Source organism: Streptomyces sp. NPDC050732 (assembly GCF_040654255.1).
Taxonomy (GTDB): domain Bacteria; phylum Actinomycetota; class Actinomycetes; order Streptomycetales; family Streptomycetaceae; genus Streptomyces.
In genome coordinates, this window is sequence record NZ_JBFAHP010000014.1 from 1 (window position 1) to 57,671 (window position 57,671).

47 protein-coding genes, 1 tRNA gene and 1 rRNA gene (1 of these 49 running past the window's edge) are annotated in these 57,671 nt (G+C 70.9%); 31 read left to right on the forward strand and 18 right to left on the reverse strand.

Annotated features, from left to right (window positions below):
- Positions 1-148: 148 nt before the first annotated feature.
- A 5S ribosomal RNA gene (gene rrf / locus AB0H82_RS14785) occupies positions 149-265 on the forward strand.
- Between the two features lie 116 nt (positions 266-381).
- Positions 382-1,053 carry a DegT/DnrJ/EryC1/StrS family aminotransferase gene (locus AB0H82_RS14790; protein WP_362992785.1) on the forward strand — a complete coding sequence of 224 codons (672 nt, stop codon included), beginning with the start codon at positions 382-384 and terminating at the stop codon, positions 1,051-1,053.
- Between the two features lie 16 nt (positions 1,054-1,069).
- On the opposite strand, the gene AB0H82_RS14795 is transcribed toward AB0H82_RS14790, so the two are convergent.
- Positions 1,070-1,987, reverse strand: a complete 918-nt coding sequence (locus tag AB0H82_RS14795) for a PHB depolymerase family esterase (RefSeq protein WP_362992542.1) — start codon at positions 1,985-1,987, stop codon at positions 1,070-1,072.
- A gap of 116 nt (positions 1,988-2,103) precedes the next feature.
- On the opposite strand from AB0H82_RS14795, the gene AB0H82_RS14800 reads away from it, so the two are divergent.
- A tRNA-Thr gene (locus AB0H82_RS14800) sits at positions 2,104-2,176 on the forward strand.
- A 76-nt stretch (positions 2,177-2,252) separates the two neighbouring features.
- On the opposite strand, the gene AB0H82_RS14805 is transcribed toward AB0H82_RS14800, so the two are convergent.
- Positions 2,253-4,874, reverse strand: coding sequence for a SpoIIE family protein phosphatase (locus AB0H82_RS14805; RefSeq protein WP_362992544.1), 2,622 nt, complete (start codon positions 4,872-4,874; stop codon positions 2,253-2,255).
- A gap of 446 nt (positions 4,875-5,320) precedes the next feature.
- Here AB0H82_RS14805 and AB0H82_RS14810 point away from each other — a divergent pair, with 446 nt between their 5' ends.
- From AB0H82_RS14810 to AB0H82_RS14855, 10 genes are all read left to right on the forward strand, one after another.
- Entirely contained in the window at positions 5,321-10,729 is a 5,409-nt protein-coding gene (locus AB0H82_RS14810) for a HAMP domain-containing protein (protein WP_362992546.1), read from the forward strand.
- Between the two features lie 244 nt (positions 10,730-10,973).
- Positions 10,974-11,657 (forward strand): response regulator, encoded by a 684-nt coding sequence (locus AB0H82_RS14815; RefSeq protein WP_069886868.1) that lies wholly within the window; start codon positions 10,974-10,976, stop codon positions 11,655-11,657.
- A 185-nt stretch (positions 11,658-11,842) separates the two neighbouring features.
- A complete protein-coding gene (locus AB0H82_RS14820; protein ID WP_362992548.1) occupies positions 11,843-14,638 on the forward strand; it encodes a DNA translocase FtsK in 2,796 nt (931 codons plus the stop codon).
- A 212-nt stretch (positions 14,639-14,850) separates the two neighbouring features.
- Positions 14,851-15,774 (forward strand): helix-turn-helix domain-containing protein, encoded by a 924-nt coding sequence (locus AB0H82_RS14825; protein WP_362992550.1) that lies wholly within the window; start codon positions 14,851-14,853, stop codon positions 15,772-15,774.
- A gap of 149 nt (positions 15,775-15,923) precedes the next feature.
- Positions 15,924-17,396: a 30S ribosomal protein S12 methylthiotransferase RimO gene (gene rimO, locus AB0H82_RS14830; protein ID WP_362992552.1), complete on the forward strand. Its 1,473-nt coding sequence runs from the start codon at positions 15,924-15,926 to the stop codon at positions 17,394-17,396.
- A complete protein-coding gene (gene pgsA / locus AB0H82_RS14835; protein WP_362992554.1) occupies positions 17,393-18,091 on the forward strand; it encodes a CDP-diacylglycerol--glycerol-3-phosphate 3-phosphatidyltransferase in 699 nt (232 codons plus the stop codon). The genes rimO and pgsA overlap by 4 nt, the downstream gene beginning before the upstream one ends.
- A gap of 62 nt (positions 18,092-18,153) precedes the next feature.
- On the forward strand, positions 18,154-18,732 hold the full coding sequence (locus AB0H82_RS14840) for a CinA family protein (protein WP_362992787.1): 579 nt from the start codon (positions 18,154-18,156) through the stop codon (positions 18,730-18,732).
- A 109-nt stretch (positions 18,733-18,841) separates the two neighbouring features.
- Entirely contained in the window at positions 18,842-19,216 is a 375-nt protein-coding gene (locus AB0H82_RS14845; protein ID WP_055564110.1) for a helix-turn-helix transcriptional regulator, read from the forward strand.
- A 183-nt stretch (positions 19,217-19,399) separates the two neighbouring features.
- The gene (locus tag AB0H82_RS14850) at positions 19,400-19,870 is read left to right on the forward strand and encodes a DNA starvation/stationary phase protection protein (protein WP_362992556.1); all 471 of its coding nucleotides are present in this window, start codon (positions 19,400-19,402) and stop codon (positions 19,868-19,870) included.
- A gap of 207 nt (positions 19,871-20,077) precedes the next feature.
- A complete protein-coding gene (locus AB0H82_RS14855; RefSeq protein WP_362992789.1) occupies positions 20,078-20,461 on the forward strand; it encodes a hypothetical protein in 384 nt (127 codons plus the stop codon).
- Here AB0H82_RS14855 and AB0H82_RS14860 read toward each other — a convergent pair.
- The 3 genes from AB0H82_RS14860 to AB0H82_RS14870 all read right to left on the reverse strand — a co-directional run bounded on the left by AB0H82_RS14860 (position 20,409) and on the right by AB0H82_RS14870 (position 26,881).
- A complete protein-coding gene (locus AB0H82_RS14860; protein ID WP_362992558.1) occupies positions 20,409-21,206 on the reverse strand; it encodes an SDR family NAD(P)-dependent oxidoreductase in 798 nt (265 codons plus the stop codon). The genes AB0H82_RS14855 and AB0H82_RS14860 overlap by 53 nt on opposite strands.
- Positions 21,207-21,263: 57 nt before the next feature.
- Complete coding sequence (locus tag AB0H82_RS14865; RefSeq protein WP_362992560.1) at positions 21,264-22,064, reverse strand: DNA-formamidopyrimidine glycosylase family protein; 801 nt, start codon at positions 22,062-22,064, stop codon at positions 21,264-21,266.
- A 119-nt stretch (positions 22,065-22,183) separates the two neighbouring features.
- Positions 22,184-26,881, reverse strand: coding sequence for an ATP-dependent helicase (locus tag AB0H82_RS14870; RefSeq protein WP_362992561.1), 4,698 nt, complete (start codon positions 26,879-26,881; stop codon positions 22,184-22,186).
- 79 nt (positions 26,882-26,960) lie between these two features.
- Between AB0H82_RS14870 and AB0H82_RS14875 the strand changes: the two genes are divergently transcribed.
- The 3 genes from AB0H82_RS14875 (at position 26,961) to AB0H82_RS14885 (ending at position 28,989) form a co-directional block, all read left to right on the forward strand.
- A complete protein-coding gene (locus tag AB0H82_RS14875) occupies positions 26,961-27,860 on the forward strand; it encodes an AraC family transcriptional regulator (RefSeq protein ID WP_362992563.1) in 900 nt (299 codons plus the stop codon).
- Between the two features lie 95 nt (positions 27,861-27,955).
- Positions 27,956-28,684 (forward strand): AzlC family ABC transporter permease, encoded by a 729-nt coding sequence (locus tag AB0H82_RS14880; protein WP_362992791.1) that lies wholly within the window; start codon positions 27,956-27,958, stop codon positions 28,682-28,684.
- Positions 28,681-28,989: an AzlD domain-containing protein gene (locus tag AB0H82_RS14885; RefSeq protein ID WP_362992565.1), complete on the forward strand. Its 309-nt coding sequence runs from the start codon at positions 28,681-28,683 to the stop codon at positions 28,987-28,989. Before AB0H82_RS14880 ends, AB0H82_RS14885 begins: the two co-directional genes overlap by 4 nt.
- Before the next feature lie 38 nt (positions 28,990-29,027).
- Here the strand turns inward: AB0H82_RS14885 and AB0H82_RS14890 are convergent, their stop codons facing one another.
- Positions 29,028-30,380, reverse strand: a complete 1,353-nt coding sequence (locus AB0H82_RS14890; protein ID WP_362992567.1) for an MFS transporter — start codon at positions 30,378-30,380, stop codon at positions 29,028-29,030.
- 131 nt (positions 30,381-30,511) lie between these two features.
- Positions 30,512-31,474 (reverse strand): hypothetical protein, encoded by a 963-nt coding sequence (locus AB0H82_RS14895; RefSeq protein ID WP_362992569.1) that lies wholly within the window; start codon positions 31,472-31,474, stop codon positions 30,512-30,514.
- A gap of 246 nt (positions 31,475-31,720) precedes the next feature.
- On the opposite strand from AB0H82_RS14895, the gene AB0H82_RS14900 reads away from it, so the two are divergent.
- The 6 genes from AB0H82_RS14900 to AB0H82_RS14925 all read left to right on the forward strand — a co-directional run bounded on the left by AB0H82_RS14900 (position 31,721) and on the right by AB0H82_RS14925 (position 39,073).
- Positions 31,721-31,915: a DUF3046 domain-containing protein gene (locus tag AB0H82_RS14900; protein WP_362992571.1), complete on the forward strand. Its 195-nt coding sequence runs from the start codon at positions 31,721-31,723 to the stop codon at positions 31,913-31,915.
- A gap of 145 nt (positions 31,916-32,060) precedes the next feature.
- Positions 32,061-33,338: an AI-2E family transporter gene (locus AB0H82_RS14905; RefSeq protein WP_362992573.1), complete on the forward strand. Its 1,278-nt coding sequence runs from the start codon at positions 32,061-32,063 to the stop codon at positions 33,336-33,338.
- A gap of 294 nt (positions 33,339-33,632) precedes the next feature.
- The gene (gene recA, locus AB0H82_RS14910) at positions 33,633-34,763 is read left to right on the forward strand and encodes a recombinase RecA (protein ID WP_362992575.1); all 1,131 of its coding nucleotides are present in this window, start codon (positions 33,633-33,635) and stop codon (positions 34,761-34,763) included.
- Positions 34,764-34,766: 3 nt separating this feature from the next.
- Complete coding sequence (recX, locus tag AB0H82_RS14915; protein WP_362992577.1) at positions 34,767-35,507, forward strand: recombination regulator RecX; 741 nt, start codon at positions 34,767-34,769, stop codon at positions 35,505-35,507.
- Between the two features lie 144 nt (positions 35,508-35,651).
- Positions 35,652-36,473 carry a helix-turn-helix domain-containing protein gene (locus AB0H82_RS14920; protein WP_362992579.1) on the forward strand — a complete coding sequence of 274 codons (822 nt, stop codon included), beginning with the start codon at positions 35,652-35,654 and terminating at the stop codon, positions 36,471-36,473.
- Positions 36,473-39,073, forward strand: coding sequence for an FtsX-like permease family protein (locus AB0H82_RS14925; RefSeq protein WP_362992793.1), 2,601 nt, complete (start codon positions 36,473-36,475; stop codon positions 39,071-39,073). The genes AB0H82_RS14920 and AB0H82_RS14925 overlap by 1 nt, the downstream gene beginning before the upstream one ends.
- Positions 39,074-39,184: 111 nt before the next feature.
- On the opposite strand, the gene AB0H82_RS14930 is transcribed toward AB0H82_RS14925, so the two are convergent.
- The 8 genes from AB0H82_RS14930 to AB0H82_RS14965 all read right to left on the reverse strand — a co-directional run bounded on the left by AB0H82_RS14930 (position 39,185) and on the right by AB0H82_RS14965 (position 45,866).
- Entirely contained in the window at positions 39,185-39,616 is a 432-nt protein-coding gene (locus tag AB0H82_RS14930) for a rhodanese-like domain-containing protein (protein WP_362992581.1), read from the reverse strand.
- Positions 39,613-40,152, reverse strand: a complete 540-nt coding sequence (locus AB0H82_RS14935) for a cysteine dioxygenase (RefSeq protein WP_362992583.1) — start codon at positions 40,150-40,152, stop codon at positions 39,613-39,615. Before AB0H82_RS14935 ends, AB0H82_RS14930 begins: the two co-directional genes overlap by 4 nt.
- Positions 40,153-40,232: 80 nt before the next feature.
- Positions 40,233-40,502 (reverse strand): putative leader peptide, encoded by a 270-nt coding sequence (locus AB0H82_RS14940; RefSeq protein WP_362992585.1) that lies wholly within the window; start codon positions 40,500-40,502, stop codon positions 40,233-40,235.
- Entirely contained in the window at positions 40,503-42,164 is a 1,662-nt protein-coding gene (locus tag AB0H82_RS14945) for an FAD-dependent monooxygenase (RefSeq protein ID WP_362992587.1), read from the reverse strand.
- Between the two features lie 220 nt (positions 42,165-42,384).
- Complete coding sequence (locus tag AB0H82_RS14950; RefSeq protein ID WP_362992589.1) at positions 42,385-43,380, reverse strand: amino acid ABC transporter permease; 996 nt, start codon at positions 43,378-43,380, stop codon at positions 42,385-42,387.
- On the reverse strand, positions 43,377-44,024 hold the full coding sequence (locus AB0H82_RS14955) for an amino acid ABC transporter permease (RefSeq protein ID WP_362992591.1): 648 nt from the start codon (positions 44,022-44,024) through the stop codon (positions 43,377-43,379). The genes AB0H82_RS14950 and AB0H82_RS14955 overlap by 4 nt, the downstream gene beginning before the upstream one ends.
- A 95-nt stretch (positions 44,025-44,119) precedes the next feature.
- A complete protein-coding gene (locus tag AB0H82_RS14960) occupies positions 44,120-45,040 on the reverse strand; it encodes a glutamate ABC transporter substrate-binding protein (RefSeq protein WP_362992593.1) in 921 nt (306 codons plus the stop codon).
- Positions 45,041-45,086: 46 nt separating this feature from the next.
- Positions 45,087-45,866 (reverse strand): amino acid ABC transporter ATP-binding protein, encoded by a 780-nt coding sequence (locus AB0H82_RS14965; protein WP_362992595.1) that lies wholly within the window; start codon positions 45,864-45,866, stop codon positions 45,087-45,089.
- Between the two features lie 286 nt (positions 45,867-46,152).
- Between AB0H82_RS14965 and AB0H82_RS14970 the strand changes: the two genes are divergently transcribed.
- Together AB0H82_RS14970 and AB0H82_RS14975 are read left to right on the forward strand one after the other, a co-directional pair.
- Positions 46,153-46,842: a response regulator transcription factor gene (locus AB0H82_RS14970; protein WP_362992597.1), complete on the forward strand. Its 690-nt coding sequence runs from the start codon at positions 46,153-46,155 to the stop codon at positions 46,840-46,842.
- Positions 46,843-46,865: 23 nt separating this feature from the next.
- Positions 46,866-48,290 (forward strand): HAMP domain-containing sensor histidine kinase, encoded by a 1,425-nt coding sequence (locus AB0H82_RS14975; RefSeq protein ID WP_362992599.1) that lies wholly within the window; start codon positions 46,866-46,868, stop codon positions 48,288-48,290.
- 24 nt (positions 48,291-48,314) lie between these two features.
- Here AB0H82_RS14975 and AB0H82_RS14980 read toward each other — a convergent pair whose 3' ends face one another.
- A complete protein-coding gene (locus AB0H82_RS14980) occupies positions 48,315-49,310 on the reverse strand; it encodes a TAXI family TRAP transporter solute-binding subunit (protein WP_362992601.1) in 996 nt (331 codons plus the stop codon).
- A gap of 138 nt (positions 49,311-49,448) precedes the next feature.
- Between AB0H82_RS14980 and miaB the strand changes: the two genes are divergently transcribed.
- On the forward strand, positions 49,449-50,939 hold the full coding sequence (gene miaB, locus AB0H82_RS14985; RefSeq protein ID WP_362992603.1) for a tRNA (N6-isopentenyl adenosine(37)-C2)-methylthiotransferase MiaB: 1,491 nt from the start codon (positions 49,449-49,451) through the stop codon (positions 50,937-50,939).
- Positions 50,940-51,011: 72 nt separating this feature from the next.
- Positions 51,012-51,737 carry a class III extradiol dioxygenase subunit B-like domain-containing protein gene (locus tag AB0H82_RS14990; protein WP_362992605.1) on the forward strand — a complete coding sequence of 242 codons (726 nt, stop codon included), beginning with the start codon at positions 51,012-51,014 and terminating at the stop codon, positions 51,735-51,737.
- Positions 51,738-51,909: 172 nt separating this feature from the next.
- Here AB0H82_RS14990 and AB0H82_RS14995 read toward each other — a convergent pair whose 3' ends face one another.
- Both AB0H82_RS14995 and AB0H82_RS15000 read right to left on the reverse strand, forming a co-directional pair.
- Positions 51,910-52,185, reverse strand: a complete 276-nt coding sequence (locus tag AB0H82_RS14995; RefSeq protein ID WP_362992607.1) for an antitoxin — start codon at positions 52,183-52,185, stop codon at positions 51,910-51,912.
- Between the two features lie 25 nt (positions 52,186-52,210).
- Entirely contained in the window at positions 52,211-52,498 is a 288-nt protein-coding gene (locus AB0H82_RS15000; RefSeq protein WP_362992609.1) for a hypothetical protein, read from the reverse strand.
- Between the two features lie 182 nt (positions 52,499-52,680).
- Here AB0H82_RS15000 and miaA point away from each other — a divergent pair, with 182 nt between their 5' ends.
- The 5 genes from miaA to AB0H82_RS15025 all read left to right on the forward strand — a co-directional run.
- On the forward strand, positions 52,681-53,619 hold the full coding sequence (miaA, locus tag AB0H82_RS15005) for a tRNA (adenosine(37)-N6)-dimethylallyltransferase MiaA (RefSeq protein WP_362992611.1): 939 nt from the start codon (positions 52,681-52,683) through the stop codon (positions 53,617-53,619).
- A gap of 107 nt (positions 53,620-53,726) precedes the next feature.
- On the forward strand, positions 53,727-54,188 hold the full coding sequence (locus AB0H82_RS15010) for a hypothetical protein (protein ID WP_362992795.1): 462 nt from the start codon (positions 53,727-53,729) through the stop codon (positions 54,186-54,188).
- A gap of 72 nt (positions 54,189-54,260) precedes the next feature.
- Positions 54,261-55,139: a diaminopimelate epimerase gene (dapF, locus tag AB0H82_RS15015; protein WP_362992613.1), complete on the forward strand. Its 879-nt coding sequence runs from the start codon at positions 54,261-54,263 to the stop codon at positions 55,137-55,139.
- 142 nt (positions 55,140-55,281) lie between these two features.
- Complete coding sequence (locus tag AB0H82_RS15020) at positions 55,282-57,429, forward strand: HD domain-containing protein (RefSeq protein WP_362992615.1); 2,148 nt, start codon at positions 55,282-55,284, stop codon at positions 57,427-57,429.
- A 112-nt stretch (positions 57,430-57,541) separates the two neighbouring features.
- Positions 57,542-57,671, forward strand: the start of a protein-coding gene (locus AB0H82_RS15025; RefSeq protein WP_362992617.1) for a M1 family metallopeptidase. Its footprint extends 1,355 nt past the window's final position; only the first 130 of its 1,485 coding nucleotides appear in the window; it begins with the start codon at positions 57,542-57,544; its stop codon lies off the right edge, out of view.

A 57,671-nucleotide genomic window follows, 5' to 3' on the forward strand; every position in this document is an offset into this window, starting at 1 on the left:
AGATCTGGAAGCCCGGTAACGGGTGGAGGTGACTGGTACTAATAGGCCGAGGGCTTGTCCTCAGTTGCTCGCGTCCACTGTGTTGGTTCTGAAACCACGAACAACCCCGTACAGGTCACGTACGGTGCGGTTGTCAGTTTCATAGTGTTTCGGTGGTCATAGCGTGAGGGAAACGCCCGGTTACATTCCGAACCCGGAAGCTAAGCCTCATAGCGCCGATGGTACTGCAGGGGGGACCCTGTGGGAGAGTAGGACGCCGCCGAACTCCTTTTGATAAGAGCTGGTCCCGGAACTTCGGTTCAGGGACCAGCTCTTTTTTGTTTCGCGTTACTTGCCGTTCACGTTGCGCAGCCAACCTCCGTAGGCATGGGGACAGTTGGAATGTTGCGCGCCGCGGGTGTCGGTACCGGCGACGAGGTCATCGTGCCGGCCTACGGGAACGCCGAGGTCGCCGAGGACGTGATCCTCGCCGGAGCGATGCCCGTCTTCGCTGACATAGAGCCGACCACGTACTGCCTCGACCCCGATGCCGTCGCCGCCGTGGTGACCCCGCGTACGGCCGCCGTGGTCGTCGTGCACCGCTTCGGCAACCGAGCCGACCTGCGGCGGCTGCGAGAGCTCGGGCAGCGGCAGGGGCTCCTCGTCCTGGAGCGGCAGGAGCAGGGCGAGTCGGAGACCCCGCACGACGGGCTGGAGCTTCGGCGTGCGCACGCCGCGTACCTCAGCGGGCGGCTCAGCGGAGTCGTGACACCCGACGAAGGCGAAGGGCACAGCTTCCAGGAGTACGTCGTGCGCGTGCCCGGGAACGGGCGGCCCGACCGTGACGCCTTCGCGCGTGCCGTCCGCGCCAAGGGCATCGACTGCCGGGTGCCGGTGAAGACGCCCGTGCACCGCACGCCGCGGTTCTGGCGGGACATACAGCTGCCGGAGACCGAGCGGGCCGCCGACGAGACACTGGCGCTGCCGGCCGGTGCGTCGATGACGCGGCGCGACCTCCAGCGCGTCGTGTCCGCGTGCAACGCGCTCGGCGGGCTTCTGCAGCCGGCCTTCTGAACCCGCTGGAAACCCGCTAGGAAGCCGACCGGGTGTGGGACTTGAAGAATTTCCACATCAGGTCCGTCGCGTTGACGCCCGCCGTCGGGTCCGACATTCCGCCGCCCGCGCCGTCCGGCCAGGAGTGGCCCATGTCGGGCAGCCGGTAGACGACCACATCCGAGCCGTCACGGCACTTCGCTGTCGTCTTTTTGATTCTGTTCTTCAGTTTGCCGGGGCGGCCCGGCTTGCAGGACAGGCGTCGCTGCCAGGTCTTGATGCCCTCGTCCATCGCCGCATAGTGCTTGTCGAGGCCGCCCAGGAACGTGAGCACCGATACCGGCGTCTTCGGCATGTACGAGGCGTCTTCCGCGGCGGTGCCGAGATATCCGCCGCTGACCGGGGCGATGGCCGCGAAGGTGTCGGGGAGTTCGACGGCGAGTTTGTACGCCATGTCGCCGCCGTTGGAGATGCCGGTGGCGTAGACGCGGTCCGGGTCGGCGTTCCACGTGCCGGTCAGCCGCTGCGTCATCGTACGAATGAAACCCACGTCGTCCTCTGAGCCGCAGCAGATCATCGCGTTGAAGCCTTTGTTGAGCCCGTCGGGATAGGCGACGAGGAAGTTCTCCCTGTCCGCTTCGGCGCTCAGCCCGCTGATCGCGGCCGCGGCTCTGCCGTCGCCCGGGTAAGGGTGCATGGCGATGACGAGCGGGAGCTTCTCCGTGCGTTTGAAGCCGGGTGGTGCGTGGACGGTATAGACGCGCTTCTCGCCTTTCCAGGAGAGCGTGACCTTCTGGGTGCCGGGGCGCGGGGTTTCCGCGGCGCTCGGCTTCTTGCTGGCCTTCGGGCCCGGGGCGTTGTCGTCGTCGGACCCGCAGGCCGCGAGTGGCAGGAGCAGGGCGGCGAGGGCCATGGGCACGGCGTGCCGCAAAGGGGTACCGGTTCGGGTCGGCATGCGCGCAGAGTGGCAGCGCGGGGAAGGGCGGTCCAGAGGAAGGGGCGGTTCGAGGCGGCTTCGATTTCAGGTATGATCTATTCCGTTGCCGCGGGGAAAACCCCGGAGCGCAGCAGGCCCCTATAGCTCAGTCGGTAGAGCGTCTCCATGGTAAGGAGAAGGTCAGCGGTTCGATTCCGCTTGGGGGCTCAAGTCATGAAGGCCTCCGCCCAGTTGGGCGGAGGCCTTCGTCATGTCCGGGGCACCCCGTGGTGCCCCGGCGCGCTCAGTCCTTCTGGAGGCCGGGGACGCGCATCGCGAGGATCGCCATGTCGTCCGAGGGAGCGTCCGTCGCGAAGCGCTCCACCGCGCGCATGATGCGCGCCGCGACCGCGCCCGCCGTCAGGCCCGTGCAGGTCGTGAGGACCTCCGCCAGACCGTCGTCGCCCAGCATGCGGGTGCCCTCGCGGCGCTCGGTGACGCCGTCCGTCACGCAGAGCAGGACGTCGCCCGGGTCGAGCGTCATCGTCTGCTCGTACAGTTCCAGGTCGTCCATGACGCCGAGCAGGGGCTGCGGTTCCGCGTACGGCTCGACGGTGCCGTCCTGGCGGAGGCGGAGCGGCAGCGGATGGCCGGCGCAGACGATCTTCAGGACCGCCGAACCGTCCTCCTGGGGCCACAACTCGCCGTAGAGGAGGGTGAGGAAGCGGCTGCGGGAGCCCTCGTCGAGGATCGCGGCGTTGAGGCGCTCCAGGACCGCGGGCCCGCCGAAACCCTCGCGGGCGAGCAGGCGCAGGGCGTGCCGGGCGAGACCCGTGACGGCCGCGGCCTCCGGGCCCGTGCCGCAGACGTCGCCGATCGCGAAGCCGTACGCGCCGTCGCGGATGGGGAAGAGGTCGTAGAAGTCACCGCCGACTTCATTGCCCTCGCCGGCCGCGCGGTAGATGACCTCGACCTCGACGCCCGGGATCTGCGGGAGTCCCGGCGGCAGCAGGCTGCGCTGGAGGGACTGGCTGATGGCCATGCGCTCGGAGTAGAGGCGGGCGTTGTCGAGGGCGAGGGCCGCCCGGCGGGAGAGATCTTCGGCCAATTCCAGGATCTCTTGGCGGAAGTGTTCGTCGGCGGGCTTACCCAGGGTGAGCATGCCGATGACGCGGTTGCGGGCGACCAGCGGGAGGACCACCGTCTCGCCGCCCACCGCCGATGCGGTGGAGAGCGTCGTCCCGATGCCCGAGCCCAGGGTCATCGGCTCGCCCAGGCCCACGCTGCGCATGGAGGTGCGCAGGGCCGCCTGGTGCGCCGCTTCGGAGGGGGCCGCCCAGACACGGGCGCCCGGGGTCGGCACCGGGTCCGGCGGGGAGATCTTGGAGAGCAGGGCCTTGAGGCCGTCGATGCGCTCCTCGTCCTCGTGCAGGACGTACGACAGATAGGGCTCGGCCGACTGGTCCGCGATCGTGTAGACGGCGCACCAGGTGGCGAGCGTCGGGACCGTCATCTGTGCCATGAGGGCCAGGGTCTGGTCGCGGTCGAGGGTGCCGGCGAGGAGGTCGGAGGCCTCGACGAGGAAGGAGAGCGAACCGCGGCGGAGCCGCTCCAGTTCGCCGAGGCGTGCGGACTCCACGGCCAGGGCGATGCGGTCGGCGGCGAACTGGAGGCGCAGGGCCTCCTCGTTCGAGTACCGGCCGGAGGCTTCGGCGGCGACGCCCAGGGAACCGGTGAGGCGGCCCTCCACCTTCAGCGGGACGGTGACGACGGAGCGCATGCCCGTGCCTTCGAGGAGGGGGACCGCTCCCGGCACCACCGTCAGGTCCTCGTGGACGGCCGGCATCCGGGCGGAGCCGTAGCGTCCGGGGGCCGACTCGACCTGGACGCGGGCGAAGCGCTGGCGGGCCGACGGCAGGCCCGTGGAGGCACGGACCTCCAGCTCCGTCTCGTCGTCGGTGGCGAGGAGCAGGAAGGCCGCGTCGCCGTCGAGCATGTCGCGGGCGCGCTCCACGGTGCGCTGGAGCAGTCCGTCGAGGTCGTCCGGGGCCGGGGAGCCGATGAACACCTCGAAGGGGTCCGCGGTGTGCGACTCGCTGCGGGCGCCCGGCTCCGGGGCGGCGCCGCGCAGCGGGGTCTGGAGCACGGCGCGCTCGTCGTCGCGCACGAGCAGGCAGACCGTGGAGGGTTCGCCGTCGGCGTCGCGGACGCGCAGGTGCGAGGCGTAGACGGGGATGACGCGGCCGTGGGCGCCGCGGACGCCGTAGCTGCCCTCCCAGCGGGAGAGGCGCAGCGCCTCGGCGATGCCGGTGCTGGTGCCCGGGGTGTGCGGCCAGGCCGCGAGGTCCATGAGCGGCTTGCCCATGACCTGCTCGGCGACGTACCCGAAGAGGTCCTCCGCGTCCTCGTTCCAGGCGGAGATGGCGCCGAGGCGGTCGATCTGGATGACGGCGACGCGGACCCTGCCGTCGGCGATGGGCAGCAGGTCGGCCGGGAGCGAGGGGCCGGCGGTGCGGGTGCCCACGGGGCGGTGCGGCAGGTCGAGCTGGAACCAGACCTGCTTGTGGGTGGGGCTGTAGTCGACGCCCCAGCGGGTGGCCAGCGCGGCGCAGAGCTGGAGGCCGCGGCCGCCCTCGCGGTCCGGGCTGCCCATGTTGACCGGGGACTGCTGGAGCGGGATCTCGCGTTCCGGATAGCGGTCGGAGACCTCGATGCGGACGGCGTCCTCGCTGCGCAGACACTCGACGTCGGCGGCGGTGCCGGCGTGCACCACGGCGTTGGTGACCAGCTCGCTGGTGAGGACGACCGCGTCGTCGACGATGTCGGAGAACCCCCAGCCCTGGAGGGTGTCGCGCACGAAGGAGCGGGCCGTCGCGACGGAACGCCCGACGGGTTCGAAGGTGGCAGCCGCACGCGCGGTGATCACAGCACTCCTCGTACGAGTATCGACGGCGTCGACAGTGGCGACTGTCTCGACGCCCAGTTCTCCCGAACCCATGGTGCGGCCGCCCCTCCGATGCCCGCTTGTTTCGTGTACCACCGCCCTGGCCGGGCAGGACCGGGGTGGTTGGACAGCCGGATGCAAGGTTACTTACCTTCGCCGTCCATGCTGATGCCGGTCGTCAGTGTTTCCGCCCGGAGGGTGTGCGGACGGTGTGCGAAGCTGCCGAACTGTTATGGCCTGGTTCGGCCATGGTGAAACACTGGGCAAGCTTCATGGGACAGGTCAGAAGAACCCGAGCAGTACCGGTCGACCCTTGCGGGAGGGACACAGTGGAGTCTGGCGCAGCGACGCGGGGCACTAAGACGCGCGCGAAAGACGGACAGTCCCTGAACAAACAGCGCAAACCGCGCAACGGGACGACGGCTTCCGTGGACGCTGCGGCTCTGAACAGGCTGCTCGCGGCCCTGGTGGCGATGCGGGACGGCAACTTCCGCAAGCGGCTCACGGTCTCCGGCGACGACGTCATGTCGGAGATCGCGGCCGTTTTCAACGAGGTGGCCGACCGGAATCTGCACCTGACCGGCGAGCTGTCGAGGGTGCGGCGCACGGTCGGACGTGAGGGAAAACTCACGGAACGGCTTGAGACGGGAGCGAGCGAGGGCTCCTGGGCCGCCGCGATCGACGCGTCGAACGCGCTCGTCGACGATCTCGTACGACCGGTCTCCGAGGTCGGCCGCGTCCTCTCCGCGGTGGCGGAGGGCGACCTGGAACAGCGCATGGAGCTGCGGGCGCAGGGAGCCGACGGAAACGGGCATCCGCTGCGCGGGGAGTTCCTGAAGGTCGGGCGGACGGTGAACAACCTCGTCGACCAGCTCTCCACGTTCACGGACGAGGTCACGCGGGTGGCCAGCGAGGTCGGCACCGAGGGCAAGCTCGGCGGGCAGGCCAGGGTGCGCGGGATGTCCGGGTCGTGGAAGGACCTCACGGACTCCGTGAACACCATGGCGTACCGGCTGACCGCCCAGGTGCGGGACATCGCGCTGGTGACGACGGCGGTGGCGAAGGGCGACCTGTCGCGGAAGGTCACCGTCCATGTCGCGGGCGAGATGTTGGAGCTGAAGAACACCGTCAACACGATGGTGGACCAGCTCTCGTCGTTCTCCTCCGAAGTGACGCGCGTCGCCCGGGAGGTCGGCACGGAGGGCGAGCTCGGCGGCCAGGCGCAGGTGCCGGGTGTGGCGGGTGTGTGGAAGGATCTCACCGACTCGGTGAACCTGATGGCCGGCAACCTCACCGCCCAGGTGCGCGGGATCGCCGAGGTCACCACGGCGGTCGCGAGCGGTGACCTGTCCCGGAAGGTGACGGTCAGCGCGCGCGGCGAGGTCGCCCAGCTCGCCGAGACGATCAACCAGATGACCGAGACGCTGCGTACGTTCGCGGACGAGATCACCCGGGTGGCGAACGAGGTCGGGGCCGAGGGACAGCTCGGCGGTCAGGCCAATGTGCCGGGCGCGGCGGGAACGTGGAAGGATCTGACCGATTCGGTCAACACGGTCTTCCGCAACCTCACCACGCAGGTGCGGGACATCGCGACGGTGACGACGGCGGTCGCCAACGGTGATCTGTCGCAGAAGGTCACCGTCGATGTCGCGGGCGAGATGCTTGAGCTGAAGAACACCGTGAACACGATGGTGGACCAGCTCTCGGCCTTCGGTTCCGAAGTGACGCGGGTGGCGCGGGAGATCGGTGTCGAGGGTGAGCTCGGCGGGCAGGCGCAGGTGCAGGGCGCGGCCGGTACGTGGAAGGACCTCACCGACTCGGTGAACACCGCCTTCCGCAACCTCACCGGTCAGGTCCGGAACATCGCCCAGGTGACGACGGCGGTCGCGAACGGCGACCTGTCGCAGAAGGTCACGGTGGACGTCTCCGGAGAGATGCTCCAGCTGAAGAACACCGTGAACACGATGGTCGACCAGCTGTCGTCCTTCGCCGACCAGGTCACGCGGATGGCGCGCGACGTGGGCACCGAGGGGCGGCTCGGCGGCCAGGCCCGGGTGGACGGCGTGAGCGGTACGTGGAAGGACCTCACGGACTCCGTCAACTTCATGGCGGGGAACCTGACGTCGCAGGTGCGTCAGATCGCGCAGGTGACGACGGCCGTGGCGCGCGGTGACCTCTCGCAGAAGATCGAGGTCGACGCGCGCGGCGAGATCCTGGAGCTGAAGAACACCATCAACACGATGGTCGACCAGCTGTCCGCCTTCGCGGACCAGGTGACGCGGGTGGCCCGCGAGGTGGGCACCGAGGGGCGTCTCGGCGGTCAGGCGCAGGTGCCCGGCGTGGCCGGTGTGTGGCGTGATCTGACGGACTCCGTGAACGGCATGGCCGGGAACCTCACGGCGCAGGTGCGCAACATCGCGCAGGTCGCGACGGCGGTGGCCCGCGGTGACCTGTCGCAGAAGATCGACGTGGACGCGCGCGGCGAGATCCTTGAGCTGAAGAACACCCTGAACACGATGGTGGACCAGCTGTCCGCCTTCGCCGAGCAGGTCACGCGGGTCTCCCGCGAGGTGGGCACCGACGGCATCCTGGGCGGGCAGGCCGAGGTCCAGGGCGTCTCCGGCACCTGGAAGGACCTCACGCAGTCTGTGAACGGCATGGCGAACAACCTCACCCTGCAGGTGCGGAACATCGCCGAGGTCACGACGGCCGTCGCCATGGGCGACCTCTCCAAGAAGATCACCGTCGACGCGAAGGGCGAGATCCTCGAACTCGTCACGACCGTCAACACGATGGTCGACCAGCTGTCGTCGTTCGCGGAGCAGGTCACGCGCGTGGCCCGCGAGGTGGGCACGGAGGGCCAGCTGGGCGGCCAGGCGCGCGTGCCGGGTGTCACGGGCATCTGGAAGGACCTGAGCGACAACGTCAACCTGATGGCCAACAACCTGACCAGCCAGGTGCGGAACATCTCCCAGGTCTCGGCGGCGGTCGCCAACGGCGACCTCACCAAGAAGGTGACGGTCGAGGCGCGCGGCGAGGTCGCGCAGCTCGCCGACACGGTGAACACCATGGTGACGACGCTGAGTTCGTTCGCCGACGAGGTCACGCGCGTGGCCCGCGAGGTGGGCACGGACGGCATCCTGGGCGGCCAGGCGCGCGTGCCGGGCGTCTCCGGTACGTGGAAGGACCTCACCGAGTCCGTGAACTCGATGGCGTCCAACCTGACCGGCCAGGTCCGCAACATCGCGATGGTCACCACGGCGATCGCCAAGGGTGACCTGACCAAGAAGATCGACATTGATGCCCGGGGCGAGATCCTGGAGCTCAAGACCACCATCAACACGATGGTCGACCAGCTGTCGTCCTTCGCCGAGCAGGTGACCCGGGTGGCCCGCGAGGTGGGCACCGAGGGCCAGCTGGGCGGTCAGGCGCGCGTGCGGGACGTCGACGGCACGTGGCGCGACCTCACCGAGTCCGTGAACGAGATGGCCGGAAACCTGACCCGTCAGGTGCGCGCCATCGCGAAGGTCGCCACCGCGGTGACGCGCGGTGACCTCAACCTGAAGATCGAGGTCGACGCGGCGGGCGAGATCCAGGCCCTCCAGGACAACATCAACACGATGATCGCGAACCTCCGCGACACGACCCTGGCCAACAAGGAGCAGGACTGGCTCAAGGGCAACCTCGCGCGGATCTCCGGCCTGATGCAGGGCCGCAGGGACCTGGAGGACGTCGCCTCGCTGATCATGAGTGAGCTGACGCCGGTCGTCTCCGCGCAGCACGGCGCGTTCTTCCTCGCGATGCCGACGGACGACGCCCAGGATCTCGGGGGCGACCAGGAGGACGCGTACGAACTGCGCATGCTGGGCAGTTACGGCTACTCCATGGGGTCCATGCCGACGTCCTTCCGGCCCGGCGAGACGCTCATCGGGACGGCCGCCAAGGAGCGGCGCACCATCCTCGTGGAGAACGCGCCCTCCGGCTATCTGCGGATCGCGTCCGGCCTCGGTGAGGCGCCGCCCGCGCAGGTCATCGTGTTGCCGGTGCTCTTCGAAGGGACCGTGCTCGGCGTGATCGAGCTGGCGGCCTTCCAGCCCTTCACGCAGATCCAGAAGGACTTCCTCAGCCAGATCGCCGAGATGATCGCGACGAGCGTCAACACGATCAGCGTCAATACGAAGACCGAGGTGCTGCTCAAGCAGTCGCAGAAGCTGACCGAGCAACTGCGGGAGCGGTCGGCTGAGTTGGAGAACCGCCAGAAGGCGCTCCAGGACTCGAACGCGGAGCTGGAGGAGAAGGCCGAGCTGCTAGCCCAGCAGAACCGCGACATCGAGGTCAAGAACACCGAGATCGAAGAGGCCAGGCAGGTCCTGGAGGAGCGCGCCGAACAACTCGCGGTCTCGATGCGCTACAAGTCCGAGTTCCTCGCGAACATGTCGCACGAGCTGCGCACGCCGCTCAACTCCCTGTTGATCCTGGCCAAGTTGCTCGCGGACAACGCCGACGCGAACCTCACCCCGAAGCAGGTCGAGTTCGCCGAGACGATCCACGGGGCGGGCTCGGACCTGCTGCAGCTGATCAACGACATCCTCGACCTGTCGAAGGTCGAGGCGGGCAAGATGGACGTCTCCCCGACGCGCATCGCACTCGTCCAACTCGTCGACTACGTAGAGGCCACTTTCCGGCCCCTGACCGCCGAGAAGGGCCTCGACTTCTCCGTACGGGTGTCTCCGGAGCTGCCCGCGACGCTGCACACGGACGAACAGCGCCTGCTGCAGGTGCTGCGCAACCTCCTGTCCAACGCGGTGAAGTTCACCGACTCCGGAGCGGTCGAGCTGGTGATCCGGCACGCCAGCAACGACGTGCCCAACGCGATCCGCGAACAGCTCCTTGAGGCCGGCTCGCTGCGCGACGCCGACGCCGATCTGATCGCCTTCTCGGTGACGGACACCGGCATCGGCATCGCGGCCAGCAAGATGCGGGTCATCTTCGAGGCGTTCAAGCAGGCCGACGGGACGACCAGCAGGAAGTACGGCGGCACCGGCCTCGGGCTCTCCATCAGCCGCGAGATCGCCCGGCTGCTCGGCGGCGAGATCCACGCGCAGAGCGAGCCGGGCCGTGGCTCCACCTTCACGCTCTATTTGCCGCTGCACCCGAGCGAACTGCCGCCCCAGGGTTACGCCCAGCTGGCGCCCGCGCCGCAGTCGCGCGAGCTGCCCGCCCTGGAGGAGGCGCCCGCGGCCGAGGAGACGGAGCGGCAGGCCGCGCCCCCGGCGCACCGCGAGGAGCCCACGAGCCCCGCCGCGCTGTTCCGGAGGAGGCGTCGTGCCGCGCCCGTCCAGGAGCCCTCGTCCCTGCCGGGGCAGCCGGCCGCCGGCGCCCCGGAGGCGCAGCGCACGCCGGAGCCGTGGCCCAACGCCGGCCAGGAGACGCCTGTCGCGCCGCGGGCCGGCATCCAGTTCGGCGGCGAGAAGGTCCTGATCGTCGACGACGACATCCGCAACGTCTTCGCGCTCACCAGCGTCCTGGAGCAGCACGGCCTGGCGGTGCTGTACGCGGAGAACGGCCGTGAGGGCATCGAGGTGCTGGAACAGCACGACGACGTGACGGTCGTCCTGATGGACATCATGATGCCGGAGATGGACGGGTACGCGACGACGACGGCGATCCGCAGGATGCCGCAGTTCGCCGGGCTCCCGATCATCGCGCTCACCGCGAAGGCGATGAAGGGCGACCGGGAGAAGGCGATCGACTCCGGAGCTTCCGATTACGTCACGAAGCCGGTCGACCCGGATCATCTGTTGTCGGTGATGGAGCAGTGGATGCGCGCTCAGTGACCGAGAACCGGCGTCGTCACACGGAGTTGCTGACAGAGTGTGGCCGAGGTCGTGTAGAACCGCGGTATTCGGGGAACCTTCTGGTCTCCCACCGCGTTTCTGCTACGTGCACAGTGACATCGCGGTGACAGGGTGTGGCGACAGGCGGGGTGCGGCTACGATGACCGGCACAAGGACGGGCGGCGCAAGGGAGTCGTCCCCTGGGGCGGCGCCCGGTGTACCGCCGGGGCGAGGAGGGCGGGCCATGGTGCAGAAGGCCAAGATCCTCCTGGTCGATGACCGGCCGGAGAATCTGCTGGCGCTGGAGGCCATCCTCTCTGCGCTCGATCAGACACTGGTGCGGGCATCGTCCGGGGAGGAAGCGCTCAAAGCACTACTCACGGACGACTTCGCGGTCATTCTGCTGGACGTCCAGATGCCGGGAATGGACGGTTTCGAAACCGCGGCGCACATCAAGCGGCGGGAGCGGACCCGGGACATCCCGATCATCTTCCTCACCGCCATCAACCACGGGCCGCACCACACCTTCCGCGGCTATGCCGCCGGCGCGGTGGACTACATCTCCAAGCCGTTCGACCCGTGGGTGCTGCGCGCGAAGGTGTCGGTGTTCGTCGAGCTGTACATGAAGAACTGCCAACTGCGGGAGCAGGCGGCGCTGCTGCGGCTCCAGCTGGAGGGCGGCGGCAAGGCCGCGGCCGGGGACGCGAAGGAGCCCGCGGGTCTGCTCGCCGAGCTGTCGGCGCGGCTCGCCGCGGTCGAGGAGCAGGCCGAGGCGCTGTCCAAACAGCTCGACGACGAGTCGGCGGACGCGGCGGCGGTCGCCACCGCCGCCCATCTCGAACGCAAACTGACCGGTCTGCGGCGGGCTCTTGACGCCCTGGAGCCGGGCACCGGCAGCGGTGCCCCCTCGGTCCCCTCGCAGAACTGACGCGGCACGGAGCCTCACTGACGGGGTTTCGTGCCGCGCGCACCCGGTGAACCACCGTCAGTTCTCGGCCTCCGCAGGAACGACACGATCGGGTGAAGGTGGGGGTCCCCCCTGTTCGAGCGATGTCGAGAACTCGGGGGAGGGCACACGTGTCCACAGTGGTCGGCAACGGTAACCTCACACCCATGGCCTCACGTCAGCCCGCAGCCAAGAAGACGCCCGCGAAGAAGGCGGCCGCGCCGACAAAGGCTCCGGCGAAGAAGGCCGCTGCCAGACCGCCCGCGAAGAAAGCCGCGGCGAAGAAGGCGCCGGCGAAGAAGGCACCGGCCAAGAAGATCGCCGCGAAGCCCGCTCCCAGACCGGCGCCCAGCCCCACGGGGGGCGTGTACCGGCTCGTGCGCGCCGTCTGGCTCGGCCTGGCCCACGGGGTCGGCGCGATGTTCCGCGGCATAGGGCGCGGCGCCAAGGGCCTCGACCCCGCCCACCGCAAGGACGGCCTCGCGCTCCTGCTGCTCGGCCTGGCGCTGATCGTCGCCGCGGGCACCTGGTCGAACCTCCGCGGCCCGGTCGGCGACCTCGTGGAGGTCCTGGTGACCGGCGCCTTCGGCCGCCTCGACCTGCTCGTGCCGCTGCTGCTCGGCACCATCGCCGTCCGCCTCATCCGGCACCCGGAGAAGCCCGAGGCGAACGGCCGCATCGTGATCGGCCTGTCCGCCCTCGTCATCGGCGTGCTCGGCCAGGTCCACGTCGCCTGTGGCTCACCGGCCCGCAGCGACGGCATGCAGGCGATAAGGGACGCGGGCGGCCTCATCGGCTGGGGCGCCTCCACACCCCTGATCTTCACCATGGGCGAGATCCTCGCGGTGCCGCTCCTGGTGCTCCTCACCGTCTTCGGGCTGCTCGTCGTCACGGCGACGCCCGTCAACGCCATCCCGCAGCGGCTGCGGCTGCTCGGCGTCAGGCTCGGCCTGATCCAGCCGGCACCCGAGGCCGTGGAGGCCTACGAGTACGCGGACGACGAGCGCTACGAGGATCAGTGGCGCGAGGCGCTGCCCGCGCGCCCCTCGCGCCGACGCGGCCCGGCCCCCGACGCGTACGACCCCGACCAGGCCGAGGAGCAGGCGCTCTCCACCCGTCGCAGGCCGCGCCGGGCCCCCGTACAGCCGGACATGGACCGGCCGATGGACGCCGTGGACGTGGCCGCGGCCGCGGCGGCCGCCCTGGACGGTGCGGTGATGCACGGCATGCCGCCGTCGCCGCTGGTCGCCGATCTGACCCAGGGCGTGTCGGGGGAGCGGGAACAGCGCGAGGAGCGCGAGCACACGGCCCCTGTACCGACCGCGCGCACCACGGACGCCCCGGTGCCCGGCAAGCTCAAGAAGAAGCCTCAGAAGCCCGGTGACCGGGCCGACAGCGCCTCCGGAGCCGTGCCGGACCTCACCAAGGCTGCGCCCGAGCCCGACCGGGAGCTCCCGCCGCGCGCCGAGCAGCTGCAGCTCGCCGGGGACATCACCTACGCGCTTCCCTCGCTCGACCTCCTGGAGCGGGGTGGCCCGGGCAAGACCCGCAGCGCCGCCAACGACGCGGTCGTGCACTCGCTGACGAACGTCTTCACCGAGTTCAAGGTCGACGCGGCCGTCACCGGCTTCACCCGCGGCCCGACCGTCACACGCTACGAGATCGAGCTCGGCCCCGCCGTGAAGGTCGAGAAGATCACGGCGCTGGCCAAGAACATCGCGTACGCGGTCGCCTCCCCGGACGTCCGGATCATCTCGCCGATCCCCGGCAAGTCCGCGGTCGGCATCGAGATCCCGAACACCGACCGCGAGATGGTCAACGTCGGCGACGTGCTGCGCCTCGCGGACGCGGCCGAGGACGACCACCCCATGCTCGTCGCGCTCGGCAAGGACGTCGAGGGCGGCTACGTCATGGCGAACATGGCGAAGATGCCGCACATCCTGGTCGCCGGTGCCACCGGATCCGGCAAGTCGTCCTGCATCAACTGCCTGATCACGTCGATCATGATAAGAGCGACGCCCGAGGACGTCCGGATGGTCCTCGTCGACCCCAAGCGCGTCGAGCTCACCGCGTACGAGGGCATCCCGCACCTGATCACGCCGATCATCACCAACCCCAAGCGGGCCGCCGAGGCGCTCCAGTGGGTCGTACGCGAGATGGATCTGCGCTACGACGACCTCGCGGCGTTCGGCTACCGGCACATCGACGACTTCAACCAGGCCGTCCGCGAGGGCAAGCTCAAGACGCCCGAGGGCAGCGAGCGGGAGCTTCAGCCCTATCCGTACCTGCTGGTGATCGTCGACGAGCTCGCCGACCTGATGATGGTCGCGCCGCGCGACGTCGAGGACTCGATCGTGCGCATCACCCAGCTCGCGCGCGCGGCCGGCATCCACCTGGTGCTCGCCACCCAGCGCCCCTCCGTGGATGTCGTGACCGGCCTGATCAAGGCGAACGTGCCGTCGCGGCTCGCCTTCGCGACCTCCTCGCTCGCCGACAGCCGGGTCATCCTCGACCAGCCCGGCGCGGAGAAGCTCATCGGAAAGGGCGACGGCCTGTTCCTGCCGATGGGGGCGAACAAGCCCGTCCGTATGCAGGGCGCCTTCGTCACCGAGGACGAGATCCACGCGGTCGTGCAGCACTGCAAGGACCAGATGGCGCCCGTCTTCAGGGACGACGTCACCGTCGGCACCAAGCAGAAGAAGGAGATCGACGAGGACATCGGCGACGACCTCGATCTGCTGTGCCAGGCCGCTGAACTGGTGGTCTCCACCCAGTTCGGGTCCACGTCCATGCTGCAGCGCAAGCTGCGCGTCGGCTTCGCCAAGGCCGGCAGGCTGATGGACCTGATGGAGTCCCGCTCCATCGTCGGGCCCAGCGAGGGCTCCAAGGCGCGTGACGTTCTCGTGAAACCTGACGAACTGGACGGAGTGCTCGCCGTGATCCGCGGGGAGGCTCAGCCATAAGGGTGGGAGAGGCTCACCCATAAGGGATCGACAGGCAACCGTTTCCTCTCGACACACGTCAAGTTGAGGGAGAGAAGAGCACGATGTCCCACCATCAGGATGTCCGGCCATTCTGATGGCGTACAAAGTCCGTCCGTCCGGTTGCCCCACCCTTTCAAGACCCGCCTAAACTGAACCTCCGGCAGGTGGCTACACGCTCGAAAGGCGCCCCCGTGTCCATCGGTAACTCCCCTGAAGACGACCGACCTTCGGACGACCGCCTCGACCGCCCCGACCGCGTCGCGGACGGCCCTGACCATGCCGCGGACGCGATCCCGGCAGACGAGACCCGGACCGGCGAACAGCAGGCGGCCGAGCGCCCCTCGATCGGCCGGGTCCTCCAGCAGGCCCGTGTCGCCGCCGGCCAGACCGTCGACGAAGTCAGCTCCTCCACGCGCGTGCGCATCCCGATCGTGCACGCGATCGAACAGGACGACTTCACCCGGTGCGGCGGCGACGTGTACGCCCGCGGTCACATCAGGACACTGGCGCGCGCCGTCGGACTCGATCCGGCCCCGCTGATCGCGCAGTACGACGAGGGCCACGGCGGCCGTCCGCCCGCGCCCACGCCGGCGGCGCCCCTCTTCGAGGCCGAGCGCATCCGCTCCGAGCCGCGCAGGCCGAACTGGACCGCCGCCATGGTCGCCGCGATCGTCGCCGTGATCGGCTTCGTCGGTTTCACCGCGTTCAGCGGCGACGACGGCGACGACGGTTCGAAGGCGGTGGCCGAGGGCTCCACCCCCGCGAGCACCAAGCCCGCGGAGAAGCCGAAGCCCACCAAGCCCGCCGACCCCAAGCCCGACCCGTCGGACAGCGCCATCGCCGGTGTCCCGCGCGACAAGGTCACCGTCAAGGTCGACGCCGCGGACGGCCGCAGCTGGATCTCCGCCAAGGACCACAGCGGGCGCACCCTCTTCGACGGCGTCCTGGAGCAGGGCCAGGACAAGACGTTCCAGGACAAGCAGAAGATCGACCTCGTCCTCGGCGACGCGGGCGCCATCAACCTGTACGTGAACGGAAAGCCGGTCGAGAACGAATTCGAGCCCGGCACGGTGGAGCGCCTCACCTACACGAAGGGCGACCCCCAAGCCGGCTGACCGGCCTCCCGAAGGGCGCTGACCAGGCGCCGGACAGCCGTGCTGCACGGGGCACGGTGACGGTCGGGTGACGCGCCGGCGGCCGGGAGCGGACCGGCCGGTAACCCTCGCGGCCGGGGCCGAGGCGTGGACGAAGTAGTCTTGAGACCATGCCTGAACGCCGCACCGTCGCCCTTGTCACTCTTGGCTGCGCCCGTAACGAGGTGGACTCGGAGGAGCTCGCAGGCCGCTTGGAGGCGGACGGCTGGCAGCTCGTCGAGGACGCCGAGGACGCGGATGTCGCCGTCGTCAACACCTGCGGCTTCGTCGAAGCCGCCAAGAAGGACTCCGTCGACGCCCTCCTCGAAGCCAATGACCTGAAGGGTCACGGCAAGACCCAGGCCGTCGTCGCGGTCGGCTGCATGGCCGAGCGGTACGGCAAGGAGCTCGCCGACGCGCTGCCCGAAGCCGACGGCGTGCTCGGTTTCGACGACTACTCCGACATCTCCAACCGCCTCCAGACCATCCTCAGCGGCGGCAGTGTCGAGGCCCACACCCCGCGTGACCGGCGCAAGCTGCTGCCGATCAGCCCCGCCGAGCGCCAGGCCGCCGGAGCCGGGGTCGCCCTGCCCGGACACGCGCCCGCGGAGGCACCGCAGGATCTGCCCGAGGGCGTCGCGCCCGCGTCGGGGCCGCGCGCCCCGCTGCGCCGCCGTCTCGGCACCAACCCCGTCGCCTCCGTGAAGCTGGCCTCCGGCTGCGACCGGCGCTGCTCGTTCTGCGCCATCCCCTCCTTCCGCGGCTCCTTCATCTCGCGCCGCCCCTCCGACGTCCTCGGTGAGACCCGCTGGCTCGCCGAGCAGGGCGTCAAGGAGGTCATGCTCGTCTCCGAGAACAACACCTCGTACGGCAAGGACCTCGGCGACATCCGGCTCCTGGAGACGCTCCTGCCCGAGCTGGCCGCCGTCGACGGGATCGAGCGGGTGCGCGTCAGCTACCTGCAGCCCGCCGAGATGCGGCCCGGTCTCATCGACGTCCTCACGTCGACGGAGAAGGTCGCCCCCTACTTCGACCTGTCCTTCCAGCACTCCGCGCCCGGCGTGCTGCGCGCCATGCGCCGCTTCGGGGACACCGACCGCTTCCTGGAGCTCCTGGACACCATCAGGTCCAAGGCGCCGCAGGCCGGCGTGCGCTCCAACTTCATCGTGGGCTTCCCCGGCGAGAGCGAGTCGGACCTCGCGGAGCTTGAGCGGTTCCTGACCGGCGCACGCCTGGATGCCATCGGCGTCTTCGGCTACTCCGACGAGGAAGGCACCGAAGCGGCCACGTACGACCAGAAGCTCGACCAGGAGGTCGTCGACGCGCGGCTCGCGCACATCTCGCGGCTCGCCGAGGAGCTCACCTCGCAGCGCGCCGACGAGCGGCTCGGTGAGACCGTCGAGGTTCTTGTCGAGTCCCTCGACGAGGAGGAGGGTCCGCTCGGCAGAGCCGCGCACCAGGCCCCCGAGACGGACGGCCAGATCCGCCTGACGGGCGCCGCGGCCGATGACGGACTGCAGGTCGGCCGTATGGTCGTGGCAAAGGTCGTCGGCACGGAGGGCGTGGACTTGGTGGCTGAGTGTCTCGAGGAGGCCGGCAGATGACCGGAGTCCCGGCCTCCGCGGGCGGCTCCGGCGCACAGGGCGCTTCGGGCGCCAAGCCGGTGCGCGGCGGAAAGCTGGGCGCCGCGGCGGTCGATCAGGCCAGCCTGTGGAACGTCGCGAACCTGCTGACCATGGCGCGGCTGCTGCTCGTGCCCGGCTTCGTGATGCTGCTGCTCGGCAACGGCGGGTACGACCCGGCCTGGCGCTCGTTCGCCTGGGCCGCCTTCGCCGTCGCCATGATCACCGACCTCTTCGACGGCCACTTGGCGCGCACGTACAACCTGGTCACGGACTTCGGGAAGATCGCCGACCCCATCGCCGACAAGGCGATCATGGGCGCCGCGCTGATCTGTCTGTCCTGGCTCGGCGACCTGCCCTGGTGGGTGACGGGAGTGATTCTCGGGCGCGAGCTCGGGATCACGCTGCTGCGCTTCTGGGTGATCCGTTACGGGGTCATTCCGGCCAGCCGCGGCGGGAAGATGAAGACGCTGGCGCAGGGCACCGCCGTCGGGATGTACGTTCTCGCCCTGACAGGACCGCTCGCCAGCCTGCGGTTCTGGGTGATGGCGGTCGCCGTGGTGCTGACCGTGGTGACCGGTCTGGACTATGTGAAGCAGGCCGTCGTGCTGCGCAGGCAGGGCATGGCCGAGGCGCGTGCGGCGGCCGCGGAGTCCGCCCGGGAGGCCGCGAAGTGACGTCCCCCGGGGTCTCGGGCGCCGAGCTGTCGGCGCCGGCCGACGAGCGGCCGGCGAGCCGACTGGTGCGTCTCCTGGCCGCGCGCGGTGAGACGCTCGCCGTCGCCGAGTCGCTGACCGGGGGCCTGGTGGCCGCCGAGATCACCTCGGTGCCCGGGGCGTCGAAGGTCTTCCGGGGGTCCGTCACCGCGTACGCCACGGAGCTGAAGCGGAACGTGCTCGGGGTCGACGGCACTCTGCTGGACGAGCGCGGGGCGGTGGATCCCGAGGTCGCGCGGCAGATGGCGGACGGTGTCCGCGAGGTGCTCGGTGCGGACTGGGGACTGGCGACCACCGGGGTGGCCGGGCCCGAGCCGCAGGACGGACAGCCGGTCGGCACGGTGTTTGTGGCGGTTTCGGGGCCGGATCCCGCGGTTTCGAGGCCGGAAACCGTGGTTACCGAGTCAGAAGTCGAAAAGATGCGCGGTTACGCCGTTGGCGGAGGGCATGGGAAAGTTGCCGCCCTGCGGTTGAACGGTGACCGTTCGGAAATCCGTATGGAGAGTGTACGGAGCGTGCTCACGTTGCTTCTCCAGCAGCTATCCGGAGAACGTGCCGAGAATGGGCGGGCACAGGATACGGAACAGAACGGGGGGAATTGATGTTTGCAGCCCTGAGTGAACACGACATCGCTCCCCGCACGGCCGCCGCGCAAGGCGGTACGGTGGGGCGTGAAGGATGCGGCTACGCGGTCCGAGGAGGGAGCCACCGATGATTCTGCTCCGTCGCCTGCTGGGTGACGTGCTGCGTCGGCAGCGCCAGCGCCAGGGCCGTACTCTGCGCGAAGTCTCCTCGTCCGCCCGAGTCTCGCTCGGCTATCTCTCCGAGGTGGAGCGGGGGCAGAAGGAGGCTTCCTCCGAGCTGCTTTCCGCGATCTGCGACGCGCTTGACGTACGGATGTCCGAGCTCATGCGTGAAGTGAGCGACGAACTGTCGCTCGCCGAGCTGGCTGAGTCTGCAGCAGTCCCCGAGCCGGTGCGCGCACCGGTTCGCTCGATGCTCAATTCCGTCTCCGTGGCCGGAGTGCCACCGGAACGGGTCACGATCAAGGCACCCGCGGAGGCGGTCGACGTCGTCGCCGCGTGACGCGGCGCTGCCGTGAGCAGCTCCGCGGTGTGTGGAAGCCCCTGCCGGGTACCCGGTAGGGGCTTCTGTGTTGTACCGAGGCGGTCCCTGAGGGGGCAGAGAGCCCCGAATCGACCTATTTGCAGCTTTTATGCCATGGTTGGTGGGGATTTACCTCATTCGCTCGTGAGTTGGAGGAGACAGATGTACGTCGTGAAGAGCCCGCTGTCCGAGGGGGATCTGAAGACGGTCTCGGAGGCCCTGCAGGGCGCGCTCGTGGACCTGGTCGACCTGTCGCTGGTGGCCAAGCAGATCCACTGGAATGTGGTCGGCCCGCGCTTCCGCTCCGTGCACCTGCAGCTCGACGACGTCGTCGACACGGCCAGGCAGCACTCCGACACCGTGGCGGAGCGTGCCTCCACGCTCGGCGTCTCGCCCGACGGGCGCGCGGCGACCGTGTCGCAGAGCAGCGGGATCGGAAAGGTCCCCGAGGGCTGGGTCAAGGACGTGGACGCCGTCGGGACGCTCGTGGACGCGCTGGGCGCGGTCATCACCCGGATGCGGGAACGTATCGACGCGACCGGTGAGGCGGACCCGGTCACCCAGGACATCTTCATCCAGATCTCGGCCGATCTGGAGAAGCACCACTGGATGTTCCAGGCGGAGAACAGCTGACGCGTTCGGCACGCCCCGGCCGGGAACGTGAACGGCCGGGGCGTGCTGTGTGAGGGCGCCTGCTGTGGGGGTGCGCGATGCGCTGTGTGCCGGTGGCGTGCTTCCGGCGCCGCGCATACGCCCTCCCCACGAGTGAACCCCGGCGTTTAGCGTCGACCTCGCGTTGGGCGGGAGGTGGCATCTGTGGCAGCCGTGAGCGGGACGACCGTGACATGGCGGGCCGTGCGGTGGGTGCCTGTCCTGGCGCTCGGCGCGCTGTGGTGGTGGGGCGTGCTGAGGCTGGCCCTCGCGCCCGATGCCGGGGCGCTGGAGGGGGCGGTCGCGGCCGGCGGGTGGGGCTTGAGCGTGCTGCCCGTGCACTGCGTGCCGAAGGCGCGGGCGGAGGGCGAGGTGGCGGCGGCCAGGAACGGCGGCCGAGGGCGTGCGGCGCGGGTGTGGCGGGGTGGAGCGGGGGCCGACTCGGCGTCGGAGCAGGTGGGGCGGCTCCACGGGCACCGCGGGCGGGCCGCGAGGGCTGCGGGAGCGATGCGCGTCGCGGCTACCAAGGCATGGCGACGCCGCCGTTGGGGCGGAGGATCTGGCCCGTCGTGAAGGACGCGGCGTCGGACGCCAGGTGCAGCACGGCGTGAGCGATGTCGTCCGGTTCGCCGACGCGGCCGAGAGGTGACATGCGCGCCATGAGTCCCTCGGTGTGGCCCTGGGCCTCCGTGCCGTGCCGGGCCGTCATGGGCGTACGGATCCAGCCCGGTGCGACGGCGTTGACGCGGATGCCGTGCGGGCCGACCTCCGTGGCCAGGGTCTTCGTGAGCTGGACGACGGCCGCTTTCGACGCGCCGTAGCAGAGGAGGCCGGGGCCGCCGGTGTCGACGGCGCCCGAGGCCATGGTGACGATGCTGCCGCCGGAACCCGCCTCGATCATGAGGCGGGCCGCGACCCGGCAGGCGTACAGGACGCCCTTGAAGTTGATGTCCAGGACGCGGTCGAGGTCCTCGTCGCGGGTCTCCAGGACGGGGCTGTTGTGCATGACGCCGGCGATGGCGGCGAGGATGTCGAGGCGGGGGGTGTCGGTGGCGGCCGCTGTCGCTGTTGTGGCTGCTGCGGTGACGGCCTGTTCGACCTGTGTTCTTTCGGCCACGTCCAGGGGGTGGGTGTGTGCGGTCCCGCCTGCCGTCTTGATGCGGGTGGCGGTCTCGTGGAGGCCCTGCTCGTCACGGTCGGCGCAGTGGACGGTGGCGCCCGCCTCCGCGAGGAGCAGGGCCGTCGCACGCCCGATGCCGCTGGCGGCGCCGGTGACGAAAGCGGTGCGGCCGGTGAGGTCGTACGCCTTGACGGGCATGACGGGACGGTACGGCCACTTCTGACGGTGCGTCAACTGGGCGGTGGTGGCCAGAGGTTACGGTGTCGGTCCCGGCTGGCAGGTCGGGCACCAGTAGGTGGGGCGGCTGCGGGAGCCGTCGCCCTGTTCGCCGAGGCGGATCGGGGTGCCGCAGCGTCTGCAGGGCTGGTGCGCGCGCCCGTACACGAAGAGGCGCCGGCCGTTGACGTCGCGGCCCGTGGTGGTGCGGGAGGGCCGGTTGCGATTGGCTTCCAGGAGCTTCTTGGCGAGGGCGGGGAGGCGGTCGGCCTTCTCCTCGGGGAGCTCGCCGACCGGGAGCCAGGGGGTGACGCCCAGGATGAAGCAGATCTCGCTCTTGAAGACGTTGCCGATGCCCGCGAGATTGCGCTGGTCCAGGAGGGCCTCGCCGAGCGGGCGGTCGGGCGTGGCCAGGAGGTTGCTCAGGGCGCGCTCCGGGTCCCAGTCGGGGCCGAGGAGGTCGGGGCCCAGGTGGCCGACGGCCTTGTCCTCGTCGGTGGTGCGGAGCAGTTCGAGGACGGGCAGGCGATAGCCGACGGCGGTGCGCTCGGCGGTGCCGAGGATCGCCCGGATCTGGTGCCCGGGGCCGCCGCGCCACCGCTCACCGGGGGCGAACACCCGCCAGGAGCCGTCCATCCGGAGGTGCGAGTGCAGGGTGAGGCCGCCCTCGATGCGGGTGAGGAGGTGCTTTCCGCGCGGGGTGACGTCCAGGACGGTGCGCCCGGTGAGGTCGATCGTCGCGAGCTTGGGCACGCGGAGGTCGGAGCGCGTGAGGACGTGCCCGGCGAGGGCGGAGTCCAGGCGCCGGGCCGCCTGGTGGATGGTGTCACCTTCGGGCATGGGTCCAGGGTGGCATGGAGGGGGAGTGGGCGCCGGTGCGCGGGTGCGGGGAGCGCCGGTGTCGGTGTGCCTGTGCGCCGCACGTGGTCATGCGGGCGGGCGGGGGCCGCGCGTGGGGGTCACGCGCGCAGGCGGAGGCCGCGTGGGGTGGCGTGGAAGCCGGCTCCTTCCAGGAGAGGGGCGAAGGGGGACGTCAGGGCGGCGGAGCCGTTGACCCGCTCCACGGTGACCGTGCCGAGGGAACCGGCGCGGGCGGCCGCGGCCAGCGCTTCGGCGGCGGCGTGCAGTCTGGGGTCGTCGGCGACCGGGTTCTCCGGAGTGGCGGGCCAGGCCAGGAGTGTCTTGCCGCCGCGCTCCATGTAGAGCGTCAGCTCGCCGTCGACCAGGATGACGAGGGAGCCCGCCTTGCGGCCTGGTTTGTGACTCGCGCCGTTCGGCGGCTCGGGCCAGGGCAGGGCTGCCCCGTACGCGTTGGCAGGGTCCGCGGCGGCCAGGACGACGGCGGCCCGGGCGTCGGACGGGCGTGAACCGTCCGTACGATCCCGGGCGTTCGCCGTGGCGCGCAGGCGGTCCACCGCGCCGTCCATCGCGAACTGCGCGGCGCCCAGGCCCTCGACGACATAGCCGCGGCGCGCCTGCCCGCTGTCCTCGAAGGCCGACAGGACGCGGTACGTCGCCGAGAAGCCGCCCTCGACCCCTTCGGCCGCCACTGCGCCGCGGGTCACCACGCCGTGCCGGTCCAGGAGGGCGCGAGCCAGGGCGTGGGCGCGCAGGGTGGGGTCGGGCTCGCGGAGGGGGAGCAGTGACCAGCGGCCCGCGACGGTGGGAGGACCGGTGCGGGAGACGGCGCCGGAGGCGGTGCGGGCGGCCGCGGTGAGGCTTCCGTAGCGCCCGCGCGGGGTGCTGCGCTTGGCGCGGTGGGCCGTGGCTCCGGCGGTGCGGCCGGAGCCGAGGAGGGAGCGCATCGGGCCGAGCGTGTCGTTCGTCAGCAGGCCCGACCAGGCCAGCTCCCAGATGGCGTCGGCCAGTTGGGGGTCCAGGGCGCCCGGGTGGGTGGTGGCGCGGACCTGGTCGGCGATCTGGCGGAAGAAGAGTCCGTACCCCCCGGAGAGGGTGTCAAGGACCGACTGGTGCAGGGCGGTGAGCTCCAGGGGGTGCGGGGGAGGCAGGAGCAGGGGTGCGGTGTCGGCCAGGTAGAGGGAGACCCAGCCGTCCTTGCCCGGCAGGGAGCCTGCGCCGGCCCAGATGACCTCGCCGGCCGCGGTCAGTTCGTCGAGCATGGCCGAGTGGTAGCCCGAGACGCGCGAAGGGAGCACGAGCTTTTCGAGCGCGGAGGCGGGGACGGTGGCGCCCTGAAGCTGTTCGACGGCGCGTGCCAGGCCGTCGATGCCGCGCAGGCCGTGCCCGCTCAGGTTCTGCCACTGGGGCAGGAACTGGGCGAGCGCGGCCGGTGGCACCGGTTCCAGCTCGTGCCGCAGGGCGGCGAGGGAGCGGCGGCGCAGTCGGCGCAGCACCGCGGCGTCGCACCACTCCTGGCCGATGCCCGCCGGGTGGAACTCCCCTTGCACCACGCGGCCGTTCGCCGCGAGGCGTTGCAGCGCGCCCTCCGTGACCGCCGCCCCCAGGCCGAAGCGGGCGGCGGCGGTGGCGGACGTGAACGGGCCGTGCGTGCGCGCGAAGCGGGCGAGGAGGTCGCCGAGGGGGTCCTTGACGGGCTCGGTGAACGCCTCGGGGACGCCGACGGGCAACGCCGTGCCGAGGGCGTCACGCAGCCGGCCCGCGTCCTCGATCGCCGCCCAGTGGTCCGCGCCCGCGATGCGCACCCGGATGGCGCGGCGGGCGGCCGCGAGCTCCTCGGCCCAGCCCGGCTCGGTGCCGCGCTCGGCCAGCTCGTCCCCGGTGAGCGGCCCGAGGAGCCGCAGCAGGTCGGCGACGCCTTCGACGTCCTTGATGCGGCGATCCTCGGTACGCCACTGAAGCTCCTGCTCCAGTTCCGTCAGGACGTCCGCGTCGAGCAGCTCGCGCAGCTCCGCCTGGCCGAGGAGCTCCGCGAGCAGCCGGGAGTCAAGGGAGAGTGCCGCCGCGCGCCGCTCGGCGAGGGGGGAGTCGCCCTCGTACAGGAACTGGGCGACGTACCCGAACAGGAGGGAGCGGGCGAAGGGGGAGGGCTCGGGCGTGGTCACCTCGACGAGGCGGACGCGGCGGGACTCGATGTCACCCATCAGCTCGGTCAGTCCCGGTACGTCGAAGACGTCCTGGAGGCACTCCCTGACCGCTTCCAGGACGATCGGGAACGAGCCGTACTCGCTGGCGACCTCCAGGAGCTGGGCGGCGCGCTGGCGCTGCTGCCACAGCGGGGTGCGCTTGCCGGGGCTGCGGCGCGGCAGCAGCAGCGCGCGGGCGGCGCATTCGCGGAAACGCGAGGCGAACAGTGCCGAGCCGCCCACCTGATCGGTGACGATCTGGTTGACCTCGCCCTTGTCGAAGGTCACGTCGCCGGCGCCTACCGGGGCCTTCTCCGCGTCGTACTCCACGGGGGGTGCGGTGGGCTCCTGGTCGAGCAGGTCGAAGCTCATCAGGTCGGCGTCGGGCAGCCGCAGCACGATGCCGTCGTCGGCGTGCATGACCTGTGCGTCCATGCCGTACCGCTCGGTGAGGCGGGCGCCGAGGGCGAGGGCCCAGGGGGCGTGCACCTGGGCGCCGAAGGGGGAGTGCACGACGACCCGCCAGTCGCCCAGCTCGTCGCGGAACCGCTCGACGACGATCGTGCGGTCGTCCGGGATGTGCCCGCAGGCCTCGCGCTGTTCGGAGAGGTACGCGAGGACGTTGTCGGCGGCCCAGGCGTCGAGCCCGGCGGCGAGGAGGCGCACGCGCGCGTCCTCCTGCGGGAGCGCGCCGACCTCCCGGAGGAACGCGCCGAGAGCGCGGCCCAGCTCCAGCGGGCGGCCCAGCTGGTCGCCCTTCCAGAAGGGGAGGCGGCCCGGGACGCCGGGGGCGGGGGAGACGAGGACCCGGTCGCGCGTGATGTCCTCGATGCGCCAGGAACTCGTGCCGAGCGTGAAGACGTCGCCCACCCGGGACTCGTACACCATCTCCTCGTCGAGCTCCCCTACCCGGCCGCCGCCCTTCTTGGGGTCGGCGCCCGCGAGGAAGACTCCGAAGAGGCCGCGGTCGGGGATGGTGCCTCCCGAGGTGACCGCCAGGCGCTGCGCTCCCGGCCGCCCGGTGACCGTGCCCGCGACGCGGTCCCAGACCACGCGCGGCCGCAGCTCCGCGAACGCGTCGGAGGGATAACGCCCCGCGAGCATGTCCAGGACCGCCGTGAACGCGGACTCCGGAAGCGAGGCGAAGGACGCCGCACGGCGGACCACCGCCAGCAGGTCGTCGACCTGCCAGGTGTCGAGCGCGACCATCGCCACCAGCTGCTGGGCCAGCACGTCCAGTGGGTTGGCCGGGATGCGGAGGGACTCGATGGAGCCGGTGCGCATCCGCTCCGTGACGACGGCGGCCTGGACCAGGTCTCCGCGGTACTTCGGGAAGACGACTCCCGTGGAGACAGCGCCCACTTGGTGCCCCGCCCGGCCCACGCGCTGCAGCCCGGACGCCACCGACGGCGGCGACTCGACCTGCACGACCAGGTCGACCGCGCCCATGTCGATGCCCAGCTCCAGGCTGGACGTGGCGACGACGGCCGGCAGCCTGCCCGCCTTCAGGTCCTCCTCGACCTGTGCGCGCTGCTCCTTGGAGACCGACCCGTGGTGGGCGCGGGCCAGGACCGGCGGGGCGCCCTTGGCCGCGCCCGACTCGGCCATCAGCTCCGCCGGGGAGTGGTCCTCGGGGAGTGCTTCGCCGGTCGCTCTTTCGTACGCGATCTCATTGAGCCGGTTGCAGAGGCGCTCGGCCAGCCGGCGGGAGTTGGCGAACACGATCGTCGAGCGATGGGCCTGCACGAGGTCGGTGATGCGCTCCTCGACGTGCGGCCAGATCGACGGGCGCTCGGCCTCGGCCCCCGGACCGTCACCGGAGTCGCTGACCGGGGACCCGCCCAGCTCCCCGAGGTCCTCCACGGGAACGACCACCGACAGGTCGAACTCCTTGCCGGACGGCGGCTGGACGATCTCGACCTTGCGCTTGGGGGAGAGATAGCGCGCCACCTCGTCGACCGGGCGCACCGTCGCCGACAGGCCGATGCGGCGCGCAGGCTTCGGAAGCAGCTCGTCGAGCCGCTCCAGGGACAGGGCGAGATGGGCACCGCGCTTGGTGCCCGCCACCGCGTGCACCTCGTCCAGGATGACTGTCTCGATGCCGGTCAGTGCGTCCCGCGCGGCCGACGTGAGCATCAGGAAGAGCGACTCGGGCGTGGTGATCAGGATGTCCGGTGGGCGGGTCGACAGGGCCCGGCGCTCGGCGGCCGGAGTGTCACCCGAGCGGATGCCGACCCGCACCTCGGGCTCGGGCAGGCCGAGCCGCACCGACTCCTGGCGGATGCCGGTCAGAGGGCTGCGCAGATTGCGCTCCACGTCGACCGCGAGGGCCTTCAGCGGCGACACGTACAGCACCCGGCAGCGCTTCTTCGGGTCGGCGGGCGGCGGTGTCGAGGTCAGCTGGTCGAGCGCGGCGAGGAACGCGGCCAGGGTCTTTCCGGAGCCCGTGGGCGCGACGACCAGCACGTCGGAACCCTCGGAGATGGCGTGCCACGCCCCGGCCTGGGCGGAGGTGGGCGCGGAAAAGGCCCCCGTGAACCAACCGCGGGTCGCGGGGGAGAATCCGGCTAGGGCGCTGGGGGCGCCGGGCGCACTGGACGCGGAGCTGACCATGCCCCCATCGTGCACCCCACCACTGACATCGGCGCCGACCTGCGAAAAAGAGGTTGCGTGCCCGTCGCAGAATGGGTGCATGGCGGCTTCGGCGGAGCGGGCGCGGCGTGGGGGTGAGGGTTCGGCGGAGCAGGCGCGGCATTGGCGGTACGCGGAGCTGCCCGGCGTCGACCTCCTGCGGGCGCACTACATCCGCAGGACGTTCGTGCGGCACACCCACGAGCACTTCGTGATCGCCGGGATCGCCGAGGGCGTCGACGTCTTCCGGCACAGCGGGGCCGACCGGCACGCGGGTCCGGGGACCCTCGCCCTGATCAACCCCGACACCCCGCACACGGGCCGGGCCGGCGCGCCCGAGGGCTGGCGCTACGGGGCGGTCTACCCGGCGCCGGACCTGGTCGCCGCCATCGCGGCGGAAACGACGGCTCTTCGGGGCGCGCCCGGATTCATCCGCCCGGTGCTCGACGATCCGCACTCCGTGGCGCTCGTGCACCGCGTGCTGCGCGCGGCGGAGGACGGCAACGCGCTCGCAGCCGACACGCTGTTGCGGGTGGCGGTGACCCGGCTGCTGCGCCTCAACGGCGGCCCCCTGCCGCAGCGCACCGTGCGCACGGCGGGTGCGAGGACGGCCGCACGCGCGCGTGCCGTCCTTGAGGACAGCCTCGCGGATCCGCCGAGTCTGGAGCGGCTCGCCACCGACCTCGGCACCAGCCCCTTCGCCCTGCTGCGTGCGTTCCGGGACACGTACGGCATGCCGCCGCACGCCTGGCTCACCGACGCGCGGGTGCGCCGGGCCAGGCACCTTCTCGACGCGGGCACGGCGCCGGCCGACGCGGCCGTCACCGTGGGCTTCACCGATCAGCCGCACCTCAACCGGCACTTCACCCGGATCGTGGGGGTGCCCCCAGGGGCGTATCAGCGCGAGCGCAAGAACGTACAAGACCCGGGCGTGGGGCCACTCGTACCGTCCGGAGCGTGACAGAACAGACGCCCTCCGCGGGCCTAGACGCACCAGACAGTGCACGCATACGCGCACAAGACCAGCCCGGCGCTTCGCAGGAACGGGACGCACCCCTGGAGAGGCCGGAGGAACAGGACGCGGCCCTCCTGGAGAAGCCCGACGCAGCCGTCGTCCGTGACGCGCTCGGCGTCGGGATCGCCGTCGGACTCTCCGGCTTCGCCTTCGGAGTGACCTCCGCGGGCAGCGGCCTGACCCTGCTCCAGACCTGCGCTCTGAGTCTGTTCGTGTTCACCGGTGCGTCGCAGTTCGCCCTGGTGGGGGCGCTCGCAGGCGGCGGTAACCCGTTCACGGCCGCTGCGGGCGCCTTCTTCCTCGGAGTGCGCAACGCGTTCTATGGACTGCGCCTCTCGCAGCTGCTCGCCCTCCCGCGCGCGGTCCGGCCGTTCGCCGCGCACTGGGTCATCGACGAGACCACGGCCGTCTCCCTGGCCCAGCCCACGCGGCGCGGCGCCCGCATCGGCTTCGCCGTCACCGGGCTCAGCCTCTACGCGCTCTGGAACCTCACCACGCTGCTCGGCGCGCTGGGTGCGGAGGCGATCGGCGACACCGACGCCTGGGGGCTCGACGCGGCCGGTCCCGCGGTCTTCCTCGCGCTGCTCGCGCCGATGCTGCGCACCTCTACGGAGCGTGCCGCCGCGAGCGTCGCCGTGCTCCTCGGGCTGGGCCTGCTGCCGGTACTGCCCGCGGGCGTGCCTGTCCTGGTCGCTGCTCTCGCGGTGCCGATCGTCCTCTACGTAGAGGGCCGACGGGCCCGCGACGACGTGCGGGGGGAGGCCCGGTGAACGTCTGGATCGCCATCGGAGCGACCTTCGTCAGCTGCTACCTCGTCAAGCTCGCCGGGCTGCTCGTGCCCGCGGGCGTGTTGGAGCGACCGCTCGTCCGACGGATGGCGGCCCTGCTGCCGGTGGCCCTGCTCGCGGCTCTCACGGCCCAGCAGACCTTCGCCGAAGGACGGACACTCGTCCTGGACGCCAAGGCGGCAGGGCTCGCCACAGCGGCCCTGGCGCTGCTGCTGCGCGCGCCGTTCCTCGTCGTCATCGCGACGGCCGTCGTCGTCACGGCGGGACTCCGGGCGCTGACGGGATGACTCCGGGCCTTCACGGGGTGACGCGGTGACATCTTGGTTCAGGGGACGAGCGGCACCCGCGCCGACGGGGCCTCGGAAAGCCCGAGCCGTTTCGCGGTCGCTTCCGGACGGCAGAACAGCGCCGCCAGGACGCCCGCCGCCAACAGCAGCCCGGAAGTCAGCAGCCAGCCCCGCTCGTAGCCCACGGCCACGGTGGCCGCCCGGTCCACCATGCCGCCGAGAACCAGTGGCGACAGGATGCCGCCGAGCGCGTACACGAAGGTCAGTACGCCCAGGACGACGCCCCGTTGGGAGGGTGGGGCGATGCGGGCGCACGCCGTCATGGCCACCGTGAGCGTGACCATGGCCAGGGTGATGGGGCCCAGCATCAGGGGCACCTTGCACCACATGGAGTCGACCGTTCCGAACACGGCGACAGCACAGCCCGAAACCACCATGAGCAGTCCGGCTCCCGCCCCCACCGGCAGCCGTCGGCCGGTCGGCTCCCGCCGGGCGGAGCGCTGTGAGACCAGGCCGTGGACGAGCAGCACCACGCCGTTGGCAAGGGCCCCGACACCCACCAGCGTGCCTGCCCGGTGGAGGTCCCAGCCGACGACGCTCTCCAGGTAGTCCGGTGTCCACGTCAGCAGGGTGCTCATCAGCCAGTACGCGGCGAAGGCGCCGGAGGCCGCCGTCATGAAGGTGCCCGACAGCAGAACGGTGCGCAGGGGGACGCTGTCCGACGCGAGTGCGTCCCCGCCGCCCCTGCCGCTCTCCGCGGCCCTGCCGACCTGCGGGGCAAGCGGCCCCTCGGCGCCCCAGATCTGCCAGGCCACCGCCCAGACGAGACCGACGAGCCCCACCGCTCCGAACGACCAGCGCCAGCCCCAGTAGGTGATCACCCAGCTCAGCAGGGGTGCGGCCACGGCCACTCCGGCCGCCGCCCCGAACAGCAGGACCGCGGTGGGAAGGGCCCGCTCACGCTGCGGGAACCAGCCGTGGACGTGGTGGACGGCCACCGGTGCGGAAGGGCCTTCGGCCGCGCCGAGGAGCACCCGCGTGGCCACCAGCGTGCCGAACCCCGCCGCGCCCCACACCATCGGCAGCTGAGCGGCCGACCACAGCAGTACGAGCACCAGGAGCAGCGGGGTCGTCCGCACTCGCCGGGTCAGCAGGGAGACTCCGAGGGCCGCTACGGAGAAGAGCGCGAAGAACGCCGACTGTGCCGTGCCGAACTCCTGCCGGGTGAGGTCGAAGTCCGCGCGGATCTCCGGCCCCGCGAGCCCGAGGACCGCCTTGTCGGCGAAGTTGACCACCATGAAGGCCAGCAACAACCACGTGGTGCGCCAGGCCCCGCTCTCCGGCGGCGACTGTTCGAGAGTGCTGTGCGGCTCCGGCGGATGCACAGGCACGAGTGTCGGGCTCCGGAGCCGGATCGACCAGTGTTCGTGCGGAAAGAGCGGAAAGAAGGGTCGGCGGGGCGGGAGGGCGGAGGGTCGCCTCCCGTAGACCGGGGGGCCCTGTCAGCCGAGCGTCGCCCCCATCAGTCGATGGGCCGCCCGTACGCCCGGAGCGTGCGCAGGGCCTCGATGGTGACGATCGGGCGCGACTCCAGGGCCGTGCCCGGCGCCCACTGCCGCCAGCGCACGGGCCAGCCGCCGTCCGCCTGCTGCTCTTGGGCCAGGAAGTCGAGTGAGCGGTCCATCTCCGCGTCGGTGAACCACGCGCGCGCGAGCGACTCGGGGACCTTCGCGTAGTCATGTGCGAAGTGGTGCTCGCCCGGCGCGTAACCGGGCGCCACCGGACAGGCGTCCAGGTCGTCCGGGTCCAGCGCCGCGAGCCGCTGCTGCCGCACGAGACGGCCGAGGCGGTCGGCGGCGGCACGCGCGCGTGGGCGGTCGGGGACGCCGTCCAGGAACGCGACGGCCGCCTGAACCTCGTACGGGTGCGACGTCTCCAGCGACTCGACGGCCGCCCAGCAGAAGTCCGTGGCCCGGAAGAGCCAGGCGTGCCACACCTCGTTGCGGTGCAGCAGGCCCACCACGGGGCCGGTGGCCAGCAACTCACCGGGCGGGTTGTCCACGACCGGCACGAACGGCGCCGACGGGTAGCCGCGCTGGCTGGGATGGATCGCGGGAAGGGCGCCCTCCGGAGTCGACACCGAGGTCAGATACCGGCACACGCGCTCCACCCGCTGCCCGCCGCAGCGGCGGATCGAGTCCAGTACGCGCAGTGCGTGCCCGGTGTGCAGCGGCTGGCCGACGGGGCCGCGCAGATCGGGTTCGAGCCCGTAGCCGAACCCGCCGTCACCGGTGGCGTACGAGGTCAGGGCGGTCTCGACCGCGTCCGCGGCCGGGTCGCCGCCCGCGCTGTCGAGGAAGTGGTACGCGAACCGTCGCTGCTCAAGGACGCGTGCGGTGAGCCAGACGAAGTGCTCGGCGCGGGCCAGCGGGGAGAGCGCGTCGGGGGCGGGCACTGCGTCGGGGGATGCTCCGGATTCGGCCATGCTCCGAACCGTAGGACGGAAAGCGTTCTCGGCAAGCCCCCTGTGCCCGGCTGCACTCTCAGGAGCGCGTCGGGGGAGGCATGGGGTTGACGGTTTCCCCTCAGTGATCGGTGAGCAACTGAAACAGTTCGCCAGGCTTTACTCTCCATGCATATGCACACTTCATGCCTGACGCGGGTACGTGAGGCCACGCCGCCATGGAGGGGCAGAGAACATGCAGGTCAGAGCGAGTGCGGAGCAGATTGCATGCGGTTGACGGTCTTCTGGCAGCGGATGGCGGCTCACTTCGGTGCGGCGTACGCCGACTCCTTCGCGCGTGATCACGTGATGACGGAACTGGGTGGCCGTACGGTCAACGAGGCGTTGGACGCGGGCTGGGAGGCCAAGGACGTCTGGCGTGCGGTGTGCGCGGCGATGGACGTACCGGCTGACAAGCGCTGACCGCGCGTACGGTTCATCGCCTCCGGGGGGTGGGGTGCCACGCGCGCGTGGGGCCGTCCCAGGGGTGGGGCTGTCCCAAGAGTGGGGCCGTCCCAAGATGTGAGGGTGGCGACTGATTGCCCGCGGTGTGGGTGAGACTTGCTCCGTGGCACCGACAGAAGAGACCGCGCAGGTCACCCAGGACACCGTTCCGCCCGGCACGACGCCCCCCGCAGAGCCCCCCGCCGGGGCCGGGGCAGGGCACGGCGCCCGCATGCCGCGCTGGCTGCCGCGCGCCATGGTTCTCGCCCTCGCGCTCATCGCGTGCTTCCAGCTGGGCAGTTGGGCGTTCCACCAGCTGACCGGGCTGTTGATCAACATTCTGATCGCGTTCTTCCTGGCGCTCGCGGTGGAGCCGGCGGTCAGCTGGATGGCGGCGCGCGGGCTGCGCAGGGGCTTCGCCACCTTCCTCGTCTTCCTGGGCGTCGTGATCGCGAGCGCGGGCTTCGTCACGCTGATGGGGTCGATGCTCGCGGGCCAGATCGTCGACATGGTGGAGGACTTCCCCGACTACCTCGACAAGGTCATCAGCTGGATCAACCAGACCGCCCACACGGACCTCTCCCGCGTCGAGGTCCAGGACAGCCTGGTCCACTCCGACTGGCTCCAGAAGTACGTGCAGAACAGCGCCAGCGGCGTCCTGGACGTCTCCGCGCAGGTCCTCGGCGGCCTCTTCCAGCTCCTGACGATCCTGCTGTTCTCGTTCTACTTCGCGGCGGACGGGCCGAGGCTGCGGCGCGCGTTGTGCTCGGTGCTGCCGCCCGCCAAGCAGGCCGAGGTGCTGCGGGCCTGGGAGATCGCGGTCGACAAGACCGGCGGCTACCTCTACTCGCGCGGCTTGATGGCGCTGATCTCCGGTATCGCGCACTACATCCTGCTCCAGGTCCTCGACGTCCCCTACGCGCCCGTGCTCGCCGTGTGGGTGGGCCTCGTGTCGCAGTTCATCCCGACCATCGGCACGTATCTGGCGGGCGCCCTGCCGATGCTGATCGCCTTCACGGTCGACCCCTGGTACGCGCTCTGGGTGCTGATCTTCGTAGTCGTCTACCAGCAGTTCGAGAACTACGTGCTGCAGCCCAAGCTCACCGCCAAGAGCGTCGACATCCACCCCGCGGTCGCGTTCGGCTCGGTCATCGCGGGCACGGCGCTCCTCGGCGCGGTCGGGGCGCTCATCGCGATCCCCGCCGTCGCGACGCTGCAGGCCTTCCTCGGGGCATACGTGAAGAGGTACGACGTCACGGACGACCCCCGGGTGCACGGGCACCGGCGCCAGGTGGGAGCACCTCTGCTCGCGCGTATGCGGGGCGCCCTGCGGGGGCCGAACAGGCCGGGGGCGCCGCCGGAGTCGGGCGGCGCGGAGCCGAAGCGGGGCCGGCGCCGGTAGAGCGCGGCGGGCGGTCGAACGGGGGCGCCCGGGCCCGGCCTCCGGCCGCCGTACCGGCACGCCGCCCGGGCGGCGTGCCACGCTTGACACTAAATTCGAACATCCATTCTTATGGAGGTCTGGGCGGCGATTCCCCAAGGTGAGCGGGGGGATCCCCGGCACGCTCCGGAGGATTTGGGCGAGGGATCGCCTTGAGTTATCCACAGGCTGGACGGGCGTCGGGGCGGATTGTCAGTGGCAGGCGTTAGCGTCTTTGACGTGAAGCGATCGACTCAAGCAAATCGGGTGGAACCCATGGCAGGAACCGACCGCGAGAAGGCGCTCGACGCCGCGCTCGCACAGATTGAACGGCAATTCGGCAAGGGCGCAGTGATGCGCATGGGCGAGCGGCCGAACGAGCCCATCGAGGTCATCCCCACCGGGTCGACCGCGCTCGACGTCGCGCTCGGCGTCGGCGGCATCCCGCGCGGCCGAGTGGTGGAGGTGTACGGCCCGGAGTCCTCCGGTAAGACGACTCTCACCCTGCACGCTGTGGCGAACGCCCAGCGGGCGGGCGGCGCGGTGGCCTTCGTGGACGCCGAGCACGCCCTCGACCCCGAGTACGCGAAGAAGCTCGGCGTCGACATCGACAACCTCATCCTGTCCCAGCCGGACAACGGCGAGCAGGCTCTTGAGATCGTCGACATGCTGGTCCGCTCCGGCGCCCTCGACCTCATCGTCATCGACTCCGTTGCCGCCCTGGTGCCGCGCGCGGAGATCGAGGGCGAGATGGGCGACTCGCACGTGGGTCTTCAGGCCCGCCTGATGAGCCAGGCGCTCCGGAAGATCACCAGCGCGCTCAACCAGTCGAAGACCACCGCGATCTTCATCAACCAGCTCCGCGAGAAGATCGGTGTGATGTTCGGCTCCCCGGAGACCACGACCGGTGGCCGGGCGCTGAAGTTCTACGCCTCGGTGCGCATGGACATCCGCCGCATCGAGACCCTGAAGGACGGCACGGACGCGGTGGGCAACCGCACCCGCGTCAAGGTCGTCAAGAACAAGGTCGCGCCGCCCTTCAAGCAGGCCGAGTTCGACATCCTCTACGGCCAGGGCATCAGCCGCGAGGGCGGCCTGATCGACATGGGCGTCGAGCACGGCTTCGTCCGCAAGGCCGGCGCCTGGTACACGTACGAGGGCGACCAGCTCGGCCAGGGCAAGGAGAACGCCCGCAACTTCCTGAAGGACAACCCCGACCTCGCCAACGAGATCGAGAGGAAGATCAAGGAGAAGCTGGGCGTCGGTGTGAAGCCCGAGGCCCCGGCCGCCGAGCCGGCCCCGGACGCGGCGGCGGCGGGCGCGGCCCCGGCCGACGACGCCGCCAAGACGGTGCCCGCGCCGGCGGTCAAGACCACCAAGTCCAAGGCCGCGGCGGCCAAGAGCTAGTCCGTGACACGACGAACCGACTGGGCGGACCACACCGCCCCCGAAAGCCGCACCGGCCCCGCCGGGCGGGGCCACGGGGACGGTGTGGATCAGGATGGCACAGGCCGGGACGACGGCCATGACGGTCACCGGGACGGAGACGGCCGGACCCGAGGGCGACGACGGCGGCGCGGCGGGTTCGACGGCCACCAGGACAGCGGTTCCCCTTCCTCGTCGAGGGCCGAGAAGGGGGAGCCGCCGACGGGGGATCCGGCTGAGCGGGCGCGGGCGATCTGTCTGCGCCTGCTCACCGGTACGCCGCGCACGCGCAAGCAGCTCGCCGACGCGCTGCGCAAGCGGGAGATCCCCGATGACGTGGCGGAAGAAGTCCTCTCCCGCTTCGAAGAGGTCGGACTGATCAACGACAGCGCCTTCGCGGACGCCTGGGTGGAGTCCCGTCACCACGGCCGGGGCCTGGCCCGCCGCGCGCTCGCGCGGGAGCTGCGCACCAAGGGCGTGGAGTCCACGCTGATCGACGAGGCAGTGGGGCAGCTCGACTCGGAGCAGGAGGAGGCGACCGCTCGCGAGCTCGTCGCCCGCAAGCTCCGCTCCACGCGAGGCCTGGACCGGGACAAGCGCCTCCGCCGCCTTGCGGGCATGCTCGCCCGCAAGGGGTACGGGGAGGGCATGGCCCTCAGAGTGGTGCGGCAGGCACTTGAGGAGGAGGGCGAGGACACCGAGGACTTGGGGTACGGGGCGTTCTGAGCGGGCCGCTCCCACGGGGGTGGGGCGGCAACCGGAGCGATCCACGCACCCCAACCCGCGCTCCGCAGGGTGGGGCTAACCCCCCTGCGGAGACGCCGGGTCACCGCAGTGCACAGCGACCTGTGCACAGACGACTGTGTACGCATGGCACAGGAACCCGGCACGAACGACGCGGCACGACCTCACGTTCCACCTCGGGGCGGGACCTCACCCCGGACCGGGACCTCACCCCGGGCCGACGTCGCGCCCCAGGTCGAGGCCCCGCCGACCCTGGCCGACGCCCCGGTCCCGGAAGAGCTGAGCGACCTGCGCGTCCTCAAAGCGCTCGCGCAGCCGCGGCGGCAGCAGATGCTGCTGCACCTCACCGTGCACGGCCCTGCCACCTCCGCGACACTCGCGCGTGCCCTCGGCCTCAACACCGGGGCGACCAGCTACCACCTGCGCGAGCTCGCCCGCTACGGCTTCGTCGAGGAGACCCGCGGCTCGGGGCACGGAGGCGACCGGCACGAAGGTGTGCGGCACGGACGTGAGCGCTGGTGGCGGGCCGTCCCGGGCGACCGGCGCTTTCCGCCGCGCAGCCGGCAGAGCCCCGAGACGCGGCTCGTCATGGACGAGCTCAACAACCTCTCGTACGCCGCCGACCTGGAACTCTTCGCGCGCCTCCAGCGGGAGCGGAGCCAGGAGGAACACCGGTCGAACAACACCGAACCCGACGAGTGGGCCGACGCGTTGCCCTACTCGCGGGGCACGATCCGGCTGACCCTCCCCGAACTCCACGCGTTCTTCGAGGAGTACATCGCGCTGCTCAACCGCCACAAGCGACCCGACGCGGCCACCCCGGCAGACGCCCGCACCGTCCTCACGCGGTTCCTCGCCTTCCCCGCACCGAAGGCCTTCCCCGAGCCGGAGACCTCCTCCGAGCCGACGGCCTCCTCCGACAACCGGAAAGAGGCCGCGTCCTCATGATGATGCTGCACTACGCACTGCAGACGGTCAGGGACCGCAAAGGCGGATTCCTCGGCGCCTTCCTCGCGCTGATGTGTGCCGCAGCACTCATCACGGCTTGCGGCACTCTCCTGGAGACCGGCCTGCGCGGCACGATCAAGACCGAGCGCTACGCCGCGACACCCGTCGTAGTCTCCGCGGACCAGAACGTCCACCAGACCACGGTCAAGCACAAGAAGGGCAAGACGAAGGTCAAGCACAAGGCGAAACCGCTCGCCGAGAGGGCCTGGCTGCAGGCCGACGACATCGAGGACAGACTCAAGAGGGTCCCGGGTGCCGTTTCCATCGTGCCCGAACGCACCTTCCTCGCACAGCCGTTGCTGCCTGACGCCGCAAGCGGCGCCGGTACGCCCTCGTACGGACATGCCTGGGAGTCCGCCGTGCTCACCCCCTTCCGCATCGTCGACGGAAGGGCCCCGCGCACGGCCCATGACCTGGTCATCGATCGCGACCTCGCCGAACGCGCGGGTCTGAAGCCGGGCGACCACCTCACCGTCCAGTCGACGCAGAGCCCGCGGAACTACCGCATCACCGGCGTCGCCGCACCCGCGACGCCCACCGCATCCGCCGCGCCGGCAGCGCCCGCCGAGCCCGGCGCGTTCGAGACAGGCGCCCTGGCGCACCAGACCTCGCTCTTCTTCTCCTCCGGGGAGGCCGAGCGGCTCGCCGCACACCCCGGAAAGGTGACCGCCTTTGGTGTCGTGCCGGACAAGGGCATCGCCGTCGCCGACCTGAAGAAGGCGGTCGAACACGCCCTCGACGGGACGACGGCGCAGGTCAGCGCGGGGGACGACCGCGGGCCCGTGGAGTTCCTCGACGCGGCGGGAGCGCGCGTCAAGCTCGTCAGCATCGGCGGGGCCATGGGCGGCACCTCCCTCCTGGTCGCCGTCCTCGTGGTCGTCGGCACCTTCGCCCTCTCGGTCCAGCAGCGCCACCGCGAACTCGCCCTGCTGCGCGCCGTCGCCGCGACCCCGAGGCAGATCCGCAGGCTGCTCGGCCGCGAGGCGCTGATCGTCGGCGCCGTCGCGGGGACCACCGGTGCGCTCGCCGGAATCCCGCTCGGCGGTTGGCTGCACGCCCGATTCGTGGAATCGGGAGCCGTGCCCGCCACTCTCGAACGCACCGTCAGCGCCTTCCCGCCTCTCGTGGCCGTGGCCGCCACGCTGCTGGGTGCCTGGGCCGCCGCCCGCATCGCGGGGCGCAGGATCGCCGGCATCCGCCCGGCTCAGGCCCTCGCCGAGGCACGGGTCGAGCGGCCCGGGACCGCCTGGGGCCGGATCGTCGCGGGTCTGGTGCTTCTCGTCGGCGCTGCCGTCCTGATCGCCGTACTGAGCGTGCTGCACACCGAGGCGGCATCGACTCCCGTGACCTTCCTGGCCGTGGTGGTCTTCGCCTGCGCCGTCGCGCTCCTGGGACCGCTCGTGGTCCGGGCGGCCGCGGCACTTCTGCGGGTGCCCCTCCGGCTGGCCGGTCCCGGCGGCCGGCTCGCCCACGCCAACCTGCGCGGCAACGCGGCCAGGATGGCAGCCGTCGTCACTCCGCTCGCCCTCCTCACCGGCATGACCTGCACCGTCCTCTTCGTCCAGCCCACCCTTGACGACGCCGCCCGCGCCCAGGCCCGCGAAGGCATCCGCGCGAACTGGGTGCTGACCGCGCAAGGGCCCGGCGTCCCGGCGGAGGCCGCACGGAAGCTGCGTACGACCGAAGGCGTCAAGGCCGCCACCGAGATCGTCCGCACGACGGTCCGCGTCGGGCTCGACAAGTACCCCGCGCAGGGCGTCACTCCCGAGGGCCTCACCCGGACCTGGGACCCGGACGTCACCGCCGGATCGCTTGAGGACTTCGACGAGGACGCCGTCGCCGTCAGCGAACTCGCCGCCGACCGGCTCGGCCTGAAGCCGGGCAGCACGCTCAGGCTCACCCTGGGGGACGGCACGAAGGCGGAACTCACCGTCCGTGCCGTGTACGCACGCGGCCTCGGATTCGGCGATCTGACCATGGCGCACGGCCTGATCGCGCGCCACGTGGACAACCCACTCGCCAGGACCGTCCTCGTCAAGAGCGACCGTACGCAGGAACAACTCGCGGCAGGCGTTCAGAAGTTCCCGGGCGTGCGCGTTCTCTCCCCGGCGGCCCTGGCCGGCCTCCAGGCGGAGAGCCGACAGACCAATGCCGAGGTGAACCTCCTGGCGATGGGCCTCGTGCTGGCCTTCACCGCCATCGCGGTCGTCAACACCCTCGCCATGTCCGTCTCCGAGCGCGTGCGTGAGTTCGCGATGCTGCGTCTCGCGGGTGCCACGCGCCGCCAAATCCTGCGGATGCTGCGCGCGGAGGCGCTGTCGGTCCTGCTCGTCGGTGTCGCGCTGGGCAGCGGGGTGGCGCTCGCCGTCCTGACCGCGTTCAGCGTGGGCATGACCGGCAGCGCGGCACCAACGGTCGTTCCCTTGGTGTACGTCTCCGTGATGGCCGTCGCAGGGCTGCTCGCCCTCGCCGCGACCACTCTGCCGGGCCGCGTCGCCCTGAGGCCGCTTCCTGTCACGGTGGCGACGGCCAAGGAGTGAAGCCTGTACGCGAAGGGCGCCTCATCCTGCAGGAGTAGAGCCTGCACGCGACGGGTGCCCCCTCTTGAGAAAAAGGGAGGCACCCACGCGCGCGTGCTCACATCCCGGCGCTCACGCCCCCGCGGCCACCACCGGCAGCCCGGCCGCCCGCCACGCCTGGAAGCCACCGACGAGATCCGTGGCGTGGCGCAGCCCCAACTGCCGCAAGGAGGCGGCCGCGAGGCTGGACGCGTACCCCTCGTTGCAGACCACGACGACGCGCAGATCGTGACCGGTGGCCTCCGGGGCGCGATGGCTGCCCTGCGGGTCGAGGCGCCACTCCAGCTCGTTGCGTTCGACGACGAGCGCCCCGGGGATCAGCCCGTCGCGCTCCCGCAGCGCCGCGTAGCGGATGTCGACCAGCAGCCCTCCGCTCTCGGCGGTCCCGTACGCCTCCTCCGGAGTGAGCCGATCGAGATCGAGCCGCACGCGCGCCAGCAACTCGTCGACCCCGACGGGCTGTTCCTCGACCGGCTGCCGACTGCTTCGCTCTCGCTCGCTCACTGCCAGTCCTCCGGGCGTTCCACGGACTCCAGGCGGAGCACGTCACCGGTGCGGCTGTAGCGGCGGATCCGTGGCAGGGGCGGGTAGTAGGCGTGTACGGAGACGGCGTGTTCGGTCGTGGACTCGTTCAGCACCTCATGCACGTGGTTACGGCCGAAGGCGCGGCCCTCGCCGGCCGTCAGCTTCCGTTCGCGGTCGACGTCGTCGGAGAGCTCCAAGGTCTTCCACCCGTCTGTGGGCAGCCGGGCGGCGAGCGAGTTCTCCTTGAGGGTGCCCGTCGCGGTGAGGAAGGCGCCGACCGACTCCGCGTGGTCGTGCCAGCCGGTCCCGGTGCCGGGCGGCCAGCCGATCAGCCAGGCCTCGCTGCCACCGGGTCCCTGCAGACGTACCCAAGTACGGCCTTCGGGGTCGAGCGGCAGGGAGGCGACGAGCTCGGAGTCGGCCGCGGTGCGGCGGACGAAGTCGAGGAGTTCGGCGGCGGTGGGCGCCGAGGAACGCGCGGTCGAGGGCGCGGAGGAGGAAGGGGCAACAGACACGGGTACCGTCCTGGAAGTTCGCGGAAGCGCGCGCGAGACAGCCCGGAGCGGGGCTCAGCGCGCGAGGGAGAGATGCGAGTTCAGCAGGACGGGTGACACACGCAGCCTGCGTAGCGGACGAGGTCCATGTGGACCCTCCGCCACAGGCGAACATCGGTGTCGGTCACGATCCGGAGTAGACCATGGGGTCGGAGGCCGGTCAACCCCGGCTCAGCATGCGAGCCAGGGACGCCTCCCAGCGGCCGCTGAGACGCCTTCTGACGCCGGAGAGCAGGGTGCCGGACAGGACGGCGGACAGGGCGGGCGGACAGGTCGCCGAAGGCGACCCACGCCGTAGCTTCCGCCCACACCTAACGTCGCGTAACCCCTGCCGCGCGCTGCGCCTCGCCCGCCTCGCCCGCCTCATCCGACCGGTCTGCCCCCTTCGCCCCGCCCCCGAGCCTTGGTGTCACAGCGCCGCCCAGCGCCGTTTCGGCCGCGGCGTACAGCTCCGCCGGCCGCACTCCGGAGAGGGCGGTGACCAGGTGGCCGTCGGGCCGTACGAGCAGGACCGAGTGGGCGGCGGCGCCCGGGTAGCTCTCCGCGACGAGGAGCTCCGCGGGGTGGGGCAGCGCCGTGACGGCCGCCGCGAGCCGCGGCATGATCCCGGCAGTCACCCAGTGCCGCCGCTCCCACACGACGGTGCCCGGCGCGACGAGCACGACGATCAGGTGCCCCGTTCCGAGCCGGTCCCGCAGCTGTACGAAAGAGCCGTCCGGTGCCGTCACCCGCACATCGGCGACCGGTGCCCCGGGCTCCGTCCCGACCACCGTGACGGACTCGGACGGGGCGGCCGCCAGGGGCGAATCGGCGTACGACGGGGGAGCTCCGAGCGGGCCGCGCCCCACGTGGCCGTCCGTGAGGAGCGTGTCGTGCCCGCGCGCGGATCCGGGCACGTACGAGCGCAGGCCCTTGCCGCCGCGCAGCGCGGGCAGCGACTGGTCGGCGGCGCGCAGCCGTGCGGCCACGCCGGCCCGCCGCTCGACCTGATAGCTGTCGAGCAGCGATTCGCGTGCGCCGTGGTGCCAGGCGAGCGCCAGCTTCCATGCGAGGTTGTCGGCGTCCCGCAGGCCTTCGTCGAGCCCTTGGCTGCCGAGCGCGCCGAGGAGGTGCGCGGCATCCCCGGCGAGAAAGGCGCGGCCGACCCGCCACCGCCGGGCGAGCCGGTGGTGGACGGTGTGCACGCCCGTGTCGAGCAGTTCGTACGGCGGTGTCGAGCCCCCGCACCAGCCCGCGAGGGTCTCCCGGATGCGCACGACGAGGGCGTCGGGTGTCACCAGGTCACCGCGCGGCGGAAGCAGCCAGTCGATCCGCCACACGCCGTCGGCGAGGGGACGGCCGGTCACCTCGGCGCCCCCGTGGCGCCACGGAGGCATCCGGTGCAACAACGCCTGACCCGGCCAAGGAAGTTCCGTGCGCAGCGCGGCCACGGCGTGTCGCTCGACGGCCGTACGTCCCGGGAAGCGGATGTCGAGGAGCTTGCGCACGGTGGAGCGGGACCCGTCGCACCCCACCAGGTAACTGCCGCGCCACCACGTGCCCTTGGGCCCACGTGTGTGCGCGGTCAGCCCGCCGGCGTCCTGTTCCAGGGAGTCGAGCTTGTTCTCGACCGCGATCTCGACGAGTGGTTCGTCGCCGATGGCATCGCGCAGAGCGCCCGTCAGGACGTGCTGCGGCAGGTGCAGCGGAGCGGGGGCCTCGGCACCGAAATCCAGCTCCCGCATCAGCTGCTTGCGCCGCACGGAGCGCCAGCCGGTCCAGCGTGCGCCCGACTCCGTGGCGCCGAACGAGCGACCCGCGAGCCGCTCCACGAACGCCGCCGTGTCCTCCCGGAGCACGACGGTCCTCGCGAGTCGATGCTCGTCCTTGCCCGGGCCCTCGTCGAGCACGACGGTGGGCACCGACTGGCGCGCGAGAGCGAGGGCGAGGGCGAGTCCGACGGGGCCCGCGCCGACGACGATCACCGGGTCCACGGCGCACACCCTCCGGCCCGTCGGGCTCCGAGGGTCCGGGCTGCCCGGAAGCGCTGGACGTACGTACAGAAACTGGCAGTTGGAGCCCGGTGCACGATCACAGAACGTATGCAACCCATTGCCGGTGCTTGCGTCAAGTGACGATGGCGTCGGCGTTCACCCGGCAACGCGCGTGGGGGACGGCGCCATCACCGTCCCCCACAACTGTATCTACAGTGCGTCAGTTTGACTTTCCAACCGGACCCTTGGGGTCGTCCTCGGGCCCGTCGGTGCCGGCGTCGGCGGGCGCGGCCGGGGCGGCCGGGGCGGCCGGCGTGGGTTCCGCGGCGACTGTCGGGCCGAGCGGCGTGGCCGCGTCGAGCACGCCGGGAGCCTCCGCGGGCTCGGCGGCCGCGGCCACCACGATGCCCGTCTTCGTGCGGCGGCCACGCTTCTCGATCCAGGTGGCGAGCGAGGAGAGCGCCAGGCAGAGCGCGATGTAGATGGCGCCGACGACGGTGACCGTCTGGACGAACGGGTACGTGCCGTTCACGGGCGTGTTGTTGGCGATCAGCCGCGCCGAATACAGCAGCTCGGGGTAGAGGATGATGTAGCCGAGCGAGGTGTCCTTGAGCGTCACCACGAGCTGGCTGATGATCGTCGGCAGCATGGAGCGCACGGCCTGCGGGAACAGGATGCCGGCCGTCACCTGGGTCTTGCTCAGGCCCAGGGCGTACGCGGCCTCCCGCTGGCCCTTCGGTACGGCGTTGACACCCGCGCGCAGCACCTCGGCCTGGACGCAGCCGTTGTAGATCGACAGGCCGAGGACCAGTGCCCAGAACGGCGTCATGTCGCCGGCGACGCCGACCCACAGGGCGAAGATCGTGATCAGCAGCGGGATCGACCGAAAGAGGTCAATGAAGATCACCGACGCCCAGCGCACCGGTCGGTGGTCGGAGAGCCTGCCGACACACAGCACGACCGCGAAGGACAGCGACAGGACAGCGGCGAGCGCGAAGGCCTTCAGCGTCGCCAGGAGCGCTTCGAAGATGTTGTCGCGGATGCCGGAGTAGTTGAAGATGTCCCACAGGGCGCCGTCGAACTCGCCCTTCTCGTTGAGCCGCAGGACGATCCAGACGACCAGGCCGAGCACCGCCGCGGTGCCGACGACCGAGTAGATCCGGTTGCGGAGCTTGGCCTTGGGGCCGGGGGCGTCGAAGAGGACACTGGCGCTCATCGGGCGACCTCCATACGGTGCTCCAGCAGCCGGAAGGCGCCATTGATGGCGTACGTGATGATCAGGTAGGCGACCGTGATCCAGAGGAAGATCATGGCGATGTCGTAGCCGTCGTTACTGAGGGTCTTGGCGACGTTGAACAGATCGACGTTGTCGAAGCTGCCCGCGATCGCGGAGTTCTTCGTCAGCGCGATGAAGATCGACCCCATGGGGGCGACCACCGCGCGGGTGGCCTGCGGGAGCACCACGACCCGCATGACCTGGGTGAAGCTCATGCCGATCGCACGGGCCGCCTCGGCCTGGCCCATCGGCACGGTGTTGATGCCGGAGCGGAGGGCCTCGGCCACGAAGGACGACGTGTAGAAGCCCAGCGCCGTGACGCCGAGCACGAAGGAGTCCATGTCCGGGAAGAGGATCTTCGGCAGGATGAAGAAGGCCACCAGGAACAGCAGCGTGAGCGGGGTGTTCCGGAGGATGTTCACCCACAGGGTCCCGAAAACGCGCAGCGGCGGGACCGGGGAGACCCGGAAGGCGGCGATGATCACGCCGAGCACCATGGCTATGACGCCGCTGACCACGGTCAGCTCCACGGTGCCGATGAACCCCTCGCGGAACAGCGACAGGTTGTCGGTCAGTACGTTCATGAATTCTCCGCGAGAGGGCGGTCGGACGGCGATGTGCTCACAACACGCCCCGCCCCGCACGGACCGTCAGGCCGTACGAAGCGGGGCGCGGGGTGTCACTTGGGGTCGGTGAAGGCCGGCGGGTCCTTGTACTCGGAGCCGGACTTGCCGATGGTGGCGTCGAACGCCTTCTTGTAGTCGCCGTTCTCCTGGTGCGCCTTGATGGCGTCCGCGACGGCCTTCTGCAGCGCCTTGTCGCCCTTCTTCAGGCCGACGCCGTAGGGCTCGTCGGAGAAGGGCTTGCCGACGACCTTGAGCTTGCCGGGGTTCTGCGCGGCGTAGCCCATCAGGATGGCGTCGTCGGTGGTGACGGCGTCGACCTGGTTGTTGAGCATCTGGGCCACGCACTCGGAGTACTTGGACAGCTCGGTGACCTTGGCGCCGTACTTCGGCTTCTTGATGTTCTGCAGCGGCGTGGAGCCGACGATGGAGCAGACCTTCTTGCCGCGAACGGTCTCGGGGCCCTTGATGTCCTTCTCATCCTTGCGGACGAGGAGGGAGGCACCGGCGTGGTAGTACGGGCCGGCGAAGTCGATCTGCTTCTTGCGCTCGTCGTTCATCGTGTACGTGCCGATCATCAGATCGACGTCGCCCTTGGAGACCGCGGTCTCGCGCGCACCGGAGTCGACCGTCTTCCACTCGATCTGCTTCGCCGAGAAGCCGAGATCGGCGGCGATCATCTTGGCGATCTCGATGTCGAAGCCGGAGTACTCCTTGGTCGACTGGTCCTGGAAGCCCAGGTACGGCTGGTCGGCCTTGGCGCCCACGATGAGCTTGCCGCGCTCCTTGGCGGCCTTGAACACGGACGAGTCGACCGAAGCGTCCTTCTTGACCGTGTAGCTGAGGGCCTTCGTGTCCTTGCCGTTCGGGCCTTCCGGCTTGTCGCCGGCCGAGCCCTCCTTGCCGCCGCAGGCGGTGGCGGTCAGCGCGATGGCAGCGACGGCTGCCACGGCGGCAGCGGACTTGCGGAGCTTCATGGTGAACATCCTCTGTTTCGACTGGTGTGGAGACGGCGTGGGAGCCTCAGTGCTTAAGGATCTTCGACAGGAAGTCCTTGGCCCGGTCGCTGCGCGGGTTGTTGAAGAACTGGTCAGGCACGGCCTCTTCGACGATCCGGCCGTCTGCCATGAAGACGACACGGTTCGCCGCGGAGCGGGCGAAACCCATCTCGTGGGTGACGACGACCATCGTCATCCCCTCCCGGGCGAGCTGCTGCATCACCTCAAGGACCTCGTTGATCATCTCCGGGTCGAGCGCCGACGTCGGCTCGTCGAAGAGCATCACCTTGGGGTCCATCGCCAACGCACGCGCGATGGCGACGCGTTGCTGCTGACCGCCGGAGAGCTGCGCGGGGTACTTGTCGGCCTGGGAGGCGACGCCCACGCGGTCCAGCAGACCGCGCGCCTTGTTCTCCGCCTCCGCCTTGCCGATCTTGCGCACCTTGGTCTGGCCCAGCGTCACGTTTTCGAGCACGGTCTTGTGCGCGAAAAGGTTGAAGGACTGGAAGACCATGCCCACGTCCGCGCGGAGCCTGGCGAGCTCCTTGCCCTCCTGGGGCAGCGGCTTGCCGTCGATCGAGATGTCTCCCGAATCGATCGTCTCCAGGCGGTTGATGGCGCGGCACAGGGTCGACTTGCCGGACCCCGAGGGGCCGATCACGACGACGACCTCACCGCGGGCGATGGTCAGGTCGATGTCCTGGAGGACGTGCAGAGCGCCGAAGTGCTTGTTGACGTTCTTCAGCACGACAAGGTCGTCCGCCCCAGGCGGTATGGCGTCCTTGGTCACCGATACTTCGGTCACGGCTTGTTGCTCCATCCTCCTCGGTTGGGAGGACAGTAATAACCCAGTGCGACCAGCGTCATTACATCTGAGGGGAAATTGAGCATAACGATCCGGCCGCAACCGGACACACCGTGTGAAGAGGGCCCACGGTGTGCGTACCGGGTGGGTAACGGAACGTGCCGACGCCCTGAACCCTCTTGACGCGGTCCTTATCCATCGGCGTGGATGCCTTGGGGCGCTCGCGCGACCACCGGCCAGGGATACCGGCCACAACGGAACGACCGATGAACTGGAGGGGGCCCTCATGCGACTGCTTCTCGTCGAGGATGACGATCATGTGGCCGCCGCCCTGTCCGCGGTCCTGGCCCGGCACGGCTTCGACGTCGTCCACGCCCGCAACGGCGAGGAGGCCCTGCAAGCCCTGCTGCCCGCGGAAACGCCCCCCTTCGGAGTGGTGCTTCTCGACCTGGGTCTGCCCGACCAGGACGGCTATGAGGTGTGCGGCAAGATCCGCAAGCGCGGCTCGATTCCGGTGATCATGGTGACGGCGCGCTCCGACGTACGCTCCCGGATCCACGGCCTCAACCTCGGAGCCGATGACTACGTAGTGAAGCCGTACGACACCGGGGAGCTCATCGCCCGTATCCACGCGGTCATCCGGCGGCCCGCCCCTGCCGGCGCCTCGACGGCCGGCGACAGCGACCTGCGGCTGGGTCCCGTACGCATCGAACTCCCCACCCGGCAGGTCAGCGTGGAGGGTTCGGTCGTCCAACTGACCCGCAAGGAGTTCGACTTGCTCGCCCTCCTCGCCCAGCGCCCCGGAGTGGTGTTCCGCCGGGAGCAGATCATCAGCGAAGTGTGGCGCACCAGTTGGGAAGGGACGGGCCGCACCCTGGAGGTGCATGTGGCCTCCCTGCGTTCCAAGCTGCACATGCCCGCCCTGATCGAGACCGTGCGCGGCGTGGGCTACCGCCTCGTCGCCCCGGCCGCGTAGCCAAGAGCGAGGACAGAGGACAGGTGCGCTCCCGCCTCCTCCCGCTGCTGATCATCCTGATGGCGGGCGTCCTGCTCGCGCTCGGATTTCCGCTCGCCGTCAGCGTCGCCGCCGCCCAGCAGCAGAAAGTGGTCGTCGACCGGATCGACGACACGGCCCGCTTCGCCTCACTCGCGCAGTTCGTCACCAAACGCCCCACCGGGCCGCTCGAAATGGGAAGCACGGACGAGCGCCGCGAGACCCTGCAGAAGGAACTCGACGACTACTACGACGTGTACGGCATCCGCGCGGGCGTCTTCTACCGCGACGACGGCGCCATGGCCCAGTCCCCGAACGACTGGTTCCTGCCCCGCCACGGAGCCCTGCGGGACGCCTTCGAAGAAGCGCTCCGCTCCCGCGGCAGCCATGACCCCGAGCAGGTGTGGCCCTGGCAGCGGGGGCGGTTGGCCGTCGCCTCCCCGGTGATCAAGGACGGCGACGTCATCGCCGTCGTCGTCACGGACTCGCCGACCGGACGCATGCGTTCGCAGACACTGCACGGCTGGCTGCTCATCGGTGCCGGCGAGTCGGCGGCCATGCTCCTCGCGGTCGGCGCGGCGCTGCGGCTCACCGGCTGGGTGCTGCGCCCGGTGCGCATCCTGGACGCGACCACGCACGACATAGCGACAGGGCGCCTCAAATCCCGGGTCGCGCCGGCGGGCGGGCCGCCGGAACTCAGACGCCTCGCCCGGTCGTTCAACGAGATGGCCGACAACGTCCAGGACGTGCTGGAGCAGCAGCGCGCTTTCGTCGCCGACGCCTCCCACCAACTCCGCAACCCGCTCTCGGCCCTCCTGCTCCGCATCGAACTCCTCGCCCTCGAACTGCCCGAGGGCAATGAAGCGATCGCCTCGGTCCGCACCGAGGGCAAGCGCCTGACCCAGGTCCTGGACGACCTGCTCGACCTGGCGCTCGCCGAACACGTCGCGGCCGATCTGAGCCTCACCGACATCGGTGAGCTGGCCGCCGAGCGCGTCGCCTCCTGGCGGCCGCTCGCCGACGAGCGGGGTGTACGGCTGACGGACACGTGCCCGGCCACCACCGGCTGGGCCGACCCGGTGGCCCTCTCCAGCGCGCTGGACGCGGTGATCGACAACGCCTTGAAGTTCACACCCGAGGGCGGGCCGGTCCACGTGGCGGTCTCCTCCTGCGACGCGACGACGACCGTCGTGGTCACCGACGGCGGCCCCGGCCTCACCGAGGACGAGCTCACCCGCGTCGGCGACCGCTTCTGGCGCAGCAACCGCCACCAGAACGTGAAGGGCTCCGGGCTCGGCCTGTCCATCTCACGGGCCCTGCTCGCGGCGGGCGGGGGCTCCATCACGTACGCACACCACGAACCGCACGGACTGAAGGTGACGGTCAGCGTCCCGCGCGGCGAGCCCTCGGGCAGTCCTAGCCGCACATGACGGCGGAAGCCGCGTCACGACGGCTCAGGGCTTGACCGAGCGGTAGTAGCGGCGCGCTCCCTGGTGCAGCGGCAGCGGGTCCGTGAAGAGGGCGGTGCGCAGATCCACCAGCTGTGCCGCGTGCACCTCGTCGCCGATGTGGTCGCGGCTGTCGATGACGGTCCGTGTCAGCTGTTCGGTCAGTTCCGGATCGGACCGGTCCGTGGTCACCAGGAGGTTCGCCACGGCCAGCGTCGGCACGGCGGAGCCCAGCTGAGCCTCGGGATAGGCGTCGGCCGGCATCGTCGCCGCCCGGTAGTAGCGCGAGGCGCCACCCTGCTTGTGCAGCGAGTCGACGAGGTAGCCGAGCTTCACGAGCTTGATGTCCATCTCGTTCGAGAGCGCGCGCACGGAGGTGGTCGGGAGCCCGCCCGACCAGAAGAAGGCGTCGATGGAGCCGCTCTTCAGGAGGTCGGGCATCGTGTCGATCCCGGCGGACACCGGCTTGATGTCCCTCACCGCGTCCAGGCCCGCGGCGTCGAGCACCCTGTCGGCTATCAGCCGCACTCCGGAGTGCTCCTGCCCCACCGCCACACGCTTGTTCCGCAGATCCGCGACGGTGTCGATCTTCGAGGAACGGGCCACCACGAGCTGCACGTAGTCGTCGTACAGCCGTGTGCAGCCCCGCAGCCGGTGCCAGCCCGGCTCGGCGTTCAGACGGTACGTCTCGACGGCATCGGCGGCGGCGATGGTGAAGTCGGCCTTCCCGGTGGCCACCCGCGCGACGTTCTGCTGCGAACCCTCGCTGTTGAGGAGCTCGACGTCGACGTCGGGCATGTCCTTCGAGATCGCCGTCCGCAGGAGCTTGCCGTACCGCTCGTACACGCCCTTCTCCACGCCCGTACTGAACGTCATCCGTCCGCTCGGGGAGTCCTCGCCCATAGGAACCAGCCACCACAACAGCAGCCCGAACACCACGAGGGCCGCGGCCGAACCCTGCAGGGCGCGGCGCCTGCTGATGTGGGGGAGTGCCTTGAGCATGCGCGCGATCCTGCCAGCCCGGTCACCGTGATGACCAGGGGCGAGGTCACACCGCACCACTCCGTGGCCCACCTCCCGGCACCCTGGTCGGAATCCGCGGGCACGCGCGCGTGGCGACCCCGTACCCTGGGGGGCGAGATGAGCGCGAAGACTTACGAGGTGCGCACCTACGGGTGCCAGATGAACGTCCATGACTCCGAGCGGCTGTCCGGCCTCCTGGAGGACGCCGGCTACGAGCGTGCGCCCGATGGGGCGGACGGCGATGCCGACGTCGTCGTCTTCAACACGTGCGCCGTGCGCGAGAACGCCGACAACCGTCTGTACGGCAATCTCGGCCGCCTGGCGCCGATGAAGACCAAGCGTCCGGGCATGCAGATCGCCGTCGGCGGCTGCCTGGCCCAGAAGGACCGCGACACCATCGTCAAGAGGGCGCCCTGGGTCGACGTCGTCTTCGGCACGCACAACATCGGCAAGCTGCCGGTCCTCCTGGAGCGCGCCCGCGTCCAGGAAGAGGCGCAGGTCGAGATCGCCGAGTCGCTCGAAGCCTTCCCGTCGACGCTGCCGACCCGCCGCGAGAGCGCGTACGCGGCCTGGGTCTCCATCTCCGTCGGCTGCAACAACACCTGCACCTTCTGCATCGTGCCCGCGCTGCGCGGCAAGGAGAAGGACCGCAGGACCGGCGACATCCTCGCCGAGATCGAGGCCCTCGTGGCCGAGGGCGTCTCCGAGATCACCCTCCTCGGGCAGAACGTGAACGCGTACGGCTCGGACATCGGCGACCGCGAGGCCTTCAGCAAGCTGCTGCGCGCCTGCGGGAAGATCGAGGGCCTGGAGCGCGTGCGCTTCACCTCCCCGCACCCGCGCGACTTCACGGACGACGTGATCGCCGCCATGGCCGAGACACCGAACGTGATGCCGCAGCTCCACATGCCGCTGCAGTCCGGCTCGGACCGGATCCTCAAGTCGATGCGCCGCTCGTACCGGCAGGATCGTTTCCTGGGCATCATCGAGAAGGTCCGCGCCGCCATGCCGGACGCGGCGATCTCCACCGACATCATCGTGGGCTTCCCCGGCGAGACCGAGGAGGACTTCGAGCAGACGATGCACGTGGTCCGTGAGGCCCGCTTCGGGAGCGCCTTCACCTTCCAGTACTCCAAGCGTCCCGGGACCCCGGCGGCGACCATGGAGGGACAGATCCCCAAGGAGGTCGTCCAGTCGCGTTACGAGCGGCTGGTGGCCCTCCAGGAGGAGATCTCCTGGGAGGAGAACAAGAAGCAGGTCGGCCGCACCCTGGAACTGATGGTCGCCGAGGGCGAGGGTCGCAAGGACGGCGCCACGCACCGCCTGTCCGGCCGCGCCCCCGACAACCGCCTGGTCCACTTCACCAAGCCGGACACCGAAGTGCGCCCCGGCGACGTCGTGACCGTCGAAATCACCTACGCCGCGCCGCACCACCTCCTGGCCGAGGGCGCCGTACTGAACGTGCGTCCCACGCGCGCGGGAGACGCCTGGGAGAAGCGGAACGCCGAGGCGGCCGCGAAGCCCGCCGGTGTGATGCTGGGGCTGCCGAAGATCGGTGCTCCCGAGCCGCTTCCGGTCGCGACGGGCAGTGGCTGCGGCTGCGACTGACCACTTCGTGGTCCTGGGCCTGGAGCGGGACTCCGGAGAGATCTCTTCTTAGGGCGCGTTACTCTGCGGATCATGCTTGTCGCCGCAGCCGTCTGCCCTTCTCCGCCGCTGCTCGTCCCCGAGGTCGCCGCGGGCGCCGCCCCCGAACTGGACGCCGCGCGCGCGGCGTGCTCGGACGCCGTCGGCGTGCTCGCCGCCGCACGGCCCGACCGGCTCCTCGTGGTCGGCCCGGCCGGGCAGAGCGGGCGCGGCCCGTACCCGCAGGGTGCCCGCGGATCCTTCCGGGGGTTCGGGGTGGACGTCGACGTACGTCTCGGACCGGCGCCGCGGCGCACGCCGGACGAAGCCGGGCGGCGTGAACTTCCGTCGTCGCTCGCCGTGGCCGGCTGGCTCCTCGAACGCACCCAGTGGTCGACCGCTCCGGTGGAAGGTCTCGGCGTGTGGGAACCACTCGCCGCCGAGCGGTGTATTCAACTCGGAGCGGAAATCGGGGCCGGGGCGGACCGGGTGGCACTGCTGGTGATGGGCGACGCGAGCGCGTGCCGCACCCTGAAGGCGCCGGGGTACCTCGACGAGCGTGCGGCCGGTTTCGACGCCGAGGTGGGACGTGCGGTCGGCGCGGCCGACATCGCGGCGCTGAAGGCGCTGGACGCGGGTCTCGCGGCGGAGCTGAAGGCGGCGGGCCGTGCCCCGTGGCAGGTGCTCGCCGGTGCGGCGGACGGCGCGGCGCTGAGCGGCGAGCTGCTCTACGAGGACGCGCCGTACGGCGTGGGGTACGTGGTGGCCGCCTGGTCGTAGCGGGGCTTCCAGAGGCGCTTCCAGGGGCGCGCAGCCACAACGGGGCCCGCGCGCCGCGTAGGCACGCTCACCGCCACCGCGGACAGGACGTGCGGAGGCGCCGTGCGGAGCCGTCAGGACATGCGGAGGCGGCCGCGAAGCGGAGTGCTTCGCGGCCGTCCACCGTTGCGGTTCAGGAAGCTGGAGGGGGCGACGGAGGCGTCGGCGGGGTGGTGGTGCCGCCCGCGTCCTTGCCCTGGTCCGGACCGGCGAGACGGTCGACGGCGTCCTTGGCCTTCCCCGTGCCCGTCCGGATCTTGTCGCTGTACTTGCCCTTGGTCCTCTCGTCGACCACCTTCGCGGCCTTGTCCAGGCCCTGGTCGATCTTGTCCCCGTGCTGCTGCGCGAGGTGCGAGACCTTGTCCTTGGCCGGGGCGAGCTTGGCTTTCAGCTGGTCCAGGAAGCCCATGGGTCCACCTTCCCTCGCCGGGGAGCTACTTCCGGGCGCCCTCACCGGCCTCGTTGTCGGCGGCCTTCTCCGCGGACTGCTGCTTCGGGATGTCCACACCGTCCGCGTCGGCCCCTTCGGCGGCCTCGTGGGGCTTGCCCTCGGCAACGCCCTCGGCGTCCTTGTCGGCCTCGGCAGCGGGCTTCGCATCGGCTTCGGCCTCGGAGGACTTCGTGGCCGCCTTCGGCTCAGCCGTCGTGTCGGCAGCCGCCTCAGCCGTTGAGGCCTCTTCGCCGTCCTTGGCCTTCCGACGGAACCGTGCAAAAACGCCCATATCTACTCCATACGTTACTCGTGTGGGCGAAATCCCGCCCCGCCCGGTGCGTCTCATTGCGTCGCCCGGGTGATCGGTCCTCGAAACCGGCGGCCGGAACCTCGCAACAGGCAACGACCTCAGAGCCGTGCCGTCACGTCGCTCGTTCGGGAAGGGGGTGCGGGGTTTGCGAGACTGGGGCGGTGAGTAGTGCAACCCCCGCCCCGCGGGTCATCGCCGTCGTCGGTCCGACCGCGGCCGGAAAGTCCGATCTGGGCGTTTTCCTCGCCCAGCGTCTCGGCGGCGAAATCGTCAACGCCGACTCGATGCAGCTCTACCGAGGGATGGATATCGGCACCGCCAAGCTGACGCTCGACGAGCGCGCCGGCGTGCCCCACCACCTCCTCGACATCTGGGAAGTCACGGAGGCGGCCAGCGTCGCCGAGTACCAGAAGCTGGCCCGCGCCGAGATCGACCGCCTCCTCGCCGAAGGGCGCTGGCCGATCCTCGTCGGCGGCTCCGGCCTCTATGTCCGGGGAGCGGTGGACCACCTGGAGTTCCCCGGCACCGACCCCGACGTAAGGGCCCGCCTGGAGGAGGAGCTCACACTGCGCGGCTCCGGAGCGCTGCACGCCCGCCTCGCCGCCGCCGACCCCGAGGCGGCCCGCGCGATCCTGCCGAGCAACGGCCGCCGGATCGTCCGCGCCCTGGAGGTCATCGAGATCACCGGCAAGCCCTTCACCGCCAACCTTCCCGGCCACGATTCCGTCTACGACACCGTCCAGATCGGCGTCGACGTGGCACGCCCCGAACTCGACGAACGCATCGCCACGCGCGTGGACCGCATGTGGGACCGGGGCCTCGTCGACGAAGTTCGTGCGCTGGAGGCCAAGGGGTTGCGGGAGGGGCGTACGGCGTCCCGCGCGCTCGGCTACCAGCAGGTGCTCGCGGCGCTCGCCGGAGAGTGCACGGAGGACGAGGCGCGCGCCGAAACGGTCCGCGCCACCAAGCGCTTCGCGCGCCGTCAGGACTCGTGGTTCCGCCGCGACCCGCGGGTGCACTGGCTCAGTGGGGCGGTGGCCGACCGCGAGGAACTCCCGGCCCGCGCACTGGCGTTGGTCGAACGACCGGTCACAGCCTGATCACGTGATGGCATCGGGACGCTCCGGCGGTCATCCCGGCACCTGACACCGTGCCATCATCGACCATCGATCGACCGGTGAAGTCCGAAGTGGGAGGGCGCGTGGCGATGGAGGCCGGCCCTCGTGACACCGCACATGACGGCGGGGAGCAGCTGAGTCCCGACGGCCCCGACGAGACCCGGGGCAGCGTGACGGACGACGGTCCCGACCCGGACGAGATGTCCCAGGAACCCGAGGTCGAGGTCGAGCTGCGCCCGCAGCCCCGGCTGCGCGTCTGGCAGCTCGCACCCATCGTGATCCTGGCCGCGGTCGGATCCCTGATGTTCGCGTTCCCGCTCGCCTTCGAGTTCGGCGACGGCGGCGCCGTCGTCGCCATGCTCGGGCTGCTGCTGAGCTGCTGCGCCGCAGGCTGGGGCATGATGGCCGCCCGCCGCGTGGGCCACACCTGGCCAGGGCTGCCCGAGCGCGGCTCCGGGCGCCGCCCGGACTGGCGGGTCGTCTCCGGGTACGCCCTGCTGTTCCTGGGCGCCGTGGTCCTCGCCGTGTGGCGGGTGGCCCGACTCCGCTGAGCCGCACCGTGCGGGCCCCGCCCGTACGGCACCGCGTGACCCGCTGTCGTACCCACCCCGTACGATCGAGGAATGAGCACGCGGATCGCCTTCCTCAAGGGGCACGGGACCGAGAACGACTTCGTGATCATCCCCGACCCCGACAACGCCATCGACCTGCCCCCGACCGCTGTCGCCGCCCTCTGCGACCGCCGTGCGGGCATCGGCGGGGACGGCCTCCTGCATGTCGTGCGCTCCGCGGCCCACCCCGAGGCGCGCCACCTGGCGGACCGCGCCGAGTGGTTCATGGACTACCGCAACGGCGACGGTTCGGTCGCCGAGATGTGCGGCAATGGAGTGCGCGTCTTCGCCCGGTACCTGCAGCACGCGGGGTATGTCGGCGAGGGTGACCTGGCAGTGGCCACCCGCGGCGGCGTGAAGACCGTGCACATCGCCAAGGCCGAGTCCGGCGGCGACATCACCGTCGGGATGGGCAAGGCACTGCTCCCCGAAGGGGACGTCACCGTCTCGGTCGGCGACCACCGCTGGCCCGCGCTCAACGTGAACATGGGCAATCCGCACGCGGTCGCCTTCATCGACGACCTCTCCGAAGCCGGCAATCTCTACGACCCGCCGCCCCTCAGCCCCGCCTCCGCCTACCCGGACGGGGCGAACGTGGAACTCGTCGTCCCCCGAGGCGCCCGCCACGTCGCCATGCGGGTGCACGAGCGCGGCGCGGGCGAGACCCGCTCCTGCGGCACCGGCGCCTGCGCCGTGGCCGTCGCGGCGGCCCGCAAGGACGGCCTGGACCCGGCCGTGACCGGCGCCCCGGTCACGTACACCGTCGACCTGCCCGGCGGCCGCCTGGTGATCACTGAGCGGCCCGACGGCGAGATCGAGATGACGGGCGGCGCCGTGATCGTCGCCGAGGGCGAGATCATGCCCGAATGGATCGAAACGGCAACCTCATGAAGTGTCGCTCGAATGGGTGATCCGTTTCACGCTCGGCGAGAGGCGGTCAGCACCGCGTGATGGGCTCGGTAGCATCAAGCACCGGCCCGGACGGAGTATGCCACCGTCCGATCACCGCCGGTCGAAGCAGCCGGAGGTGCTCATGAGTGCGGAGGCCACGAATCCGGCCACGCCCGGCCCCGTCGCGTCCGGGGTTCAGCGCAGGCGCGGCCGCGCCCGTCTAGACCTGCGCAGGCTCGGCCGTGCCGCTCTCCTCGGGTCCGGCACCCGGGACCGTCTCCCCGACGCGATCGGCCATGTGGCGGAGGCCCACCGAGGCCACTACCCGGACGCGGACCTGGAGCCCCTCCGCCGCGCGTACGTCCTCGCCGAGTCCTCGCACCGCGGCCAGACCCGCAAGAGCGGTGAGCCGTACATCACCCACCCCCTCGCGGTGACCCTGATCCTCGCCCAGCTCGGCGCGGAGATCACGACCCTCACCGCGTCCCTGCTCCACGACACGGTCGAGGACACGGACGTGACGCTCGACCAGGTGCGCGCCGAGTTCGGCGACGACGTCTGCTATCTGGTCGACGGCGTCACGAAGCTGGAAAAGGTCGACTACGGAGCGGCGGCGGAGCCCGAGACGTTCCGCAAGATGCTCGTCGCCACCGGCAACGACGTACGCGTCATGTCGATCAAGCTCGCCGACCGGCTGCACAACATGCGCACCCTCGGTGTCATGCGCCCCGAGAAACAGGCCCGCATCGCCAAGGTCACCCGGGACGTGCTCATCCCGCTCGCCGAGCGCCTCGGCGTGCAGGCACTCAAGACGGAGCTGGAGGACCTCGTCTTCGCGATCCTCCATCCGGAGGAGTGCGCGCAGGTCAAGGCCATGATCGCCGCTAATGAGGCGAGCGTCGACGACCCCCTCGGGGACATCGCGGGCGAGGTGCGCGGCGTGCTGCGCGACGCGGGCATCACCGCCGAAGTACTCATCAGGCCCCGGCACTCCGTCTCCGTGCACCGCGTGCACCGCAAGCGCGGCGAACTGCGCGCCTCCGACTTCGGCCGTCTCCTCGTCCTCGTGAACGAGGACGCCGACTGCTACGGAGTCCTGGGAGAGCTGCACACCTGCTTCACACCGGTCGTCTCGGAGTTCAAGGACTTCATCGCCGTACCGAAGTTCAACCTCTACCAATCGCTGCACACGGCCGTGACCCGCGCCGACGGCGAGGTCGCCGAAGTCCTCATCCGCACCCATCAGATGCACCAGGTCGCCGAAGCGGGCGTCGTCGCCCTGCGCAATCCCTACGCTCCTCCTTCGGAGGAGCCGTCCGACGGCGCCGACGACGAGCGCGTGGACCCGACCAGGCCCGGCTGGCTCTCCCGGCTCCTCGACTGGCAGCAGGCCGCCCCCGACCCCGACACGTTCTGGTCGACGCTGCGCGAGGACCTCGCCCAGGACCGCGAGATCGCCGTCTTCCGGCCCGACGGCGGCACGCTCGGCCTCCCCGCGGGCGCCAGCTGCGTGGACGCCGCCTACGCCCAGTACGGCGAGGACGCCCACGCCTGCATCGGCGCCCGGGTCAACGGCCGTCTGGCGACGCTCAGCACGGTCCTGCGGGACGGCGACACCGTGCAGCTCCTCATGGGCCAGGACCTCACCTCCGGGCCGTCACGCGAGTGGCTGGACCATGCGCGCACGCCCGCCGCGCGGATCGCCATCCGGCGCTGGCTCACCACGCACCCGGCGCCCGCGGCGCCCGTGCCGGCCCCCTCCGCGCAGCGGCCGCCCCAGCAGGCCGCGGCACCTGTGCCGAAGCCGGAGCCGGCCGGCGTGCTGCGGCCGGCCGCCGCCAACGCCGTCGTGGACCGCGAGGGCGCGAGCGTGCGCCTCGCCGGCTGTTGTACGCCGGTGCCACCCGACGACATCACCGCCTTCGCCGTCCGCGGGGGCATGGTGACCGTCCACCGGATCGGCTGCCCCGGAGTGGAGCGCATGAAGGAAGCGGGGCGTGCGGAGGTCGGCGTGCGCTGGGGGGACACCGCCGAGTGCCGCGTCACCCTGATCGCCGAATCGTTCGGCCGGGCGCACCTGCTCGCCGACCTCACCGAAGCGATCGCCCTCGAAGGAGTGGCGATCATCTCGGCGACCGTGGAGCCACCGACCCAGCAGCGCGTACGCCACACGTACACACTGCAACTCCCCGACGCCGCCCACCTGCCAGGCCTGATGCGCGCGATGCGCGCTGTCCCCGGTGTGTTCGACGTGAGCCGCGCCCAGCATCCGGCGGCCGCCGTCCACTGAAGAGCTCGCCCGCGCGCGGTGCCCGGTCGGAGGGGCGCACCGGGCGACCCGTTCGAGTGGTTCGGCGCGCGCCGTCCCGTGCTGACAAGACGCGCGCTGATAGCGGTGGTTCATGCTGCTCACCCCTCGGACCACGGCCTCCGGGCCGAAGGCCCTCCGCACCCCCCGCATCGCCGCCGCCCTGGTCGCCGCGGCCGCTTCCACCGCGCTCCTCGCGGCCGGCGCACCGTCACCGGCCACTC

Excerpts from the sequence above, each read along its gene's own strand:
- miaB (WP_362992603.1), top strand. The coding sequence starts at position 49,449 with ATGAGCGCGAAGACTTACGAGGTGCGCACCTACGGGTGCCAGATGAAC.
- AB0H82_RS14870 (WP_362992561.1), bottom strand. The coding sequence starts at position 26,881 with ATGGTCAGCTCCGCGTCCAGTGCGCCCGGCGCCCCCAGCGCCCTAGCC.
- AB0H82_RS14795 (WP_362992542.1), bottom strand. The coding sequence starts at position 1,987 with ATGCCGACCCGAACCGGTACCCCTTTGCGGCACGCCGTGCCCATGGCC.
- AB0H82_RS15010 (WP_362992795.1), top strand. The coding sequence starts at position 53,727 with ATGGAGGCCGGCCCTCGTGACACCGCACATGACGGCGGGGAGCAGCTG.
- AB0H82_RS15020 (WP_362992615.1), top strand. The coding sequence starts at position 55,282 with ATGAGTGCGGAGGCCACGAATCCGGCCACGCCCGGCCCCGTCGCGTCC.
- AB0H82_RS14955 (WP_362992591.1), bottom strand. The coding sequence starts at position 44,024 with ATGAACGTACTGACCGACAACCTGTCGCTGTTCCGCGAGGGGTTCATC.
- AB0H82_RS14865 (WP_362992560.1), bottom strand. The coding sequence starts at position 22,064 with ATGCCCGAAGGTGACACCATCCACCAGGCGGCCCGGCGCCTGGACTCC.
- AB0H82_RS14995 (WP_362992607.1), bottom strand. The coding sequence starts at position 52,185 with ATGGGCTTCCTGGACCAGCTGAAAGCCAAGCTCGCCCCGGCCAAGGAC.
- AB0H82_RS14980 (WP_362992601.1), bottom strand. The coding sequence starts at position 49,310 with ATGCTCAAGGCACTCCCCCACATCAGCAGGCGCCGCGCCCTGCAGGGT.
- recA (WP_362992575.1), top strand. The coding sequence starts at position 33,633 with ATGGCAGGAACCGACCGCGAGAAGGCGCTCGACGCCGCGCTCGCACAG.
- AB0H82_RS14925 (WP_362992793.1), top strand. The coding sequence starts at position 36,473 with ATGATGCTGCACTACGCACTGCAGACGGTCAGGGACCGCAAAGGCGGA.
- AB0H82_RS14850 (WP_362992556.1), top strand. The coding sequence starts at position 19,400 with ATGTACGTCGTGAAGAGCCCGCTGTCCGAGGGGGATCTGAAGACGGTC.
- AB0H82_RS14990 (WP_362992605.1), top strand. The coding sequence starts at position 51,012 with ATGCTTGTCGCCGCAGCCGTCTGCCCTTCTCCGCCGCTGCTCGTCCCC.
- AB0H82_RS14970 (WP_362992597.1), top strand. The coding sequence starts at position 46,153 with ATGCGACTGCTTCTCGTCGAGGATGACGATCATGTGGCCGCCGCCCTG.
- AB0H82_RS14950 (WP_362992589.1), bottom strand. The coding sequence starts at position 43,380 with ATGAGCGCCAGTGTCCTCTTCGACGCCCCCGGCCCCAAGGCCAAGCTC.
- pgsA (WP_362992554.1), top strand. The coding sequence starts at position 17,393 with ATGACCGGAGTCCCGGCCTCCGCGGGCGGCTCCGGCGCACAGGGCGCT.
- AB0H82_RS14900 (WP_362992571.1), top strand. The coding sequence starts at position 31,721 with ATGCGGTTGACGGTCTTCTGGCAGCGGATGGCGGCTCACTTCGGTGCG.
- AB0H82_RS14815 (WP_069886868.1), top strand. The coding sequence starts at position 10,974 with ATGGTGCAGAAGGCCAAGATCCTCCTGGTCGATGACCGGCCGGAGAAT.
- AB0H82_RS14875 (WP_362992563.1), top strand. The coding sequence starts at position 26,961 with ATGGCGGCTTCGGCGGAGCGGGCGCGGCGTGGGGGTGAGGGTTCGGCG.
- AB0H82_RS15000 (WP_362992609.1), bottom strand. The coding sequence starts at position 52,498 with ATGGGCGTTTTTGCACGGTTCCGTCGGAAGGCCAAGGACGGCGAAGAG.
- AB0H82_RS14790 (WP_362992785.1), top strand. The coding sequence starts at position 382 with ATGTTGCGCGCCGCGGGTGTCGGTACCGGCGACGAGGTCATCGTGCCG.
- rimO (WP_362992552.1), top strand. The coding sequence starts at position 15,924 with ATGCCTGAACGCCGCACCGTCGCCCTTGTCACTCTTGGCTGCGCCCGT.
- AB0H82_RS14860 (WP_362992558.1), bottom strand. The coding sequence starts at position 21,206 with ATGCCCGTCAAGGCGTACGACCTCACCGGCCGCACCGCTTTCGTCACC.
- AB0H82_RS14895 (WP_362992569.1), bottom strand. The coding sequence starts at position 31,474 with ATGGCCGAATCCGGAGCATCCCCCGACGCAGTGCCCGCCCCCGACGCG.
- AB0H82_RS14920 (WP_362992579.1), top strand. The coding sequence starts at position 35,652 with ATGGCACAGGAACCCGGCACGAACGACGCGGCACGACCTCACGTTCCA.
- AB0H82_RS14845 (WP_055564110.1), top strand. The coding sequence starts at position 18,842 with ATGATTCTGCTCCGTCGCCTGCTGGGTGACGTGCTGCGTCGGCAGCGC.
- AB0H82_RS14820 (WP_362992548.1), top strand. The coding sequence starts at position 11,843 with ATGGCCTCACGTCAGCCCGCAGCCAAGAAGACGCCCGCGAAGAAGGCG.
- dapF (WP_362992613.1), top strand. The coding sequence starts at position 54,261 with ATGAGCACGCGGATCGCCTTCCTCAAGGGGCACGGGACCGAGAACGAC.
- AB0H82_RS14960 (WP_362992593.1), bottom strand. The coding sequence starts at position 45,040 with ATGAAGCTCCGCAAGTCCGCTGCCGCCGTGGCAGCCGTCGCTGCCATC.